The sequence below is a fragment of the Umezawaea sp. genome (assembly GCF_057122925.1).
Genome location: NZ_DBNGPQ010000039.1, coordinates 114,616 through 172,286 on the forward strand (window position 1 = coordinate 114,616; position 57,671 = coordinate 172,286).

General features: G+C 72.4%; 37 protein-coding genes (1 of these 37 running past the window's edge). 24 read left to right on the forward strand and 13 right to left on the reverse strand.

Going from position 1 to position 57,671, the window contains the following annotated elements; genetic code table 11:
- Positions 1-481, forward strand: partial view of a sensor histidine kinase gene (locus AC156L_RS06230; protein WP_330876313.1) — the 3' portion only. It extends 467 nt beyond the left edge of the window; the window shows 481 of its 948 coding nt (coding positions 468-948); the start codon falls outside the window, past its left edge; it ends in the stop codon at positions 479-481.
- A gap of 58 nt (positions 482-539) precedes the next feature.
- On the opposite strand, the gene AC156L_RS06235 is transcribed toward AC156L_RS06230, so the two are convergent.
- Positions 540-1,637 carry a saccharopine dehydrogenase C-terminal domain-containing protein gene (locus AC156L_RS06235; protein WP_330876314.1) on the reverse strand — a complete coding sequence of 366 codons (1,098 nt, stop codon included), beginning with the start codon at positions 1,635-1,637 and terminating at the stop codon, positions 540-542.
- Positions 1,630-2,658 carry a saccharopine dehydrogenase gene (locus tag AC156L_RS06240; protein WP_330876315.1) on the reverse strand — a complete coding sequence of 343 codons (1,029 nt, stop codon included), beginning with the start codon at positions 2,656-2,658 and terminating at the stop codon, positions 1,630-1,632. The genes AC156L_RS06235 and AC156L_RS06240 overlap by 8 nt, the downstream gene beginning before the upstream one ends.
- 623 nt (positions 2,659-3,281) lie before the next feature.
- Here AC156L_RS06240 and AC156L_RS06245 point away from each other — a divergent pair.
- The 10 genes from AC156L_RS06245 to AC156L_RS06290 all read left to right on the forward strand — a co-directional run bounded on the left by AC156L_RS06245 (position 3,282) and on the right by AC156L_RS06290 (position 14,351).
- Positions 3,282-4,598, forward strand: a complete 1,317-nt coding sequence (locus tag AC156L_RS06245) for a lysine N(6)-hydroxylase/L-ornithine N(5)-oxygenase family protein (protein WP_330876316.1) — start codon at positions 3,282-3,284, stop codon at positions 4,596-4,598.
- A complete protein-coding gene (locus AC156L_RS06250; RefSeq protein WP_330876317.1) occupies positions 4,595-5,623 on the forward strand; it encodes an NAD(P)/FAD-dependent oxidoreductase in 1,029 nt (342 codons plus the stop codon). Before AC156L_RS06245 ends, AC156L_RS06250 begins: the two co-directional genes overlap by 4 nt.
- A complete protein-coding gene (locus AC156L_RS06255) occupies positions 5,620-7,593 on the forward strand; it encodes a class I tRNA ligase family protein (RefSeq protein WP_330876318.1) in 1,974 nt (657 codons plus the stop codon). The genes AC156L_RS06250 and AC156L_RS06255 overlap by 4 nt, the downstream gene beginning before the upstream one ends.
- Complete coding sequence (locus AC156L_RS06260) at positions 7,593-9,140, forward strand: AMP-binding protein (protein ID WP_330876319.1); 1,548 nt, start codon at positions 7,593-7,595, stop codon at positions 9,138-9,140. The genes AC156L_RS06255 and AC156L_RS06260 overlap by 1 nt, the downstream gene beginning before the upstream one ends.
- Positions 9,137-9,730 carry a GNAT family N-acetyltransferase gene (locus AC156L_RS06265; RefSeq protein WP_330876320.1) on the forward strand — a complete coding sequence of 198 codons (594 nt, stop codon included), beginning with the start codon at positions 9,137-9,139 and terminating at the stop codon, positions 9,728-9,730. Before AC156L_RS06260 ends, AC156L_RS06265 begins: the two co-directional genes overlap by 4 nt.
- 21 nt (positions 9,731-9,751) lie before the next feature.
- The gene (locus AC156L_RS06270) at positions 9,752-10,456 is read left to right on the forward strand and encodes an alpha/beta hydrolase (protein ID WP_330876321.1); all 705 of its coding nucleotides are present in this window, start codon (positions 9,752-9,754) and stop codon (positions 10,454-10,456) included.
- Between the two features lie 16 nt (positions 10,457-10,472).
- The gene (locus tag AC156L_RS06275; RefSeq protein ID WP_330876322.1) at positions 10,473-11,429 is read left to right on the forward strand and encodes a cupin-like domain-containing protein; all 957 of its coding nucleotides are present in this window, start codon (positions 10,473-10,475) and stop codon (positions 11,427-11,429) included.
- Positions 11,430-11,490: 61 nt separating this feature from the next.
- Positions 11,491-12,684, forward strand: a complete 1,194-nt coding sequence (locus AC156L_RS06280) for an ATP-grasp domain-containing protein (RefSeq protein ID WP_330876323.1) — start codon at positions 11,491-11,493, stop codon at positions 12,682-12,684.
- Positions 12,681-13,898 carry an MFS transporter gene (locus tag AC156L_RS06285; RefSeq protein ID WP_330876324.1) on the forward strand — a complete coding sequence of 406 codons (1,218 nt, stop codon included), beginning with the start codon at positions 12,681-12,683 and terminating at the stop codon, positions 13,896-13,898. Before AC156L_RS06280 ends, AC156L_RS06285 begins: the two co-directional genes overlap by 4 nt.
- Before the next feature lie 24 nt (positions 13,899-13,922).
- Positions 13,923-14,351, forward strand: coding sequence for a GNAT family N-acetyltransferase (locus AC156L_RS06290; protein ID WP_330876538.1), 429 nt, complete (start codon positions 13,923-13,925; stop codon positions 14,349-14,351).
- A gap of 84 nt (positions 14,352-14,435) precedes the next feature.
- Here the strand turns inward: AC156L_RS06290 and AC156L_RS06295 are convergent, their stop codons facing one another.
- Positions 14,436-15,428 (reverse strand): TauD/TfdA family dioxygenase, encoded by a 993-nt coding sequence (locus AC156L_RS06295; RefSeq protein WP_330876325.1) that lies wholly within the window; start codon positions 15,426-15,428, stop codon positions 14,436-14,438.
- Positions 15,429-15,496: 68 nt separating this feature from the next.
- Positions 15,497-16,897 carry a DHA2 family efflux MFS transporter permease subunit gene (locus tag AC156L_RS06300; RefSeq protein ID WP_330876326.1) on the reverse strand — a complete coding sequence of 467 codons (1,401 nt, stop codon included), beginning with the start codon at positions 16,895-16,897 and terminating at the stop codon, positions 15,497-15,499.
- 307 nt (positions 16,898-17,204) lie between these two features.
- On the opposite strand from AC156L_RS06300, the gene AC156L_RS06305 reads away from it, so the two are divergent.
- The 6 genes from AC156L_RS06305 to AC156L_RS06330 are packed head-to-tail and all read left to right on the forward strand — an operon-like array spanning position 17,205 to position 39,422.
- On the forward strand, positions 17,205-18,389 hold the full coding sequence (locus tag AC156L_RS06305; protein ID WP_330876327.1) for a cytochrome P450: 1,185 nt from the start codon (positions 17,205-17,207) through the stop codon (positions 18,387-18,389).
- A complete protein-coding gene (locus AC156L_RS06310) occupies positions 18,386-24,340 on the forward strand; it encodes an amino acid adenylation domain-containing protein (RefSeq protein ID WP_330876328.1) in 5,955 nt (1,984 codons plus the stop codon). The genes AC156L_RS06305 and AC156L_RS06310 overlap by 4 nt, the downstream gene beginning before the upstream one ends.
- A gap of 2 nt (positions 24,341-24,342) precedes the next feature.
- Positions 24,343-29,316, forward strand: coding sequence for a MupA/Atu3671 family FMN-dependent luciferase-like monooxygenase (locus AC156L_RS06315; RefSeq protein WP_330876329.1), 4,974 nt, complete (start codon positions 24,343-24,345; stop codon positions 29,314-29,316).
- Entirely contained in the window at positions 29,309-32,311 is a 3,003-nt protein-coding gene (locus tag AC156L_RS06320) for a type I polyketide synthase (RefSeq protein WP_330876330.1), read from the forward strand. Before AC156L_RS06315 ends, AC156L_RS06320 begins: the two co-directional genes overlap by 8 nt.
- The gene (locus tag AC156L_RS06325; protein ID WP_330876331.1) at positions 32,308-34,812 is read left to right on the forward strand and encodes a MupA/Atu3671 family FMN-dependent luciferase-like monooxygenase; all 2,505 of its coding nucleotides are present in this window, start codon (positions 32,308-32,310) and stop codon (positions 34,810-34,812) included. Before AC156L_RS06320 ends, AC156L_RS06325 begins: the two co-directional genes overlap by 4 nt.
- A gap of 11 nt (positions 34,813-34,823) precedes the next feature.
- Entirely contained in the window at positions 34,824-39,422 is a 4,599-nt protein-coding gene (locus tag AC156L_RS06330; protein WP_330876332.1) for an amino acid adenylation domain-containing protein, read from the forward strand.
- Between the two features lie 10 nt (positions 39,423-39,432).
- On the opposite strand, the gene AC156L_RS06335 is transcribed toward AC156L_RS06330, so the two are convergent.
- Together AC156L_RS06335 and AC156L_RS06340 are read right to left on the reverse strand one after the other, a co-directional pair.
- Positions 39,433-40,137 carry a thioesterase II family protein gene (locus AC156L_RS06335; RefSeq protein ID WP_330876333.1) on the reverse strand — a complete coding sequence of 235 codons (705 nt, stop codon included), beginning with the start codon at positions 40,135-40,137 and terminating at the stop codon, positions 39,433-39,435.
- A 59-nt stretch (positions 40,138-40,196) separates the two neighbouring features.
- Positions 40,197-40,400 (reverse strand): MbtH family protein, encoded by a 204-nt coding sequence (locus tag AC156L_RS06340; RefSeq protein ID WP_330876334.1) that lies wholly within the window; start codon positions 40,398-40,400, stop codon positions 40,197-40,199.
- A 234-nt stretch (positions 40,401-40,634) separates the two neighbouring features.
- Here AC156L_RS06340 and AC156L_RS06345 point away from each other — a divergent pair, with 234 nt between their 5' ends.
- Entirely contained in the window at positions 40,635-41,297 is a 663-nt protein-coding gene (locus AC156L_RS06345) for a hypothetical protein (protein WP_330876335.1), read from the forward strand.
- Positions 41,298-41,507: 210 nt separating this feature from the next.
- Here the strand turns inward: AC156L_RS06345 and AC156L_RS06350 are convergent, their stop codons facing one another.
- Positions 41,508-41,858: an ArsR/SmtB family transcription factor gene (locus AC156L_RS06350; protein WP_330876336.1), complete on the reverse strand. Its 351-nt coding sequence runs from the start codon at positions 41,856-41,858 to the stop codon at positions 41,508-41,510.
- Positions 41,859-41,936: 78 nt separating this feature from the next.
- The gene (gene arsB, locus AC156L_RS06355; RefSeq protein WP_330876337.1) at positions 41,937-43,019 is read right to left on the reverse strand and encodes an ACR3 family arsenite efflux transporter; all 1,083 of its coding nucleotides are present in this window, start codon (positions 43,017-43,019) and stop codon (positions 41,937-41,939) included.
- Positions 43,020-43,316: 297 nt separating this feature from the next.
- On the opposite strand from arsB, the gene AC156L_RS06360 reads away from it, so the two are divergent.
- From AC156L_RS06360 to AC156L_RS06380, 5 genes are all read left to right on the forward strand, one after another.
- Positions 43,317-43,745, forward strand: a complete 429-nt coding sequence (locus tag AC156L_RS06360; protein ID WP_330876338.1) for an arsenate-mycothiol transferase ArsC — start codon at positions 43,317-43,319, stop codon at positions 43,743-43,745.
- 214 nt (positions 43,746-43,959) lie between these two features.
- Positions 43,960-44,136, forward strand: coding sequence for a hypothetical protein (locus tag AC156L_RS06365; protein ID WP_330876339.1), 177 nt, complete (start codon positions 43,960-43,962; stop codon positions 44,134-44,136).
- Positions 44,137-44,167: 31 nt separating this feature from the next.
- Positions 44,168-45,817 carry a SulP family inorganic anion transporter gene (locus AC156L_RS06370; protein WP_330876340.1) on the forward strand — a complete coding sequence of 550 codons (1,650 nt, stop codon included), beginning with the start codon at positions 44,168-44,170 and terminating at the stop codon, positions 45,815-45,817.
- A gap of 85 nt (positions 45,818-45,902) precedes the next feature.
- On the forward strand, positions 45,903-46,256 hold the full coding sequence (locus AC156L_RS06375) for an ArsR/SmtB family transcription factor (RefSeq protein WP_330876341.1): 354 nt from the start codon (positions 45,903-45,905) through the stop codon (positions 46,254-46,256).
- Between the two features lie 634 nt (positions 46,257-46,890).
- Positions 46,891-48,405: a non-reducing end alpha-L-arabinofuranosidase family hydrolase gene (locus AC156L_RS06380; RefSeq protein ID WP_484406672.1), complete on the forward strand. Its 1,515-nt coding sequence runs from the start codon at positions 46,891-46,893 to the stop codon at positions 48,403-48,405.
- An 81-nt stretch (positions 48,406-48,486) separates the two neighbouring features.
- Here the strand turns inward: AC156L_RS06380 and AC156L_RS06385 are convergent, their stop codons facing one another.
- The 3 genes from AC156L_RS06385 to AC156L_RS06395 all read right to left on the reverse strand — a co-directional run bounded on the left by AC156L_RS06385 (position 48,487) and on the right by AC156L_RS06395 (position 53,697).
- A complete protein-coding gene (locus AC156L_RS06385; protein WP_330876343.1) occupies positions 48,487-49,689 on the reverse strand; it encodes a hypothetical protein in 1,203 nt (400 codons plus the stop codon).
- Positions 49,686-50,789 (reverse strand): HesA/MoeB/ThiF family protein, encoded by a 1,104-nt coding sequence (locus tag AC156L_RS06390; protein WP_330876344.1) that lies wholly within the window; start codon positions 50,787-50,789, stop codon positions 49,686-49,688. Before AC156L_RS06390 ends, AC156L_RS06385 begins: the two co-directional genes overlap by 4 nt.
- A gap of 271 nt (positions 50,790-51,060) precedes the next feature.
- The gene (locus tag AC156L_RS06395; RefSeq protein WP_484406674.1) at positions 51,061-53,697 is read right to left on the reverse strand and encodes an ATP-binding protein; all 2,637 of its coding nucleotides are present in this window, start codon (positions 53,695-53,697) and stop codon (positions 51,061-51,063) included.
- 194 nt (positions 53,698-53,891) lie between these two features.
- Between AC156L_RS06395 and AC156L_RS06400 the strand changes: the two genes are divergently transcribed.
- Entirely contained in the window at positions 53,892-55,568 is a 1,677-nt protein-coding gene (locus tag AC156L_RS06400) for a ribonuclease J (RefSeq protein ID WP_330876539.1), read from the forward strand.
- 135 nt (positions 55,569-55,703) lie between these two features.
- Here AC156L_RS06400 and AC156L_RS06405 read toward each other — a convergent pair whose 3' ends face one another.
- Positions 55,704-56,555 (reverse strand): amidohydrolase family protein, encoded by an 852-nt coding sequence (locus AC156L_RS06405; protein ID WP_330876346.1) that lies wholly within the window; start codon positions 56,553-56,555, stop codon positions 55,704-55,706.
- A 217-nt stretch (positions 56,556-56,772) separates the two neighbouring features.
- Entirely contained in the window at positions 56,773-57,561 is a 789-nt protein-coding gene (locus AC156L_RS06410) for a FadR/GntR family transcriptional regulator (RefSeq protein ID WP_330876347.1), read from the reverse strand.
- Positions 57,562-57,671: the final 110 nt, after the last annotated feature.

Genomic DNA, 57,671 nt, shown 5'->3' on the forward strand with positions numbered 1-57,671 from the left:
CCCGACGGTGTGGAACGCCGACGAGCGCCGCGACAGCGACCACTACGCCCCCGAGGCCGTGGTCAGCCTCTACAACCAACCCCTGGACGTGGGCCAGGACCCCGTCGACCTGGTGATCACCACCACCGCCGAGATCCGGGACGTCCGCAGGCTCGTCGACGCGTGGGCGCCGCGGTGGGGACTGGCCACCGACCGGGTGGCCGACCTCCAGCTCGTCGCGACCGAACTGGTCACCAACAGCCTCCGGTACACCGGTGCCGGGTGCCGGGTGCGGTTCTGGCTCGACGGGGAGACCCTGGTCTGCGCCGTCGAGGACACCGGTCGTCTCACCGATCCCCTCGCCGGTCGCCGCCCACCCGAGCCGGGGCAGCACGGAGGACAAGGACTCCTGCTGGTCAACCAACTCGTCGACCTCGTCCGCGTGCACACCAGCCCGCGCGGCACCACCGTCTACACGTTCCTGGCCCTGTCCGCCCCGTAGCGCAGGCCCCGAACAGCGTTCCGCGCGCTGTTCGGGGCGACCTCGGACCGCGACCGGCCTACCGGTGGGACCGGGTGGTGATCCCGTGCGCGCGCAGGGATTCGAGCCAGCGCTCGGCGTCACCGGGGCTCTCGGCGGCTCGGTGGAGACCCGCGGGCAGCCGTCCGGCGAGGATCTCGCCGACGCCCACCGCCGCCGTCGTGGAGACCAGGCGGGCCATGGCGCTGTCCTCGTCGTCGCCGACGAGGTCGAGCACGTGTTCGCCGGACCACGAGGTCCCGTCGGCGCCGTCGACCCGCAACGCCACGGCCAGCACGACCCTGTCGCGGTCGGCGCTCGTGGTCGGGTAGCGAGTGGCCAGCTCCTCGGCCAGCTCGGTGATCCGGTCCTGGTCACCACCGCGCAGTTCGGCGAAGACCGGTTGCCACGCCGCCTGCCAGCCGTCGAGGCGGAGCGTGCCGCGGACGAACTCGTCCAGCGTCCACCCCGCGTCCATCCCGTACTGGGCGACGAACGGCACGCTGTCCCGGTTGGGGTAGACCTCGAACCGCTCTCCGCCGATGACGTGCGGGCGGACCGCCTCCCACGGCCTGTCCGCGATCCGCTCGGTGCCGTCCTCGACGTACCGGGCAGGCGAGCACAGCGCGGTGAGGACACCGCGCGGCGCCCAGCTGAAGCGGTACCGGAAGTCGTTGGGCACGGCCGGAATGCCACCGCAGTAGGAGGTGAAGGCGACCCGCGCCGGTCCCTCGACCGCGGCTCGCGCCTCCGCGACGAGGCTGTGGGCCAGGAGGTGGTCGATGCCGGGGTCGAGCCCGGCCTCGGTGAGCACCACGACCCCGGCGTCGCGGGCCTGCTCGGCGATCTCGGGGGACACGTAGCTGGTGTTGGCGAAGTGCGCGCCCGCCGCGAGGCAGACCCCGAGGAGTCGCCCGTGCTCGGTGGCGGGCAGCATCGAGACCACGACGTCCCCCGCGGCGGGAGCGAGGTCGTCGAGGGCGGCCGTCCCCACCCGGCCCGCCAGTCCGAGCCGCTCCGCGCAGGCCGCTGCCTTCGCGGCCGTCCGCCCGTGCACGACGACGTCGGCGATCTCGCTGAGGACGCGGACACCGCTGCCGGTCGACAGGCCGGTCCCGACCCAGTGCACCCTAGGCATCGACGTTCTCCTTCACCGCGTCGTGGAAGTGCTTCACCGCTCGGCGCCACGGAGCGGCGTCGAGGTCCAGCAGTTGGGGCGTCAACTCGGCGGAGAACGCCGCGCTGGCCTCCACGGGCAGCAGGGACGGCAGGTTGTCGATCGCGATCACGTCCACGGGCCGCTCCCCGTCGCGCAGCCTGCGCGCGGGTTCGTCCCAGGACGTGACGCGGTCGTTGACCGGCAGGACGTTGTGCCGCGAGGTCACGTCGCAGGTCACGTCCGAGACCACCCGCAGCGAACGCCCCGGCGCGTCCAGGTCGGCGTCGGTCAGGAACGGGGGCGACGGGCGGGTGGTGAGCACCGTGTTGACCAGGACGTCGTGCCCGATCAGCGCCGCCCGGTCCAGGTTCGCGGTCTCGGGCAGGTCCCACTCGGTCGGGACGAGGCCCGCGACGACCAGTGCGTCCCTCGCGCCTCGCCCGCTGCGGCCGAGCGCGCCGATGACCAGACCCCTCAGCGGATCGCCCGGCACCCGCAGCGCGGCGTCCAGGTCGGCGCGGGTGGTCGGCAGCAGCGGTGCCGACAGGCGACCGCGCGCGTGCAGCACGGCCAGTGCGGCGCCGACGTAGCCCGCCCAGTAGCCGAACGCCGCGAGCCGTCGTCCCGCGTCGTCGGTCAGGTACTCCAGGTCGAGCAGCGTTCCGCCACCGGAGTGGAACCGGTCGAGCAGGTCGCGGGCGCCCGCCTGGCCCTTGAAGGCGTGTCCGAAGAACACGTGCCGGTGGCGGAGCTCCCCCGGGTGGTCGGGCAGTTCCTTCAGCCCGACCACGACGACGTCGGACGGCGCGTCGACCCAACTGCCCTCGGGAGCGACGTCGCAGCCCGCGGCCCGGTAGTCCTCGACCGGGAACGCCCGCTGCGCCGACGCCTCGACGGTCACGTCGATCCCGGCCTCGACGAGGACGTGCACGTCCTCGGGCACGACCGGCGCGCGCCGCTCCGTCGCCCGAGCTTCCCCTCGGATCCACAACCGGGTCATCGCGAAGAGTCCTTTCGAGACAGAGGTGCGGAGTTCGGGGGCGGGACGTCGTCGTCGGATCGATCGACGGATGGTCGCACGCGCTCGCGGGACATCATTTCCCGACAGGCCAAGGGGTTCCCGGACCGCGGTTCCCCCCACCGCACGGGTGCCGAAACTACCATGATCCACTGTGGTCGACAACGAGATCCGACCACCACGCGGGGGGTTCGGACCGGGCCGCGCCCGCGCCCAGCACACCACCTCCCCCTGGCGCAACCGGTTCCACCCCCTCACTGCGGCTTACCGAAATATCGGGCAGCCCCACGGCCGGTACCACGTTTTTTCGTAACTTGGTTGAAATGGGCGCGCGGCCGCTGTAGCCTCGAACGAGGGGAATATCAGGTGCTCATCCGTCTGGGGAGAAGCTTTGAGCTCTGGGGTTGATCTTTTTTCTGCGACTTCGACCGAGTGGTCGCACGAAGTCGATATGCATCAGTAGACGATCTTTTCCATAACGTCGGGCGGCCGGTTTCGGCAGCCCCGCGTTGTGCTGCGCGACCTTCGTGAACCGTCGGTCGCGCGCCTTGCCCTGCCCTGCGCGTTCGCGTTCCTGGGTCGTATGGACTATGGGGGTCTTTGCAATGCGCGATGCTTCTGTGCGCACGCACTACGATTGTATTGGAATTGGCGCTGGCCCGGCCAACCTGAGTTTGGCTTCACTTCTGCACTCCCGTCCGGAGATCACGAACCTCTTCCTGGAAAAAAGGGCTGAATTCGGCTGGCACGACGGTCAACAGTTACCAGGAGCGACGCTTCAGGTGTCGATGCTCAAGGATCTGGTCAGCCTGGCCGATCCGACGAGCAAGTTCTCGTTCCTGTCCTACCTGCACTCGTGCGGCAAGATCTACCACTTCATCAACGCCCAGTTCGACGCGGTGCCCCGCCAGGAGTTCCGCAACTACATGCACTGGGCGAGCGACCAGAACGAGAACGTCGTCTTCGGCGAGGAGGTCCTCTCCGTCGACTTCGACCAGGTCTTCGTCGTCCGGACCAACAAGCGAACGCTGACCGCGAACAACATCTCCGTCGGCGTCGGCACCAAGCCGTGGGTGCCCGCCGTCGCGCAGCTCGGTGAGCAGCAGTTCCACGTCAGCGACATCGTCGAGCTGGGGGCGAACCTGCGGAGCAAGCGGGTGTGCGTGGTCGGCGGCGGGCAGTCCGGCGCCGAGGCGTTCCTCGACCTCATCAGCAGGCCCGAGCACGAGCGGCCGCGTCGCGTGTCCTGGGTGACCAGGCGGCGCAACTACTTCCCGATCGACGATTCGCCGTTCACCAACGACTTCTTCGTGCCGAGCTACTCGGACTACTTCTTCAACCTCGACCGGGCCAAGCGGGAGGAGTTCATCTCCCAGCACGTGCTCGCCAGCGACGGGATCTCCGAAGCCACCCTGAGGGAGATCTACCAGCGCATCTACGTGCTCAGGTTCATCGAGGGAGCACACGACGCCGTCGCCCTCTACCCGAACCGCGAGGTGTTCGACGTCGGTCCCGGCAGCGGGCAGAACGACCTGGCGATCAAGGTGTCGAACAGCAACCACCCCGGTGTGGTGGGGCAGGTCGACGCCGACGTGATCGTGTGGGCGACCGGGTTCCGGTCCGCGCCGTCGGACTTCCTCGACCCGATCGCGCACCGGTTCGAGCGCGAGGGCGCCGAGCTGAGGATCGACAAGGACTTCATCGTGCGGTGGGACGGTCCCTCCGACCGCAACGTGTTCCTGCACAACGCGGCACCGACGCAGCGGGGCCTGCCCGACCGGAACCTCAGCCTCATCGCGTGGCGCAGCCAGCGCGTCGTCGACCGGCTGCGCGGTGTCCGCAGCGACGAGCAGCTCGCGTCGTTCATCGAGTGGTCGGCGAAGCTCGGCACCGAGGACGCCACGAAGGTCGTGTTCGGATGAGCGGGCCCGACGTCGACGTCGCGGTCGTGGGCGGCGGGATCGTGGGCTGCCTCATCGCCCGCGAACTCGTCGCGCGCGCACCGCACCTCGCGGTCACCGTGCTCGACCGCGACATCGCCGGGTCGGGAGCCAGCAGGAGGTCCGCGGGCGTGCACTTCCCGCGCGGGGCAACCCCGCGCGTGCGGCGGATGACCGAGTACAGCCACCGCCACTACGAGCGGCTGGCGGAGTCCGACCCGGCGCTGCCGATCTTCCCGCTCGCCGCGTCGGTGGTGTCCGCGGACGCCGCGGCCGTGACCGGCGCGTACCTGGAACTGGCTCGGCCCACCGAGCGGCCGGACGGCTCCTGGGACGTGGCCGGGTGCCACTACGCCGATGTCGGCGCGCTGACCACCGTGCTCGCCGGTGAGCTGCGGTCGCGGGTCAAGTTCCGCGAGGGTGTCGCGGTGACGGCCGTCGAGCCGGGGCCGGACGGGGTGCTGCTCCGGCTGGGCACCGGCGAGTCGCTGCTCGCGGGGCGGGTCGTCATCGCGCCCGGTCCGTGGGTGCACGCGCCCGCCTGGCGCGACCTCCTCGAACCGCTGGGCGTGCGGGTGAAGCAGGTCGTCGCGCTGCACGTCGACCAGGTGCCCACCGCCGAGGACCGCCTCGTCGTGTTCCAGGACGTCGACGCGTTCCTGCTGCCCATGGCGCACCGCGGCCACCAGCTCTTCAGCTTCACGAGCAAGCACTGGGACGTCGTGCCCGACGAGTTCACCGACGGGCTCAGCGAGCGGGCGCTCGCCGAAGGACGCGAGGTGCTCGGGCTGCTCGCGCCGCGGCTCGTGGAGCGCACCACGTCCGGTCGGGTGTTCTGCGACGCCTACAGCCCCACCGGGGAGCCGCTCGTGCGCACGGTCGACCCGAGCGGTCGGGTCGTCTTCGCGGGCGCGGCCAACGGCTCCGGATACCGGCTCGCTCCGGCCATCGCGGCGGAAACCGCCGACCTACTCCGCATCGGCTCAGGACAAAGGATCAGCGCGTGATCGTCAGCCAGTACAACACCGACGAGCTGTCCAAGGCGTTCGGCATCGACATGAGCTCGGAGTCCGGGTTCGGACCCGGCGCGGGCTGGGGCCGGGTCGTCCCCGGTGCCTCCAGCGATCCGCACCAGCACGACGAGACCGAGGTCTTCGTCATCGTCCGCGGCACGGGCGAGCTGGTCGTCGACGGCAGGCGCAGCCCGGTCGCGCCCGGCACCGTCGTCCGGTTCGAGCCGTTCGAGACCCACGTCATCGAGAACACCGGCGACGAGGACCTGATCTTCTTCGACCTGTACTGGCGGGACCCCGCGGAGGCGACCTCGGCGGCCGCGGGCAGGAACCGGTTCGGCGACCGCCCCGTCTTCGTCTTCTCCACGCCGCCGACGCCGAACGGCGACCTGCACCTCGGGCACCTGTCCGGGCCGTACCTCGGCGCGGACGCGTTCGTCCGGTTCCAGCGGCTCAACGGCGTCAACGCCTGGCACCTCACCGGCAGCGACGACTACCAGAGCTACGTCGTCGACCGCGCCGAGCGCGACGGGAGGTCCCCGGCGGAGACGGCGGCGCACTTCTCGTCCGAGATCGCCGAGACGCTCCGCATGATGGACATCGAGGTCGAGCAGTACACGGTCACGAACGCGGACGAGACCTACCGCGCGGGCCTGCGGCGCTTCTTCTCCCGCGTGGTCGAGTCCGGTGTCGTGCGACCGCTGGAGGCGCCCGCGCTGCTCGACGACGAGACCGGCGAGTACCTCTACGAGGTGGGCGTGTCCGGTGGCTGCCCCGGTTGCGGCAACGGCACGAACGGCAACATCTGCGAGGAGTGCGGCGAGCCGAACGTCTGCGCGGACCTGGTCGACCCCCGCACGCGGCGCACCGGGAACCCCGCCGCGCACGGCGTGTCGACCCGGTACTCGTTGCCGCTGCACGAGTTCCGCAAGGAGGTCACCGCCCACCACAACCTCGGCCGGGTGCCCGCGCGGCTGCGCGAGCTGACGCACCGGGTGTTCGCCCGCGAGGAGTTCGAGCTGCCGATCACCCACCCCTCGCAGTGGGGCGTGCCGCCCGCTGAGTCCGGTGTGGACGGTCAGGTCATCTGGGTGTGGCCGGAGATGGCGTACGGGTTCCTGCACGGCATCGAGGCGCTCGGCAGGAAGCTCCAGACCGGGTGGCAGGCCGACGCACCCGAGCAGGACTGGAAGGTCGTCCACTTCTTCGGCTACGACAACAGCTTCTACCACGCGCTGCTCTACCCCGTGCTCTACTCGCTCGCGTTCCCGTCCTGGCAGCCCGACATCGACTACCACGTCAACGAGTTCCTCCTCCTGAACAACGAGAAGTTCTCGACCAGCCGCAAGCACGCCATCTGGGGCAAGGAGGTGCTGACCCCGGAGAGCGTCGACGCGGTCCGCTACTTCCTCGCGGGCACGCGGTCCGAGGGCAGGCGGACGAACTTCGACCCGACCCGGTACGACCAGGTGCTCGGCGACACGCTGATCGGGTCGTGGCAGCGCTGGCTGCACGAGCTCGACGGTCGGGTGCGCGAGTGGTACGGCGGCGTCGTGCCGGACGCGGGTGTGTGGACGCCGGAGCACGTCGCGTTCCTCGACAAGCTGGCCAACCGGCTGTCCGCGGTCACCGGCGGACTCGGTGCGGACGGCTTCTCGCTGAACCGCGCCGCCGCCGAACTGGACGGCATCGTGCGGGACGTGCGCGAGTTCGCCGAGTTGGAGCACCAGGTCGCGGGCATCGACACCTGGAAGGACGAGACCCGCAGCGTCGTCGCGCTCGAACTGGCGGCCGCGCGGCTGCTGGCGAGCGTCGCGGCACCGGTCATGCCGGGCTTCGCCGCCCGGCTCACCGCCGCGCTCGGCCTGCCGGGGGCGACCACCTGGCCGACCACGGTCGAACTGGTCCCGGCGGGCACGCCGATCGAGCTGGGGGTCACCTTCTTCCACGGGGGGACCGCCTGATGCTCGACGTCGTCAACGCGATCGCGTTGCAGCGCAACACCGACACCCGGCACCGCTTCCACCACGCGCACGAGGGCGAACTCCGGTCGCTGAGCCTGGCCGAGGTCGACGCACGGGCCACCGCGGTGGCGCTGCGGTTGCGGGAACTCGGGATCGGCCGCCGCGACCGGGTCGGCATCATGGCCCGCAACAGCCGCGAGTGGGTGCTGCTCGACATCGCGGTGCTCAAGCTCGGTGCCGTCACGGCGGGGTTCGAACCGGGGCGGTTCGACTCGGAGGAGGTCGTGCGCGACTTCGGTCTCTCCGCGCTGTTCACCGACTCCCCCGACGCCGACGGGCGGGTGGTCCTCGACATCGCCGTCATCGCCGACTGGGCGGGTGACGGCGCGGAGAGCGAGCCGCTGCACACCGGCTACGACGCCGCCGACATCTGCGCGATCAAGTTCACCTCCGGCAGCACCGGCATGCCGAAGGGGCTTGAGGCGACCGTGGCCAGCGTCAACAGCGCGCTGGACGCGACGCAGGACATGTTCGCCCACGGTGACGGCGACAACCTGCTGGTGTTCCTCGGCAACTGGTTCCTCCAGCAGCGGTACTGGATCTACTCCGCGCTGGTCTTCGGGCACGACGTCACGCTCGCGTCCGTCGACGACGTGCTGGACGTGGCACCGCTCGCGGCGCCGACCGTCGTCATGGGCGTGCCCGGCTTCTACGAGGACGTGAAGACGCGCATCGAGGCCACCGGCGCCACCCCCGGCACCGAGGTGATCCAGAAGTGGCTCGGCGGCCGGATCCGGTACCTGTGGACCGGTTCCGCGCCGGCGAGCCGGGCCGTGCTGGAGTTCTTCAACGACAACGGGGTGCCGCTGTACGAGGGGTACGGTCTCAACGAGACGTGCATCGTCTCGAAGAACCACCCCGGCGCGTTCCGGCTCGGCAGCGTCGGCAGGGTGCTGCCGGGCAAGAGGGTCCGGTTCGACCAGGACGGTGTGCTCATCGTCGGCAGCACGCACCCGATCAACACCAGGTACACCTGGTCGGCTCCGGGCGTGAACGAGAAGACGTTCCTGCCGACCGGTGAGGTGAAGACCTACGACGTCGGGTACGTCGACGACGACGGCTTCCTGTTCGTGCAGGGCCGGGTGGACGACGTCATCGCGCTGGGCACCGGGTACAACGTGCTCGCGCCGATGATCGAGCACCTGGTGCGCGAACACCCGGCCGTCCACGAGTGCGTCCTGCACGGCAGCGGCAGGCAGTTCCTCTCCGCGGTCGTGTCGCCCGCCTCACCCGACGTCGACGAGGCCGACCTGCGCCGGTTCGTCCGGTCGCTCAACGAGGGCCTGCTGGAGGAGCAGCGCGTCCAGGCGGTCGTGCTCGCGGCGGAGCGGTTCTCCATCGAGAACGGGATGCTCACCGGCCAGTTCAAGCCGCGGCGCAAGGACATCCACACCCGCTACGCGGCCGAACTGGAGTCGATCTACGCGGGTGCGTTGCCCGACGACGTCCCCCTGCTGGTCACCGAGCAAGTCAAGGAGCACGCATGAGCTGGGACAAGTTCACGGACCTGGTCCTCACCAACAGCAGGGTCGAGCTGCGCCGGGTGCGGATCACCGACAGGGAGGCGTTCGAGCGCATCTCCTTCGACGAGAGCATCTGGACGTACTTCGTGTCCCGGATCTCGACGCAGGACGACCTCGACCAGTTCATCGAGACCGCGGTGCGCGACACGCTCACCGGGACCCGCATCGTGTTCGCCATCATCGACCGCGAAACCGGTCGGGTCATGGGCAGTTCCGCCTACGGCAACCTCAACGAGGCGGACCGCAGGCTGGAGATCGGCTGGTCGTGGGTGGCACCCGAGGCGCGCCGGACCGGCGTCAACCGCGGGGCCAAGCTCGCGCTGCTGGACCACGCGTTCGGCGAGCTCGGCTGCGAGCGGGTCGAGTTCAAGACCGACGTGCTGAACACCGGCGCCCGCGACGGGCTCAAGGGGATCGGCGCGACCGAGGAAGGCGTGCTGCGCAGCTTCAACTACATGCCCGGTGGGCGCCGTCGCGACGTCGTCTACTACAGCATCCTGCGCAACGAATGGCCGTCCGTGCGGCAGGAGCGGTTTTCCGCGCTCGGCACGTGAGGCGAAACCCGGGGGAGGACAATGAACACGGAAGAACTGACGTTCGTCGTCGGTGAGCACCGGCTCGCCGCCACGAAGGTCCTCGGCGACGACGGGCGCGCCCCGAGCGTCGTGCACCTGCACGGGCTCGGGCCGACCGCGGACCGGCACGGCGTCCGCTACCTGCTCGACGAGCTCGCCGAACACGGTCACGGGTCCCTGACCTTCGAGTTCTCCGGCAACGGGGACAGCACGGGCGTGCTGGAGGAGTCCACGCTGGGCATCCGGCTCGCCGAGTCGCGGGCGGCGGCCGCCCAGCTGGGCTCCGACGAGGCGCCGGTGGTGATCGGCACCAGCATGGGGGCGCACCTCGGTGCGGCGCTCGTGCCCGAGCTGCGGCCACGAGCACTGGTCCTGTTCGTGCCCGCCGCGTACCCGGCGGGCTCGGACGACGACCGCTTCTACGACACGCTCGCCAAGCCGGGCAACCACCCGGACTCCCCCGCGTTCGCGGGGATCCGGGAGTTCGACGGCGACCTGCTGATCATCGCGGGCACGCACGACCAGGTCGTGCCCCCCGACGTCGTGGACGGGTACGTCGCGAACGCGGTGCGCGCCCGATCGGTCGACGTCGTCGAACTCGACTGCGACCACTTCGTCCACCGCTGGCTCCCTGCACAGGACACCGTCCTGAACGACGTCCACAAGGCGATTCTGCAGGTCGTCTCCGCACACATCTCACGCTGACACGAAAGGCAATCGAGTGGTCATCGAGGAAAACATTCTCCGACGCCATGACAGGGAGAGCCAGGACGCCGTCGAGGCGGGCTTCCAGTCCGGCCCCCTCGTGGACGCGCTGGCTTCGGCGCCCGTCCTGGAGACGCGCGGCGGCCTGTCGAAGGAGGAGTTCGACGAGGAGTACCGCACGCGGCTCCGCCCGGTCGTGCTCAAGGGCTTCGTGAAGGACTGGCCGTCGGTGCAGACCTGGTCCTTCGAGCACCTCGCGCAGCGGTGCCCGGACGTCAAGGTCACCGTCAACAGCTACAACTCGAAGGAAGCGCGCACGGTCACGTTCCCCGAGTTCGTCACGCTGCTGAAGGAGAACGAGGGCAACACCGAATCGCCCCTGTACCTCCAGGAGTGGTACTACCAGACGAACGCGCCGCAGATCGCGGCCGACATGCCGGAACTGGACGTCGCGCAGTACGACTTCCGGCAGGACCTCTACGGCGAGAAGGCCTCCACGAACCACCAGCTGTGGCTGGGCCAGGAGGGTGGCGTCACCCGCCTGCACCAGGACTCGTACTCGGTCGACGTGATGCACGCGCAGATCGTCGGTTCGAAGCGCTGGTACGTCATGGGCCCGAAGGCCGAGCTGCGCCTCGGCGCGGACGGCAAGCCGGACTGGGACGGGCTGCTCAGCTCGCCGGACACCCAGCTGCACCAGTTCGACCTCATGCCGGGTGACCTGCTGTACCTGCCCGCGAACTGGTTCCACCGCATCCAGTTGCTGAGCAACTCGATCGGCCTCGGCCGCAAGTGCCTGGACCAGGCGCACCTGCGGGTGCACATCAAGCAGCGGATGAACGAGCTGCTCGCGCTGCTGCTCAACTTCGACGAGGTCAAGGAGACGCACCCGGAGCTGGTGCCGGTCCTGATGTCCCGCAGCCGGGCGTTCGCCGACCGTCTGGGCGTCGACCTGTCGAGGCTGCGCCCGTAGTCGCACGAGTTCCCCGGACCCCCACGGGTCCGGGGAACTCGACTTTCCGAGGAGATTCGTGGTGAAGCACGTTCTGGTGGTTGGTGGACCCAGCTCCACCCTGGACAAGCTGGACAAGCTCGGGGTTCGGTACTCGATGGTGCAGATCCCGCGCATGGTGGACGAGCGGCAGTTCGGCGGTGCCGAGCGCTACGCGGTGCTCGACTACCGCGACCTCGGCGAGCTGTCCGCGGTCGCGCGGGCGTGGCACGCCATCGATCCCTTCGACGCCGCGGTGTCCTTCACCGAGTACGGCCTGGAGCCCGCCTCCCGCATCGCCCGCGATCTCGGCATCGCGGGCGACAACCTCCGCGCGGTGCTGGCGACGCGGGACAAGACGAGGACGCGCGCGCTGCTCAACGAGCACGGCCTGAGTTCCGTCCGGCACCGCGTGTGCGCGACCCTCGAGGACGCCCGCGCGTTCTTCCGCGAGCTGGGTGGCGATCCCATCGTGCTCAAGCCCACCGACGGCGGGCTCAGCGAGGGTGTCTTCGTCGTCGAGGCGGAGGACGAGCTCGACGAGCGGTGGGCGTGGACCAGCGCCGCCGCCTCGGGCACCGTGCTGGCGGAGGAGTTCCTGAACGGTCCCGAGTACAGCGTGGAGACGATCTCGTTGGACGGTGCGCACGAGATCGCGATGATCACCGAGAAGCTGACCACCGAGCTGCCGCGGTTCGTCGAGCTGGGCCACCAGGTGCCCGCCCGCCTCGACCCGGCCGTGCGCGCGCGGGTCGAGACCCTGATCCTCGACTTCCTCGACCTGATCGGCCAGACGACCGGCCCCGTGCACACCGAGGTCCGCGTGACGGCGGCCGGGCCGAAGCTCATCGAGTCCCAGACCCGCGTGGGTGGCGACCAGGTCTGGGAGCTGTGCGAGATGGTGAGCGGCATCGACCTGATGGCCGAGGGGATCGCCCGGCAGGTCGGGCTGCCCGCACCGGCCAGGACCCCGGTCGCGCCCGCCGCGGCGATCCGGTTCTTCGGCCACGAGAACGTGCGCGTGCTCGACGTCCAGGACGTCGCGTCGGCCGAGGGCGCGCGCGGTGTGGTGCGCGTGGTGTGCTCGCTGGAGCCGGGGCAGGAACTCGGGCCGCTGGAGTCGTCCAACTCCCGGCAGGGTTACGTGCTGTGCACCGGTGACGACCCGGAGGACGCGGTCGCGAACGCCGAGGCCGCTCGTCGCCTGGTGCGGGTGAAGGTGGAACCGCTGGCATGACCAGGACCGCACCGCCGCCCGTCGACAGCGCCTACACGCGCCGGGCGACGACCTACGTCGTCACGCACTACCTGCTGGTGTACCTGGGGTACTACGGCGTGGTGTCCACGCTGGTGGTCGCGTTGACGGCGGCCTCGTTCAACACGGCGCAGATCGCGGCGCTGGTCGTGGTGTTCTCGCTCACCAACAAGATCGCGAACATCCCGCTGGCGCCGTGGCTCGACCGCATGCCGGCCGCGCAGTCGGTGCTGCTCGGCTGTTCGATGGCGGGCGTGGGCTTCGTGAGCCTCCGCTTCTCCTCCGGCATGACGATGACCGTGCTGTCGCTCGCGTTCGCCGGCGCGGGCATCTCGATCAACGCGCTGGCGACCAAGCAGCTCGCGGCCGCGGCCAGCGACCGGATCGCCAACCACTCCACGCTGTTCTCGCTGATCAGCATGGGTGTGAACATCGCGGCCGCGGTCGCGGCGCCGGTCGCGCTGTTCTTCGTCGACCGCGAGATGCACGACCAGGTGCTGCTGGCCATCGCGGCGATCTACGTGGCCGCCGGCGTCGTGGCGTTCCTGCGGCGCGACACCGTGCGGACGCGGCGGACCACCAAGGCCACCTCGTTCCGCAGGTACCTGGACGTGCTGGTGGAGCCGGGGATGCGCCGGTTCCTGCTGATCAACTCGTTCTACTGGATCATCTACGGCCAGCTGTTCACCGTGCTGGCGGTGTACGTCTCGTCCACGCTGGGGTCACCGAGGCTGCTGGGCTGGCTCTACACGGGCAACGCGCTGCTGGTGGTGTTCCTCCAGCTGTTCGTCACCCGCTTCGCGAACAGGGTCGCCAAGGGCAGGGCCCTCACCATCGTGGTGCTGTCGTACGGGCTGTTCGCGGTGTCGTTCCTGACGCCGCAGCTGGTGCCGGGCTACCTCGGCGCGGTCCTGTTCGTCGTGCTGTTCACGATCGCCGAGATGATGTTCGTGCCGAGCGGTGACGTGCTGATCGTCGGCCTGATCAACCCGGAGAGCCGGGCCGTGGGGTACAGCCTGTTCGCCATCAGCACCGCGCTGGGCGAGGCGCTGGGCTCCGGTGCCGGTGTCGCCGCGTACCGCTACCTGGTCGACCAGGGCCGGGGCGGCTGGTTCTGGGTGGCCGCCGCGGGGCTCGCCGTGGTGTTCGCCGTGATCACCCAGAGCTTGCGGGGCACGTCCCTGGCGGGCAAGTGATGGTTTGATCGACGCATGGTTGAGGTGAGCCCGTTGCGTCAGGACGATCGAGCGGCATGGGAGGTGCTGGCCCGCGCGTACAAGGACTTCTACGACACCGAGGTGCCGGACACCGGGTACGACGAGGCGTGGCGCCGTCTCGGGGAGGGCACGGAGCTGTTCGGCTTCGCGGCCCGGCTGGACGGTGAGGTGGTGGGCATCGTGCACTACCTGTTCCACGCCAACGTCTGGTCGCCCGGCGCGTGCTACCTCCAGGACCTGTACGTGGACGAGAGGGCGCGGGGCCACGGTGCGGCACGCGCCCTCATCGAGCGGGTGGCGCGGGAGACCGAGGAGCGCGGGCTGTCGCGGCTGTACTGGAACACGAAGCAGGACAACGCCCTCGCCAGGGCGCTCTACGACAAGGTGGCCAGGTTCCGGGGTTTCATCACCTACGAGTACAAGTTCGACTGACACCGCACGCGAGAGGCCCTCGACCGCACTGGTCGAGGGCCTCTCGCGCTGGTCGCGGGTGACCGCGCCGCACCGGCCTCGGGGTCAGCGCGGCGACGCCGAGAACGGGTCCGCCATGCCGACGACCACCTTGCGCGCGCCCGTGAACGGGGCACGGCCGTGCGCGGCGAGCATGTTGTCGAGCAGCAGGACGTCCCCCTCCCGCCACGGGAACTCGATCATCTCCGCGTCGTAGGCCGCGCGCAGCTCGTCGAGCACGTGCGGCTCGATCTCGGCACCGTCGCCGTAGTAGGTGTTGTTCGGCAGGTTGTCGGCGCCGAGCGCGTCGGTCAGCGCCGCCGCCATGTCCGCGCCGAGCGTGGAGACGTGGAAGAACGTGATGTGGTTGAACCACACCCATTCCCCGGTCCTCGGGTGCTGGGACACCGCGGTGCGGTGCTGCCTGGTGCGCAGCTCCCGCGCGGAGCGCCACTCGGTCTCGATGCCGTTGGCCGCGCAGTACCGGTCGACCTCGGCCGGGTCGTCGGTCTGGAACGCCTCCTGCCAGCTCAGGCCGAGGCCCGAGCCGAAGTTGCGCACGTAGAGGTAGCCGCGTTCGGCGAAGTCGTCCCTGATGCGGGCCGGGATCCGGTCGTGCACGCGGCGGCAGTCCGCGATCGGCGTCATGCCGCCCCCGCTCGCCGCGGTGAGGCAGCAGAAGCAGATCCGCAGCGGCCAGACGAGGTTGTAGGACTGCTCGTTGTGCAGGTAGATCCGCTCGTGCGACGGGTGGTCGGTCGAGGTGAACACGTTGCCGTGCACCGCGTGCCGCGGCGAGGAGCGCTCGACGTAGTCCAGCGGCTCGCCGCAGACGGTCCGGACGACCCGCTCGAACGCCTCCGCCGTGACGCCGCCGAACCCGCGCAGCAGCACGGCGCCGTAGGTCGAGACCCGGTCCTGGAGCAGGTCGCGGGCGTCGGACGCCCAGTCCACCAGGTCGGGGGGCGATCCGACCGGCTCGACGACCAGCGGCATCGTCCGTCCGTCGACCAGCAGTCCCTCGGTGATCTCCAGCCCGGCGGTGGTGTGCTCAGCCATGGCAGTCCTTCCCGGCCGCCGCCCGTGGCGCGCGGCAGTGGTGGTCGAGTCCTCGTCGGGTGCCGCCGCTAGGAGCGCTGGGCTCCGGGCAGACCGCGCGGCAGCGACCAGGTGAGCAGGAGTGCGGCCACGGTGACGCCCGTGACCACCCAGAACGTGACGCCGAAGGCTTCGGCGCCGCCCGAGCCGATCTGCGACTGGAGCACGACGGCGAACAGGGCGGCGCCGAACGAACCGCCCACCCGTTGCAGGATGTTCATCGCGGAGGAGGCGCGCGGGATCGCCGAGTCGGGCAGACCGCCCTGGAACACCGCGGCCATCAGCGGGCTCACCGCGAGACCGAGTCCGGCGCCGCGCACCAGGAGCGCCAGCCACAGCAGCACGGGGTGCGGGTCGGACGGCAGCAGGGCGAACACCAGGGTGGCCAGCGACATCACCGAGAGACCGGCCAGCATCGCGGGGCGCGGACCGAGCTTGTCGGACAGCTTCCCGCCCAGGAACAGCATGAGCAGCATGCCGACGCCGTGCGGCGCGACGTCGAGACCGGCCTGGAGCGCGGTGTGTCCCCGCGCCTGCTGGAAGTACAGCGGGAACAGGTAGACCGCGCCGTAGAGGATCGTCCCGCAGACGACCATCATCGCGGACAGCGTCCAGAACCACCGGGACGAGAACAGCCGCAGGTCGATGATCGGCGTCACCGTGGTGCGCAGCGCGTGCACGACGTAGCCCCCCAGCAGGGCGAGCCCGCCGATCACGGAGACCAGCACGGCGGTCGAGGTCGCGCCCGAGGTCGGCACCCGCGACAGCCCGTAGACCAGCAGCGCCAGGCCTGGCGAGAGCAGCATCAGGCCGACGACGTCGAGCGTCTTGTCCCCCGCACCCTCGTCCGCGGGCAGCATCCGGGCCGCGATCACGCCCGCGACCAGGCAGATCGGCAGGTTGATGTAGAAGATCCACCGCCACCCGACGGTGTCCACCAGCAGGCCGCCCAGCGTGGGGCCGAACACCGAGGCGAACTGGGTCGGGATCGTCACCAGCGCCATCAGCCTGCCGACCCTGGTCGGACCGGCCGCGCGGGCGAGGATCATCTGCGCGAGCGGCACGATCATCCCGCCCCCGAAGCCCTGCACGACGCGGAACGCGATGAGCGAACCCGCCGACCAGGCCAGCCCGCACAGCAGCGAGGCACCGACGAACAGGCCCAGTGCGGACAGCCACATGGTCTTCGCGCCGAACCGGTCCACCGCCCACCCCGTCACCGGGATGACGGTCGCGATGCCGAGCAGGTAGCCGGTGATGATCCACTGGATGGTCGACACCGGCGTCGCGAAGTGCGCGCCTATGCCGTTGAGCGCCACGGAGACGATGGTCGCGTCCAGCGCGGCCGTGAAGGTGCCCACCGCGATGACGGCACCGAGCACGACCAGGCGGCGGTCGATCCGCTCGACCTCCGACACATCACTTGGCATGGTGGCATCTCCCCAGAGTCACTTGTAGACACCATGGCGGGTCACCGCCCGTACGTCAACACTCTTGCGCGGAGCCGAAAACACCCCTTCGGCTCGGGTGCGAACCCTGGTGTTGTTGTGCCATAGTCGGAAAGAAGCCGCGGTTCCACCGAACCCGGCGACACTGGGGCAACTACTGGGGAGTAGCAACCTTTCGCCGTGGCAGTGCCACGTGGAACGCCGTCGACGACGCACGCCTTGACGACGGTCCCGAGAAAGGATCGTCATGCACGACAGGCCTAGACCATCCGCGGCACAACTGTCCACAATGGACTTGAGTGATCCGGGGACGCACGCCGAGAACGACCTCACCGACGCGTGGCGGGAGCTTCGGGCCGAACAGCCCGTGCACTGGCACGCCCGGTCCGGTGGCAGGAGGGGGTTCTGGGTGTTGAGCCGGTACGACGCCGTGCTCGCGCTGCACCGCGACGACCGCTTCACCTCCGGGCGGGGCAACGTGCTCGACACGCTGCTGGCGGGCGGGGACTCCGGCGCGGGCAGCATGCTGCCGGTGACCGACGGGCCCCGGCACGCGGCCCTGCGGCGGTTGCTGCTCAAGGCGTTCACCCCGCGCGCGCTCGACGCGATCGGGGACCAGGTCCGCAAGACCACCCGCGGGCTGCTCGACGACGCGCTCGCCGCGGGCGAGGTCGACTTCGCGCTCGACGTGGCCGCGCACGTCCCCCTCGCCACGATCTGCGACCTGCTGGGCGTCCCCGAGGAGGACCGGCGGTTCATCCTCGACCAGACCAAGCAGGCGCTGGGCTCCGAGGAGGGCGGGCACTCGGCCGACGACTCCTGGCTGGCGAAGAACGAGATCCTGCTGTACTTCGCCGAACTGGCCGCGCAGCGGCGCGACGTCCCGCACGCCGACGTGGTGAGCCTGCTGGCGACCGCGCAGGTCGACGGCGTGGACCTCAGCGACGCGGACGTGGTCCTCAACTGCTACAGCCTGATCCTCGGCGGCGACGAGACCACCAGGCTGACCATGACCGGCGGCGTGCTCGCGCTGATCGAGCACCCCGACCAGTGGCGTGCCCTGCGCGCCGGTGACGTCGGGCTCGACGAGGCCGTCGAGGAGGTCCTGCGGTGGACCACCGCGACCACCCACCTCGGCCGCACCGCGCTGGTGGACACCGAGATCGACGGCGTGACGATCGCCGAGGGCGACGTCGTCACCGGCTGGACCTCCTCGGCCAACCGCGACGAGCGCGTGTTCACCGACCCCGACCGGCTCGACCTCGGCCGCAAGCCCAACCGGCACCTGGCGTTCGGGCACGGCCCGCACTTCTGCCTCGGTGCCCACCTCGCACGCGTGGAGATCGGTGTGCTGCTCGACGAACTGCGCTCGTCCGTCCGCTCCGTGCGGCAGACCGGCGCCCCCAGGTACTTCCACTCCAACTTCCTCTCCGGCGTGAGCAGCCTGCCGGTGGCGCTGGAGGCCGTCCGATGACCGACCTCATCACCCTCTTCGAGGCGCGGGTCGACGCGGACCCCGAGCGGACCGCCGTGGAGTTCGGCCCCTGGACGTGGACCTACGGCGACCTGGACGCGCGCGCCAACCGGCTGGCCAACCACCTGGTCGAGGCCGGGGTGGCCCGCGGCGCGTTCGTGGGGATCTGCACCGACCAGCGGTCGGACATGGTGGTCGCCGCGCTCGCGATCCTCAAGGTGGGCGCGGTGTACGTGCCGCTGGACGTCACCTACCCCGCCGAGCGCCTCGCCTGGATGGTGCGCGACGTCGGCCTCGCCGCCGTGGTGACCCAGCGCAGGTTCGCCGATCTGCTGCCCGCCACCGGGACCGCCGTCGTGCGGCTGGACGTGGACGGGCCGCGGATCGCCGCGGCGTCGCCCGCGCGCCCCGGCGGCCAGTCGGCGACCACCCCGGTCTGCCTGATGTACACCTCCGGCTCGACCGGGCTGCCCAAGGGCGTGCTGGTACCGCAGCGGGGCGTGGTGCGGCTCGTCGTGGACGCCTGCTACCTCACCGTCTCACCGGTCGACCGGGTCGCGTTCGCGGCGCACTTCTCCTTCGACGCCGCGCTGCTGGAGGTGTGGGGCGCGCTGCTGAACGGCGCGTGCCTGGTGGGGCTGCCCAAGGACGTCCTGGTCTCCCCGCGCGACCTGGCCCGGTTCGTCCGGCGCACGCGGATCAGCACGATGTTCCTGACCACGTCGCTGTTCAACGAGGTGGTGCGGGCGGACGCGACCGCGCTGGCGACGGTCGCGCGGCTCCTGGTCGGCGGTGAGGCCGCCGACCCGGACGCGATGCGCGCCGCGCTCGCCCACCACGGCGGCGGGGAGCTGCTGAACTGCTACGGCCCCACCGAGGCCACGACGTTCGCGGCCGTGCACGAGGTCACCGCGGTCGACCCCGGCGCCCGGTCGGTCCCGATCGGCACGGCCATCGACGAGACCGTCCTGCACGTGCTGGACGAGCGGATGCGGCCGGTCCCGGACGGCACGACCGGCGAGCTGCACATCAGCGGCTCCGGCGTCGCGCTCGGGTACTGGCGGCGGCCCGCCCAGACGGCGCTCGCGTTCGTGCCCGACCCGTTCGCCGGGGACGGCAGCCGGATGTACCGGACCGGCGACCTGGTGACCCGACGGCCCGACGGCGTCCTGGAGTTCGTCGGCAGGGTGGACGACCAGGTCAAGGTCCGCGGGTTCCGGATCGAGCTCGGCGAGGTCGAGAACGCCCTGCGCGCGCACCCGGCGCTCGACGCGGTCGTCGCCGCGGTGCGCGAGGAGCGGCCGGGCGACAAGCGGCTGGTCGCGTACCTGCTGCCCGGCGCGCGGGCGGCCGAGCACGTGCCCGCCACCGAGCTGTGGCGCACGCTGTTCGACGAGACCTACGCGGGGCCGGGTGCCGGTGGTCCCGGCATCGACGCGACCCGCTGGACCAGCAGCTACGGCAAGCCGTTCAGCGAGCTGGAGATGGAGGAGTGGCGGCTGAGCACGCTGCCCCTGCTGCGCGGGCTGCCGCACGACAGCGTGCTGGAGATCGGCTGCGGCGCGGGCAACGTGGCGCGCGACCTCGCGGCCGAGACCCGGCGCTACGTCGCGACCGACTTCTCCGCGTCGGCGCTGGAGCGGTTCCGCACCCGGATGTCGCGGGACGGCCAGCGGATCGACCAGCTGGAGCTGGTGCTCACGGCCGCGGACGACCTGTCCGGGATCGACCCGGACCCCGTCGACATGGTGCTGCTGGAGTCCGTCGTCCAGTTCTTCCCCGACCTCGACCACCTGCTGCGGGTGCTGACCGACGTCACCTCCCGCGTCCGCGACGGCGGCGTCGTCGTGGTCGCCGACGTGCGCAACCTGGCCCTGCTGGAGCACTTCCACGACTCGGTCGGCGACGACCCGGAGTTGGAGGACGAGCTGGTCGTGCACCCCGCGTGGTTCCGGGCGCTGCCGGGTCTCCTCGACCGGATCGGCCACGTCGAGGTGCGGCACAAGCGCGGCACCGTCGCCAACGAGCTGACCCGCTACCGCTACGACGTGGTGCTGCACGTGGCCCCGGCCTCGGCGGCCGAACCGGTCGAGTGGCTGGACTGGTCCGACGTGGGTGACCTGGAGCGACTGGCCGCGCTGGTGGCGGGCACGCGCCTGCTCGCCGTGGCCCGCGTGCCCAACGCGCGGCTGACGGCGGGCGGGGTGGAACCCGAGGACCTGTGGGTGCTCGCCGAGGGCGCGGGCCGCACGGTCGACGTGCTGCTGTCCGATGTGGACGCGATGGACGTCGTCTTCTCCCCCGCCACCGAGCCGCGACCGCTGGTGGCGCAGCGAGAACTCGACCGGCCGGACGTCCTGGCCAACGAGCCGCGCGCGGGCAGGCTGCGCCGCAGGCTGCCCGCGCTGGTGCGCGAACTGGCGCGGACCGCGCTGCCGCCGCAGATGGTGCCGAGCGCGTTCGTCGTGGTGGACCGGTTCCCGTTGTCCCCCACCGGCAAGGTGGACCGGGCGGCACTGCCCGCACCGGGCAGGACGGCCGCGGCGGAGGTCGCGCGGTCGACCCGGGGCGCGGTGGAGGACCTGATCGCGCGCATGTGGTCGGAGGTGCTCGGCGTCGACGAGGTCGGCGTGCACGAGAACTTCTTCGACCTCGGCGGGCACTCGCTGCTCGCGACCCAGGTGGTGTCGCGGATGCGCACCGCGTTCTCGGTCGACCTCCCGCTGCGCGAGATGCTGGACGGCCCCACCGTGGCCGGCCTGGCCGAGGTCGTGCGCGGCCTGGCGGGCACGGGTCGTGGCAGGAGGCTGCCCGCGGTGCGGGCGAGGCGGCACGAGGGCGCGAGCGCGCCGTCGTTCGGGCAGGACCGGTTCTGGTTCCTGGACCGGCTCCAGCCCGGCAACGCGCTCAACAACCTGGCGCTGGGCTTCCGGCTGCGGGGCGCGCTCGACGTCGACGCGCTGCGGTCCGCGCTGGACGTGCTCGTCGCCCGGCACGAGGCCCTGCGGACCGGCTTCCAGACCGTGGACGGCGGCCCGAGGCAGGTCGTCGTGGAGCCGGTCCCGATCGTGCTGCCGATCGTGCCGCCGGGCGAGGACCTCGACGCGACCCTCAGGGCGGAGGCGCGCAGGCCGTTCGACCTCACCGCCCCGCCGCTGGTGCGCGCACTGCTGGTGGCCATGGGCGAGCGGGACCACGTCCTGCTGATCACCGTCCACCACATCGTGTCCGACGGCTGGTCGCTCGGCGTGTTCTACCGCGAGCTGGCCGCCGCGTACGCGGGCGAGGCGCTGCCGGACGCGCCGCCGGTGTCCTACCGGGACTTCGCGGACTGGCAGCGGGACCGGATGACCGGCGACGTGCTGGCGGGCCAGCTCGCCTACTGGCGGGAGCAGCTGGCCGGGGCGCCGGAGCTGCCCGCGCTGCCGACCGACCGGCCGCGTCCGGCCGCGCAGTCCTTCCGGGGCGCGACCCACCGGTTCACGCTGGCGCCGGACCTGGTGTCCGCGCTGGAGGAACTGGCCAGGCGCCGGGAGGCGACCCTGTTCATGGTGCTGCTGGCGGCGGTCAAGGCCGTGCTGCACCGCTACACCGGCGAGCACGACGTGGTGCTCGGCACCCCCATCGCCAACCGGCTCCGACCGGAACTCGAAGGGGTGCTGGGGTTCTTCGTCAACACGCTGGTGCTGCGCACGTCACTGGCGGGCGACCCGACGTTCGACGACCTGGTCGACCGGGTGCGCGAGACGGCGCTGTCCGCCTACGCCCACCAGGAACTCCCGTTCGAGAAGCTGGTCGACGAGCTGGCACCCGCCCGCGACCTGAGCTACCCGCCCCTGGTGCAGGTGCTGTTCGCCCTCCAGAACACCCCCGGCGAAGGTCTGCGGCTGCCGGGGCTCGACGCGGAACCCGTGCACGTCGACCGCCGCGCGACCCAGTTCGACCTGGTGTTCTCGCTGGAGCAGGAGAGCGGCGGCGGCATCACCGCGACCATCGAGTACAGCACCGACCTGTTCGACGAGGCCACCGTGGTGCGGCTGGCCGGGCACCTGCGGACGCTGGCGGCCGGTGTCGCGTCCACTCCGGGCGCACCGATCTCGGCGCTCCCCCTGCTCACCGAGGAGGAGCACGCCCAGATCGCCGGGCTCAACGACACGGCCGCGTCCGACGACGGTCCGCGGCTGCTGCACCAGCTCGTCGAGGCGCAGGTCCGGCGCACGCCGGAGGCCACCGCGCTGGTGCACGAGGGCGAGAGCCTCACCTACGCGGAGCTGGACGCGCGCGCCAACCGCGTGGCCCGGTGGCTGAGGTCGCGCGGGGTCGGGCCGGAGAAGGTCGTCGCCGTCCTGCTGCCGCGCTGCCTCGACCTGCCGGTGGCGCTGCTCGCGGTGCTCAAGGCGGGCGGGGCGTACCTGCCGATCGACCTCGCCTACCCCGAGGAGCGGCGCGCGTTCATGCTCGCCGACTCGCGGGCGACCGTCGTGCTCACCGAGTTCGGGACCGCGCTCGACGAGGCCGTCGCGGGCCTGCCGGACGAGGACCCGCGCACCAGGGTCGACCCGGCGAACCCGGCGTACGTCATCTACACCTCCGGCTCCACCGGGCGTCCCAAGGGCGTCGTCGTGCCGCACTCGGGCGTGGTGAACCTGCTGGGCGACAGCACGTTCGCCGAGATGGTCCCGCGCGGCGAGCGGGCGAGCCTGTGGACGAGCACGAGCTTCGACGGGTCGGTCCCGGAGCTGTTCCTCGCCCTGGGCCGGGGTGCCGAGCTGCACGTCGTCCCCGAGCACCGGCGCACGGTGCCCGCCGACTTCGTGTCCTGGCTGGCCGAGCACGACATCAAGGCCGGGTACCTGGCGCCGTTCATGGTCGCCGAGGCCGCGAGCGCGCCCGCGCTGCCCGCGCTGCGCGGGCTGACGCTGGCGACCGAGCCGATCGCGGCGGGCACGTACGGCAGGCTCGCGGAGCGGCTGGACGGCTGCTACGTGGTCAACGCCTACGGCCCCACCGAGGCCAGCGTGGCGGCGAGCGCGTACGTGGTGCCGACTCCCCCGCCCGCCGACGGGATCCTGCCGATCGGCAGGCCGCTGCGCAACGTCCGGCTGCACGTCCTGGACGCGACCGGGGCGCCGGTGCCCGCCGGGGTGACCGGTGAGCTCTGGATCGCCGGTGCCGGACTGGCCCGCGGCTACCACGGCGACCCCGGTCTGACCGCGGACCGCTTCCGGCCCGACCCGTTCGGGCCGCCGGGCGGCCGGATGTACCGCACCGGCGACCTGGCCTGGCGCCGCGCGGACGGCGAACTCGTGTTCGCGGGCCGGGCCGACGACCAGGTGAAGCTGCGCGGGCTGCGGATCGAGCCGACCGAGGTGCAGGCCGCGATCGAGCGCCACCCCGGTGTGTCCGACGCGCACGTCACCGTCCACTCGGGGCGGTTGGTCGCCTACGTCGTCCCGGCGGACGGCACCGGTGTCGACGTGGACGACCTGCGGGCACGGCTCGCGGGGTCGCTGCCGCGGTTCCTGGTGCCGAGCCACTTCGTCGAGCTGGCCGCGCTCCCGCTGCTGCCCAACGGGAAGCTCGACCGCGAGCTGCTGCCCGCGCCGAGCACCGCGCGCTCCGGCAGGGGTCGCGCGCCCCGGACGGAGCTGGAGCGGCTGGTGGCGGGGATCTGGACCGACCTGCTCGGCGTCCGCGACCCGAGGGTCACGGACAACTTCTTCCGCGAGGGCGGGGAATCGCTCACCGCGGCCCGCGTCGTGGCACGGCTGTCGGCGGAGCTGGGGGTGGAGGTGCCGGTGCGGCTCGCGTTCGAGCACGAGACGCTCGGCGACCTGGCCGCCGCGGTCGCCGACGTGACCACCCGTCCGACGGCGTCGATCCCGCTGGTGCGGACGGCGCCGACCACGCTCGCGGAACTCGTCGCGGCCGACACGACCCGGAGGGCCTGACCATGGCGGAGCTGCGCAGCGCGAGACCGTCGTTCGGCCAGGAGCGGTTCTGGTTCCTGGAGAAGCTCGTACCCGGCAAGCCGGTGTACCACCTGCCGGTCGCCCTGCGGCTGCGCGGCGACCTCGACGTGGCCGGGGTGCACACGGCGCTCGCGGCGGTCGTCGCCAGGCACGAGTCGTTGCGCACCAGGTTCGTCGAGGTCGACGGCCGGGTCTACCAGGTGGTCGAGGACTCCGTCGGGGTGGAGCTGCCGACGGTGTCGGCGACCGAGGAGGAACTGCCCGCCCTGCTCACCGAGGCCGCGGCGGTCCCGTTCGCGCTCGACCGCGCGCCGCTGCTGCGGGCGCTGCTGGTGCGCCTGGCCGAGGACGACCACGTGCTGCTGGTGACGACGCACCACATCGTCTCCGACGCGGTGTCGCTGGAGGTGTTCCTCACCGAGCTGGGGGACGCCTACCGCGGCGCCACGTCGGCCCCGCCGCCGTTGCAGTACGTCGACTTCGCCGAGTGGCAGCGCGCCCGGCTGTCGGGGCCCGTGCTCGACGAGCACCTGGCGTTCTGGCGCGAACGGCTGGCGGGCGCGCCCGAGCTGCTCGAACTGCCGTCGGACCGGCCTCGACCGGCGACCCAGAGCTACGCGGGCGCCACCCACCGGTTCGACCTCGACCCCGCGCTGATGACCGCGCTGCGGGACCTGGGCACCGCCCGCGGGGCGACGCCGTTCATGACCCTGCTCGCCGGGTTCCTCGCCGTGCTGCACCGCTACACCGGCCGCACGGACCTCGTGGTGGGCACACCGGTGGCCAACCGCACCCTCCCCGAGCTGGAACGGCTCGTCGGCTTCTTCGTCAACACGCTGGTGCTGCGGACCTCGCTCGACGGCGACCCGTCGTTCGCCGAACTCCTCGACCGGGTGCGCGGCGACGCGCTCGACTCCTACCGGTTCGCGGACGTGCCGTTCGAGAGCCTGGTGGAGGCACTGGCCCCGCCGCGCGACCCCAGCCACTCCCCGCTGGTCCAGGTGCTGTTCGCGCTGCACGACTCGGCCGCGCTCACCCTGGCGCTGCCGGGGCTGCGCGTCGACCCGGTGCCCGTCGACAGCGGCGCCAGCCAGCTCGACCTCGCGCTCACCGTGGAGACCCGCGCGACCGGCTCCACCGGTGTCGTCGAGTACAACACCGACCTGTTCGACGAGGCGACGATCGTCCGGTTCGCCGGGCACCTGACGACGCTGCTCGCGGGCGCGGTCGCCGACCCCGACCGGCCGCTGTCCCTGCTGCCGCTGACGACGGCGGCCGACGCCGACGTGGTGCGAGCCCTCAACGCCACCGACCTCGACCACGCCCGCGACGCGCTGGTGCACGACCTGGTCGCGGAGCAGGCGCGGTCGCGACCGGACGCGCCCGCGGTCGTGTTCGGCTCCACGACGCTGACCTACCGGGAGCTGGACGAGCGGGCCAACCGGGTGGCACGGCACCTCGTCGAGCGCGGCATCGGGCCGGAAAGCCTGGTCGCGGTGGCGATGCGGCGTTCCCAGGACCTCCCCGTGGCGCTGCTCGGCGTGCTCAAGGCCGGTGGCGCCTACGTCCCCGTCGACCCCGAGTACCCGGTGCGGCGCAAGGAGTTCATGCTCGCCGACTCCGGCGCGTCCGTGGTGCTCACCGGGCTGGACGGCATCGGGGACCACCCCGCCGACGCCCCCGCCGTGCCGGTGCGGCCGGACAACCCGGCGTACGTGATCTACACGTCGGGCTCGACCGGCACGCCGAAGGGCGTGACCGTGCCGCACCGGACGCTGACGAACTTCCTGCACGCCATGGACGAGCACATCACCGCGGGCCCCGGATCGGTGTGGCTGGCGACGACGAGCGTCTCGTTCGACATCGCCGCGCTCGAACTGCTGTGGACGCTGGCCCGCGGCGTCACCGTCGTGGTGCAGGGCGACGCCCCGGTGCCCCCGGTGGACTTCAGCCTGTTCTACTTCGCCAGCGCCGACAGCGGCACCCACGACGCCTACCGGCTGCTCCTGGAAGGGGCGAAGTTCGCCGACCGCAACGGGTTCACCGGCGTCTGGACGCCCGAGCGGCACTTCCACCCGTTCGGCGGCCCCTACCCCAACCCCGCCGTCACGGGCGCGGCCATCGCCGCGGTGACCGACCGGATCGCCATCCGCGCGGGCAGCGTCGTGCTGCCGTTGCAGGACCCGCTGCGGGTCGCCGAGGAGTGGTCCGTCGTGGACGGTCTGTCCGGTGGGCGCGCGGAGGTGTCGTTCGCGTCGGGCTGGCTGGCCGACGACTTCGTGCTGGCGCCGGACAACCACGCCGACCGCAAGCGCGTGCTGGCCGAGGGCATGGCCACCGTGAGGGCGCTCTGGCGCGGCGAGGCGGTCACGCGGGTCAACGGGGCGGGCGAGGAGATCGAGGTCCGCACGCACCCCCGGCCGGTGACCGCGGAACTGCCGACGTGGCTGACCTCCGCGGGCGACCCCGCGACGTTCGAGGCCGCGGGCCGGGAGGGCGTCAACCTGCTCACCCACCTGCTCGGCCAGGACCTCGACGAGCTGGCGGTCAAGATCACCCGGTACCGCGAGGCGTGGACCGAGGCGGGGCACGCGGGCACCGGCAGGGTCGCCCTCATGGTGCACACCAGCGTCGACCGCGACCCCGAGGTGGTGCGCGAGCGGGTCCGCGAACCCTTCATCGCCTACCTGCGCAGCTCGCTCGGCCTGATCAAGCAGCTGCTCACCGGGCCGGACGGCCCGGTCGACCTCGACTCGGTGCCGCCTGCCGAGCTGGACGAGCTGCTGTCGGTGTTCTACGACCGCTACGCCACCGAGGCCGGTCTGTTCGGGTCGCCGGAGTCGTGCCGTCCGATGGTGGACCGGATCGTCGCCGCGGGCGTGGACGAGATCGCCTGCCTGATCGACTTCGGCATCGACGCCACGACCGTGCTGGAGTCGCTGCCGCGGCTGGACGAGCTCCGCGCGGCCTACGCCCGCACCGACGGGTCCGACGACACCGTGCCGACCCAGCTCGCCCGCCACGCCGTCACGCACGTGCAGTGCACGCCGTCGCTGGCGCTCGCGCTCACCGGCACGGACGCCGGGCTCAGCGCGTTCCGCGGGCTCGACCAGCTCGTGATCGGCGGCGAGGCGTTCCCCGCCGCGCTCGCCACCCGGCTGGCCGAGTCCGGGCAGCGCGCCGTGCTCAACGCGTACGGGCCCACCGAGACCACGATCTGGTCCACCCTGCACCCGGTGGACCCGGCCGCGGGCGCACCGCCGATCGGGCGGCCCATCGCCAACACCCGCGTCCACCTCGTCGACGCGGCGGGCGAGCCCGTCCCGGTCGGCGTGCCCGGTGAGCTGCTGATCGGCGGCGAGGGCGTGGTGCGCGGCTACTGGGGCAGGCCGGGGCTGACCGCCGACCGCTTCGTCCCGGACCCGTTCGGGCCGCCGGGCCAGCGGCTCTACCGCACCGGGGACATCGCGGTGCTGCGGCCGGACGGCGTGCTGGAGTACCGGGGACGCGCCGACGGCCAGGTGAAGCTGCGCGGCAGGCGGATCGAGCTCGGCGAGGTCGAGTCCGCGATCGAGGCGAGCCCCGACGTCGACCAGGCCGTGGTGCGCGTCGCGGACGAGGGCACCGACCGCGCCGCGCTGGTGGCCTACGTGAAGCCGCGCGGCGGCGTGGACGCGGGCGACGACCCCGAGCTGGTCGCGCTGCCGACCGGCGGGGTGCTCGCGACGGTGGACCGCCGGGGCGCCGCCGAGCTGCACCAGGAGATCTTCGTCAACGAGGAGTACCTCGACGGCTTCCTGCGGCTGTGGGACGGCGCCGTCGTGGTCGACGCGGGCGCCAACGTCGGCGCGTTCACGCTGTTCGCCCACCGGCGGTGCAGGCCCGCGCGGATCATCGCGGTCGAGCCGATCCCGCCGACGTTCGCCCGGCTGGAGAAGACCGTGCGCGCCAACGGCATCGACGCCGTCCTCGTCAACGCCGGGCTGGCCGCCGAACCGGGAACGGCGTCGTTCACGCACTACCCGGAGCTGACCGGGCTGTCGGGCCGGTACGCCGACCCGGTCGCCGACCGCGAGCGGGCGGCCGTGCTGTTCGACGGGCCGGAGCGGGACGTGGAGCAGTTCCTGGACCAGCGCTACCGCAACGAGTCCTACGACTGCGCGCTCACCACGCTGTCCGAGGTGGTCCGCGAGCACGCGCTCGACCGGATCGACCTGCTGAAGATCGACGTCGAGCGCGCGGAGATGGACGTGCTCGACGGCCTGTCGGACACCGACTGGGACCTGGTGCGCCAGGTCTGCGTCGAGGTCGAGGGCGACGACCGGCGCGACGAGGTGCTGGCCGTGCTGACCAAGCGCGGGTTCGAGACGCACTCGCTGGTGCTGCTGGACGCGCTGGAGGTCTCCATCGTGCACGGTCGCCGCGCGGGCCTGCCCGCGCGGCCCGCGACCCGCGCCGACGCGCCCCTGGACCTCGCGGCGCTGCGGACTCGGCTCGCGGACGCGCTGCCGGGGTACCTGGTGCCCGAGCGGTTCGTGGCCGTGGCGGGTTTCCCGCTCACCCCCAACGGCAAGGTGGACCGGCGCGCGCTGGCCGCGACACCCACCGCACCGCCACCCGCGCGGGCTCCCGTCGCACCCCGCGGCGACCTGGAGCGGAGGCTGGCGGCGGTGTGGTCGTCCGTGCTCGACGTCGACTCGATCGGCGTGCACGACAACTTCTTCGACGCGGGCGGCAACTCGCTGCTGCTCATCAGGGTGCACGCGAAGCTGGCGGAACTGGGCGCCGGAGCCCCCCGGCTCGTCGACCTGTTCTCGCACCCCACCATCGCCTCGCTGGCCGCCTCGATGGAGGGCGCGGCCCCCGTGGCGCACGAGGACATCGAGGACATCGAGGACCGGCGCTCCGGCCGCAGCCGGTTCCTCCAGCGCAGAAGGGGAGGTTCCGGTGCTTGACGACGACCTGATCGCCATCGTCGGGATGGCGGGCCGGTTCCCCGGCAGCCCCTCGGTGGCCGAGTTCTGGGCCAACAGCCTGGCGGGCGCCGAAGGGGTGTCGTTCTACGGCCGCGACGAGCTGATCGAGGCGGGGGAACCCGCCGAGCTGGTCGACGATCCCGCCTACGTCCCGGCGAGCGCCCCGCTGGCCGACCACGACCGGTTCGACGCGGAGCTGTTCGGCTACAGCCCGCGCGAGGCGCGCGTGATGGACCCGCAGCAGCGGGTGTTCCTGGAGTCGGCGTGGGAGGCGCTGGAGGACGCGGCCTGCGACCCCGACCGGCTGCGCGCCAGGATCGGCGTGTTCGCGGGCACCGGCATGACCCGCTACCTGTGGCAGAACGTCGTGCCCGCGCTGGGGTCCTCGCTCAACCCGCTGGAAGCCAGGCTGCTCAACGACAAGGACTTCCTGGCCACCACCACGAGCTACAGGCTGAACCTGCGCGGTCCGAGCGTGAACGTGCAGACCGCGTGCTCCACGTCCCTGGTCGCGGTGCACCTGGCCGCGCAGAGCCTGCTGTCGCACGAGTGCGACCTGGCGCTGGCGGGCGGCGTCACGATCGAGCTGCCGCACCGGGTCGGGTACCTCTACCAGGAGGGCGGCGTCAACTCGCCGGACGGGCACTGCCTGCCGTTCGACCACCGCGCCGCCGGGTGCGTCGGCGGCAGCGGCGTCGGGGTCGTCGTGCTGCAACGGCTCGGCGAGGCGAGGGCGCAGCACCGCCGCGTGCACGCCGTCCTGCGCGGGTCGGCGGTCAACAACGACGGCTCCGGCAAGGTCGGCTTCACCGCGCCCAGCGTGACCGGGCAGGCCGCCGTGGTCCGCGACGCGCTGTTCATCGCCGAGGCCAAGCCGGAGAGCATCGGGTACGTCGAGACGCACGGCACCGGCACGCCCATCGGCGACCCGATCGAGGTCGAGGCGCTGCGCGGGGCGTTCGACGGGGTGGCCGCGGGCAGCGTCGCGCTCGGCTCGACCAAGGCGTCCATCGGACACCTGGACGCGGCGGCGGGCATCGCCGGGCTGATCAGGGCCGTGCTGGCGGTGCGCGAGGGCGTGCTGCCGCCCAGCCCGTACTTCGAGGCCCCGAACCCGCTGCTGGAACTGGACGGCTCACCGTTCTACCTGCCGACGACGGCCACGGCGTGGCCGGGGGGCGACACCCCGCGCCGGGCCGGGGTGAGCTCGTTCGGCATGGGCGGCACCAACGCGCACGTCGTCGTCGAGCAGCCCCCGGCGGTGCCCGACAGCGCGCCGGACGTGCCCGGCAGGCAGCTCCTGGTGCTCTCCGCGGCGAGCGAGCGGTCGCTGGAGGCGTGGCGGCTGCGGCTGGCCGACGCGGTCCCGGACAGCGGGCTCGCGGACGTCGCGCACACGCTGGCGACCGGCCGCCGCCGCCTGCCGCACCGGCTGGCCGTGGTGGCCGACTCCCCGGAGCAGGCCGTCGACCGGCTGCGCGACGTGAGCGCGCGGCGCATCCGGATCGCGGGCGACCCGCCCTCGGTGGTGTTCCTGTTCCCCGGACAGGGCGCGCAGCGGCCGGGGATGGCCGCGGGCCCGCACCGGGTGGCGCCGGTGTTCCGCACCGAACTGGACCGGTGCGTGGAGCTGTTCGAGCGGCAGGGCGTCGCCCTGCGGGACCCGCTGCTGGACGCGGGCTCCGACCCGGACGCCCTGCGGCGCACCGATCTCGCCCAGCCCGCGCTGTTCGCGCACTCCTACGCGCTGGCGCGGCAGTGGGAGCACTGGGGTGTCGCGCCGGCCGCGATGGCGGGACACAGCGTCGGCGAGTACGTCGCCGCCTGCCTGGCCGGTGTGCTCGACCTGCCCGACGCCGTGCGGCTGGTGGCCAGGAGGGGCGCGCTGATGGCGGCGCTGCCCGCCGGGTCGATGCTCGCCGTCGCGCTGCCCGAGGACGAGGCGGTCGCGCTGCTGACCGACGGCGTGGAGCTGGCCGCGGTCAACGGACCCCGGCAGTGCGTGCTGTCCGGCCGGACCGACGCGATCGAGCGGCTGCACGGGACCCTGTCGGCGAACGGCGTGCGCTGCAAGGTGCTGGAGACCTCGCACGCGTTCCACTCGGCGATGCTCGACCCGGTGCTGGAGCGGTTCGAGCAGGAGGTGCGCCGGACCCCGCTCCGGCCGCCGTCGATCCCGTTCGCCTCCTGCGTCACGGGAGCGCTCATCGAACCGGGCCAGGCGACCGACCCGGCCTACTGGGCGCGCCAGGCACGCCGGGCGGTCCGCTTCGGCGACGCCCTCGACCTGCTGGCCGCCGATCCCGGCACGCTGTTCATCGAGGTCGGCGCGGGCCGGGGCATGGCGGAACTGGCGCGCAGGCACCTGCGGGCACTCCGGCACGCGCCGATCAGCTCACTGCCGCTCACCGGCGGCGACCACGACGAGCACCTGCTGGCGGCGCTGGGCCAGGCCTGGGAGCACGGCGTCGACGTCGACTGGACGGCGGTGCACGGGGACGGGCCCCGGCGCGTCGCGGCGCTCCCCGGATACCCGTTCACCCGCAAGCGGCACTGGATCACCGCACCCGGCAGGTCGTCGACCGCGACGGCCCCGGTCGACGAGCCCGCACCGGTGGTGGCCACGACCGGGCGGGCCACCACGACCGAGGCCGAGGCCATCGTGATCGCGGTGTTCCGGGAGGCGTTCGGCGTGGACGACATCGGCCCCCAGGACGACTTCTTCGGCCTCGGCGGGACCTCGCTGCTGGCCGCGGAGGTGGTGCACCGGCTGCGGAAGCGGTTCGCCGTCGAGTTCCCGGTGCGCTACCTGTTCGAGGCGCCGGGCGTGGCGGACCTGGCCGCGCTGATCAGCGGCACCGACCAGGGCGACACCGAGGAGGACCTCGACGCGCTCGTCGCCGAGCTGTCCGCGCTGCCCGACCACGAGATCGCCCACCTGCTCGCCGACGGCACGGACGGAGCAACGCCATGACGCGGACCCTGCGGCAGCGGCTCGCGGCCCTGACGCCCGCGGAACGGGCCGCTCTCACCGAGCGGCTGCACACCCGCTCGGCGAAACCGGCCAGGACGCTGGACTTCAGCCTCTTCTACTTCGCCAACGCCGCCGAGGACGAGCCCCGGTACCGGTTCCTGCTCGACACGGCCGCGCTGGCCGACAGACTCGGCTTCACCGCGGTGTGGACGCCGGAACGGCACTTCCACTCCTTCGGCGGCCTCTACCCGAACCCGTCCGTGCTCAGCGCGGCGCTCGCGATGGCCACCGAACGGGTGCGGATCCGCGCGGGCAGCCTCGTGCTGCCGCTGCACCACCCGATCCGGGTCTGCGAGGACTGGTCGGTCATCGACAACCTGTCCGGCGGACGCGTCGGCCTGTCGTTCGCCACGGGCTGGCACGGCACCGACTTCGCGCTCGCCCCCGACCACTACGAGGACCGCCGCGAGCGGACGTGGGACGCGATCGACGTGGTGCGCAAGCTGTGGCGCGGCGAGACCGTGGACTTCCCCGGTCCCGGCGGGACCACCGTGACGCCCACCCCGTTCCCCCGCCCCGTCCAGCCGGAACTGCCGGTGTGGGTCACGGCGTCCGGCAACCCGGACAGCTTCACCAAGGCGGGCGAGCTCGGCGCGAACGTGCTGTCGGCGCTGATCGGCCAGTCGCCCGAACACCTGGCCGCCAACATCGCCCGCTACCGCGCCGCCCGCGCCGCGCACGGGCACGACCCGGACGCGGGCACCGTGACCGTGATGCTGCACGCCTACCTCGACCGGGACGCGACGGCCGCTCGGGACCTGTGCGCGGCACCGCTGCGCGAGTACCTGCGCGGCTACCTCGAACAGCAGCGGGACATGGTCGGCGACCAGGACCCGGAGGTCGACGTCGAGGCGCGGCTGGACTTCGCCTACGAGATGTACTCCACGCAGACCGCGCTGATCGGCTCGCCGGACACCGTCCGCCCGCTGCTGGCCCGGCTGGGCGACGCGGGCGTGGACGAGATCGCCTGCCTGGTGGACTTCGGCGTCCCGCTGGACAGGGCGGTCGAGAGCATCCACCTGCTGGCGGGGGTGAAGGACGGCCAGACGGCCACCACCGCGCCGGTCACCACCGCACCGCTGGGCATCGACCAGGACCGCATGCGCAGGCTGGAACTGGCCAACCCCGCCGGTCCGGCCAACTACGTCACCACGGGGCTGCGGATCCGCGGACCGCTGCGCGCCGACGCGCTGGACGACGCGCTGCGGTTCGTCGGCGGCAGGCACGAGGCGCTGCGCACCACGTTCGACACGCGCGACGGCGTTCCGCTGCAACGGATCGGCACCGACTTCGCGGTGCGGCTGGAGCGGTTCGACGTGACCGACGTGCCACCGGGGGAACGGGTGCGCGCCGCGCGGGAGCTGCGCACGGAGTTCGCCCGGCGCCCGTTCCCCGACGACCGGCCCGCCGTGCGGGTGGCGCTGATCAGGCTCGCCGAGGACGACCACCAGCTGGCGGTGGTCAAGCACCACATGATCACCGACTGGGTGTCGTTCACCGTCTTCCTGCGCGAGCTGTTCGGCGCCTACCGGGACCTCGTCCTCGGCCGCGCACCGGACCTCCCGCCCGCGGTGCCCTACCGGGCGTTCGCCGAACGGGAGCGCGAGCGGTTGCGCGGCGGGAAGCTGGACGACCAGCTCGACCACTGGGTCGAGCAGCTCGCCGGAGCACCGGACCCGGTCACCCTGCCGATGGCCGTGGAGCGCCCGGCGAAGCAGACGTTCGAGGGCGAGCGCGCCTGGATGCTGTTCTCCCACGAGACCACGGCCAAGCTCAACGCGGTCAGCCGGGCGGAGCGGGTGACGCCGTTCATGACCGCCTACACCGCGCTGGTGGCCTGCCTGGGCCACGTCACCGGCGAGTCGGACCTGGTGCTCGGCTCGCCGACGGCCAACCGCGACTGGGCGCCGGAGAACCTCCTGGGGCTGCTGCTGCGCCCGATGCCGCTGCGCACCCGGCTGCGGCCGGAGCAGACCTTCCGCTCGGCGCTCGCGGACGTCCGCGCGGTCACCTCGGCGGCGCTGGCCAACGCCGAGGTCCCGTACCAGGCGCTGGTGGACCGGCTGGCGCCGGAGCGCGACCTGGACTGGCTGCCGCTGTTCAAGCTGCGGTACCTGTTCCTGCGCTGGGACGAGCCGGTGGCGATCTCCGGGCTGACCCTGAGCCCGCTCGACACCGACCCCAGGACGTCGCTCTACGACGGCACCGTCTCGCTGTGGGACGACGCGCACGGCATGTTCGGCCGGATCGAGTACAACTCCGACCTGTTCGCGCGCGACACCGTCGTGTCGACCATCGAGACCTTCGCGACCATGCTCGACGCCGCGGTCACCGATCCCGACCTGCGCGTCGGCGACCTGCCCACGTCGGGCTCCCGGCGCTTCCACGTCGACCAGGACGAGCTCGAAGTCCGCCTCGGCGACCAGCGCCCCCGTTCCTGAGGAGTACCACAGTGCACACCCGCGACGAAGTCCACGCGGCCGTCACGCCGGTATGGCGCGACGTCCTCGGCAGGTCCGAGCTGCCCGCGGACGCCGATTTCTTCGAGCTGGGCGGCGATTCCATCCAGGGCGCCCGGCTCATGGGCAGGCTGCGCGAGCTGTTCAGCCTGCCCCTCCCGCTCCAGCTGATCTTCTTCCACCCGGCGCTGCCCGACTTCACCACCGCCGTGGGCGAGGCGGCCGAGCGGCTCCGGGCGGAACCGGCGGTGGACAGCGCCGCGATCAGCGCGGGCCCGCTGCCGCTCTCGGCGCAGCAGGAGGAGCTCTGGGTCGCCGACCAGCTGACGCCCGGCAACCTCGCCTACACCGAACTGCTCCCGCTGCGGCTGACCGGGCCGCTGGACGTGGCCCGGCTCCAGGCCTCCGTCGACGCGCTGGTGGCCCGGCACGACTCGTTGCGCACCAGGTTCCCCACCGGCCCGGACGGCGTCCCGCACCAGGACGTGCTGCCCGCGCTGGAGGTGGCGCTCGACCGGGTCGACGTGTCCGATGTGGACAAGGCGCGGCAGGTCGCGCTCGACCGCCTCACCGAGCCGTTCGACCTCGCCGAGGGGCCGCTGGTGCGCGCGGTGCTGCTCGCCCTCGACCCGACCGACCACGTGTTCCTGCTGTACGCGCACCACATCGTCGCCGACGGCCTGTCGCTCGCCGTGCTCTGCGACGAGCTGGCCGACCACTACGCCGGACGCGGGCTGCCGCGGCCCGCCCCGACCACCCGAGACCGCGGTCCGGTCGACCTCACCGGTCAGCTGGAGTACTGGAAGGAGCAGCTCCGGGGCGTGCGGCCGCTGGACCTGCCGCTGGACCGACCGCGCGCCGCGGTGCGCGACAACGGCGGGAGCAGGCTGCGGACCACGATGTCCGGCGAGCTGCGCGACGCGGTGCGCGCGCTGGCCCGCGACGAGGGCGCGACGCAGTTCGTCGCGCTGCTGGCGGCGTTCCAGGTGCTGCTCGGCCGCTGGGCGGGCACCGAGGACGTGGCGATCGGCTCGCCGGTGTCCGCGCGGTCGGCACCGGAACTGGAGCGCGTGGTCGGCTACCTGGTCACCATGGCCACCTTCCGCGGCGACCTGTCCGGCGACCCGAGCTTCCGGGAACTGCTGCGGCGCACCCGCGACGTGGCGTTCGGCGCGCTGACCAACAGCGACGTGCCGTTCACCAGGGTGGTGGCGGAGCTGGCGCCGGAGCGCGACCAGTCGCGTCCGCCGATCTTCTCGGCGACCCTGGTGTCGCAACCGACCCCGCCCACCCTGGTCGCCGACCTCGGTGACGTGACCGGGGCGTCGTTCCCGGTGCCCCGCCGGTACAGCACCTACGACCTGACGCTGTACGCCTGGGACGCCCCCGACGAGCTGATCATCGACATCGAGTACGCCACCGCGCTGTTCGACACCTCGACCGCGCGGCGGCTGGCCGAGCAGTTCGCCCGGCTGGTCGAGGGCGCGGTCGCCGCGCCGGACGCCCCGCTGTCGACGCTGGAGATCCTGCCCGAGCCGGAACTGCGGCGGGTGGTGCGGGACTGGAACGACACGGCGGCGGCGTTCGCGCTCGACCGACCGGTGCACGAACTCGTGACCGCGCGGGCAGAACGCGCCCCGGACCGGATCGCGGTCGTCGACGGCGAGCACGAGATCACCTACGCCCGGCTGCACGACCGGGCCGCCGCCCTCGCGCGACGGCTCCGCGAGGGCGGTGCCGGGCCGGACGTGGTGGTGGCCGTGCGGATGGCGCGGTCGGTGGACCAGCTCGTGGCGCTGCTGGCGGTGTGGCAGGCGGGTGGCGCGTACCTGCCGCTCGACCCGGCCTACCCGGCCGAGCGGCTCGACTTCATGATCACCGACAGCGGGGCGCGGCTGCTCATCACCGCTGCGGACGGCGGCGGGCACGAGGTGCTGCCGCTCGGCGACGCCCTCCCGGCCGCCGGTGGGTCCACCGTGGACAACCTCGCGTACGTGATCTACACCTCCGGCTCGACGGGCGAGCCCAAGGGCGTGCTCGTGCCGCACCGGGGGATCCTGAACCGGATCCTGTGGATGCAGCACGAGTACGGGCTCACCGAGGACGACGTGATGCTCCAGAACGCGGCGTACACGTTCGACTTCTCGGTGTGGGAGTTCTTCGGGCCGCTGGTGCTGGGCGCGCGCGTGGTGCTGCCCGACGCCGACGGGCACCGCGACAACGCTCAGCTCGTCGAGCTGATCGCCCGGCACGGCGTGACCACGGTGCACTTCGTGCCGTCGATGCTGCGCTACTTCCTGGCGGAGCCGGGGCTGTCCCGCCTCACCGCGCTGCGCCGGGTGTTCAGCGGCGGCGAACCGCTGCCCGCCGGGCTCGTCGCCGAGTTCTCCGCGCGGTTGGGCCACGTCGAGCTGCACAACCTCTACGGGCCGACCGAGACCAGCGTGGACGTCACGCACTGGCCGGTGGCGCCGGACGAGGCGGCGGTCATGCCGATCGGCCGCCCGGTGGACAACACCACGTGCTACGTGCTCGACGACCGGATGCGCCCGCAGCCGATCGGCGTGCCGGGCGAACTGCACATCGGCGGCGTGCAGCTGGCGCGCGGCTACCTCGGGAGGCCGGGGCTGACCGCGGACCGGTTCGTGGCCGACCCGTTCGGGCCGCCCGGCGGCAGGCTGTACCGCACCGGCGACCGGGCTCGGTGGCGCGCGGACGGCGTGATCGAGTTCCTCGGGCGGATCGACCGGCAGGCCAAGGTCCGCGGGTTCCGCGTCGAACCCGGCGAGGTCGAGGCCGCCCTCACCGCGCACGCGGGCGTCCGCGAAGCGGCGGTGGTCGTGCGGGAGGACGAGCACGGCGAACGGCGGCTGGTCGCCTACCTGGTGGGCGACCCGGTCGGCACGGCGGCGCTGCGCGCGTGGCTGGCCGACCGGCTGCCCGACCACTCGATCCCGACCGCGTACGTCCAGCTGGACCGGCTTCCGCTGTCCCCCAGCGGAAAGCTCGACCACGAGGCGCTCGCGGCCCCCACCGGCGACCGGCCGGACGTGGCCGCGGGGTACAGCGCGCCCGTCGGCGAGCGCGAGGAACTGCTCGCCGGGCTGTGGTCGGACGTGCTCGGCGTGGACCGCATCGGCCGCGACGACAACTTCTTCGAGCTGGGCGGCGACTCGATCCGGGGCATCCACGTGATCGCCAAGGCCAGGCGCGCGGGCCTCGCGGTGACCGTGCCGCAGCTGTTCCGCCACCAGACGGTCGCGGAACTCGCCGCCGTGGCCACGGCCGTGGTCGACGCGCCCGCACCCGCCAAGCCCGTGGGGGCGACGTTCCCGCTCACGGCGTTGCAGATCGGCATGGTGCGGGAGGCGGCCCTGGCACCGGGCAAGGGGATGTACGTCGTGCCCGCGGAGGCGCTGCTGTCCGGCGACGTCGACCCGGACGCGCTCCGCGCGGCGTTCGCGGCGCTCACCGCCCACCACCCGGTCCTGCGCACGTCGGTCAGCGGGGACACCCAGACCGTCCACCCGGCTGTCGAGCCGGTCTTCACCCACGAGGACTGGAGCGCGTACCCGGAGGCCGAGCAGGAGCGGCGCAGGCGCGAGCGGATCGAATCCGAGTGGCGCAGGGGTTTCCGGCTGGACACGGCGCCGCTGTCCCGGCTCTCCCTGGTGCGCCTGGCCCACGACCGGCACAGCCTGGTGTGGACGCGGCACAACGTGCTGCTCGACGGGTGGAGCTACGCGCGGCTGTTCGACGAGCTGCTCCGGCTGCACGCGGCCATCCGCGACGGCGAGCCGGTGCCGGAACTCGCCGCGCCGGAGTCGTTCGGGCGCTACGTCGACTGGCTCGCGCCCCGCGCCGAGGCGGCGGCGGACGCGCTGTGGACGGAGTTCCTCGCCGACCTGCGGCCCGTGACGCTGTTCGACCCCGCACCGGTCGCACGGCAGGCCCCGTACGAGGAGCTGCGGTTCGAGCTGCCCGCCGAGGCCGAGACGTTCGTGCACCGCGCCCGGCTGACGCTCAGCGCGATGCTGGAGGGCGCGTGGGCGGCGGTGCTCGCCCGGCACACGGCCACGACGGACGTCCGGTACGGACTGGTGTTCTCCACCCGCCCGGCCGAGCTGCCCGCCGTCGAGGACATGCTCGGACTCCTGATCAACACCGTGCCGTCCGGCCTGCGGGTCGACCCGGCGCTACCGGTGGTCGAGTGGCTGCGGTCGCTCCAGGAGCGGGGCATCCGGCTCAAGGAGCTGGCGCCCGCCAGCCTGGAGGTGCTCCGCGACCGCGCGGGCGGCCCGCTGTGGGACACGTTGCTGCTGCTGCACAACTACCCGCACAACTTCGACGACACGATGCCCGGTGGCCTGCGGATGCTCGACACGCAGGGGTTCTCCAGGGTCGGCGCCGCCCTCATCGTGTCGGTGGACCCCCGACCGCTGCGGGTGGCGATGCTCTTCGACACCGCCAGGGTCGACTCGGACACGGTGCGGCAGCTCGGCGCGGACCTCGCCGAGCTGCTCACCGCGATGATGGCCGATCCCGACCGGCCGGTCGGGGAACTGCTCGCCCAGCGCCCTCAGGACGGCTGAGGCGGACCGGTCACGGTCCCGGTGGCGCTTCCAGGTCGGATTCGACCGCGGAAGTGATCATCGGGACCGACTCCGGCCGGAAGAACGCCCCGTCGTCACCGGGCAACAACCGGAGCCGGAATGACGAGGCGGTGTGGGACTTCCATTCCGCCACGTCATCCTGCGGGACAATTTCGTCGAATTCACCGACGAACGCGGAAATCGGGCAGCGCACGACACGATCAGGAGGCGACTGGTACCTCTCGACCAACAGCGAGTCCGCGCGATAGGTCGGCAGCATGAGTTCGACGAAGAACGGATCGGCCTTCAACGGGCTGTCCTCGCGCACCCTGATCGGGTCCGCCAGGAATTCGGCGTCGCTGAGCCGGTCATTGGTCACCGCGGGCGGCACGATCAGGTGCGGCGCCGATTCGGCCGACACGAACAGGTGGAGCGGGCCGGGCGCACCCGACTCCTCCTCCAGCTTCCGCGCCAGCTCGAACGCGACGAGAGCGCCCATGCTGTGCCCGAAGAACGCGAAGGGCACGTCCAGCAACCCGCGCAGCCCGTCCGCCAACCGCGCCACCAGTTCGTCCATGTCCGCGATGGCGGGTTCCCGCAGACGAGCCTCCCTACCAGGCGTTTGCACCAGAACAGGCTCGATCTCCTCGCCCAGCCGGTCGGCCAGTTCGCGGTAGCCCGAGGCCCCCTTGCCCGCGTACGGGAAGAAGAACAACCGCACCGGGCGGCCGCTCTCCACCGGCCGCCGGTACGCGATCCAGTCGTTCTTCGCCACTACCGCACCTGCTCTTCCATGAGCCGACGCAGGCTGAGCGGCCGCATGTCGCTCCAGACCTCGTCGATGTGCGCGAGGCATTCCTCCTTGGCCCCGACGAATCCGTCCGGCCGCCACCCCTCCGGAATGGCCTTGCCCTCGGGCCAAATGGAATACTGCTCCTCGTCGTTGAGGACCACGACGTACTGCGACGTTTCACCCATGCTGTTCCTCCCCAGTAGGCAGAACTAGATTATGGCATAGCGGAGGGCGGCCATGAGGAAGTCGAATGACCTCCGAACCACGCCGGTTGTCGCACCCCCACCGCGATGGTACGGTGCTTTTCCGGTCATCCGCCGCGGACCAGGCGCCGTAATCCTGGGTTTAGTCGAACCGAATCATCCGACCAGTTCGGAACCACGCGCACCGGCGCGGCTCGGCCAGAAGGGATTTCGACCATGTCTCCGTGGCAGCGCACCATCCCGGTCCTGCTCCTGGCGCTCGTCTCAGCGGGGGTGGCGCCCGCCCGGGCCGACACGTCGCACCACCCGGTGACCATCGCCAGGGCGCGGACCCTGCCGCTCGGCACGGTGGTCACGGTCGAGGGCACCGCCACGACCCCGTCGGGCGCGTTCGAATCCAGCTTCTTCGACAAGGGCTTCGCCATCCAGGACCGCTCCGCGGGCATCTACGTCAGCGTCGCGACCGACCTGCGCGTCACGCCCCGAGCCAGGGTGCGGGCCACGGGCACGCTGCGCGACAGCTCGGGCCTGCGCGTCCTGGTCCCCGACACCCCGGCCGCGGTGCGCGTGCGCGGTACGGGACCCGCGGTCCCCCCCAAGCGGCTGGCCACCGCCGCCGTCAACGAGACCACGGAGGGCCTCCTGGTGCGCGTGACCGCCACGATCACCCGAGCCCCCGAGTCGGACCTGCCCTACGGCCACAAGTTCTTCGTCGACGACGGCTCCGGCGAACTCACCATCTTCGTCAACACCCAGACCGGCATCGACCTCACCGGCCTCGCCGTGGGCAGGCGGGTCGGCGTGACCGGCTTCAGCAGCCAGTACGACACCCACTACGAGATCGACCCGAGGTTCCCGGCGGACATCACCGTCCGGTGAGCGGACGCCTCCACCCTCCCACCAGGCGAACCGGAGCAGCACTGCCGGCGGCCGGCCGACCTCGGCTCGACGGGCGGAGGCGGCGAGCCGCGCGCGGTTCGCCGCGCCGGACTCACCGTCTCCCCGTGACCCGGCCGCGCCGAGGACCCGCACCCGACGGCGGTCGTGCGGAGGTGTCTCCGGGCATCCCGAACGGCGAGCGGAGTCAGGTCACGCGAACAGGGCGCGCAGCGCCTGCCACCCCTCGGGGACGACGCTGAAGTACGCCCAGGTCCCCCGGCGCTCACGGGACAGCAGGCCGGCGTCGGTGAGCACCTTGAGGTGGTGGCTGACCGTGGGCTGGCTCAACCCCAGCGGTTCCACCAGGTCGCAGACGCACACCTCACCCCCCGGAGCGCCGTGGATGATGCTGAGCAACTGCAGGCGAGCCGGGTCCGCCACGGCCTTGAGGAGCTTGGCCAACCGCTCGGCGGTCGACCGGTCCAGCGGTTCGGCGGCCACGCTCACGCGAGCGCAGCCGTCGACGAGCGCCGGGAGCCCGCGCGTGCTCGTCGCATCCACACCCGTCACAGTACGCAGGTCACGGCCCTGGTGCCGTGGGCGGTGCCGCGTCCGAGGCACCGAGCGGGCCGCCCGTGCTCAACTCCCGCTCCGCGCGACCCAGCGGCGGCGCAGCCGCAGGCTGACGTAGACCAGCCCCACGAGCACCGGCACCTCGATCAACGGCCCGACCACGCCCGCGAGCGCCTGACCGGACGTGACGCCGAAGACGCCGATCGCCACGGCGATGGCCAACTCGAAGTTGTTGCCCGCGGCCGTGAAGGCGAGCGTGGTGGTGCGCTCGTAGGACAGCCCGGACGCCCTGCCCAACGCGTACGACCCGGCCCACATGATCGCGAAGTAGACGAGCAGCGGGAGCGCGATGCGCGCCACGTCCCACGGACGGGACGTGATCGTCTCCCCCTGCAACGCGAACAGGACGACGATCGTGAACAGCAGGCCGTACAGCGCGACCGGACCGATCCGGGGCAGGAACGTCGACTCGTACCAGCTCCGCCCGCGACGCCGTTCGCCGAGCGTGCGACTGAGGTAGCCGGCGGCCAGCGGGATGCCGAGGAAGATCAGCACGCTCTTGGCGATCTGCCACGGCGAGAAGTCGACCGACGCCGTGCCCAGGCCGAGCCAGGCGGGCAGCAGGTCGAGGTAGAACCAGCCGAGCACGCCGAACATGACCACCTGGAAGACCGAGTTGAGCGCGACCAGCACCGCGGCGGCCTCGCGGTCACCGCAGGCGAGGTCGTTCCAGATGATGACCATCGCGATGCACCGCGCCAGCCCGACGATGACCAGCCCCGTGCGGTACTCCGGCAGGTCGGGCAGGAAGGTCCACGCCAGCGCGAACATCAGCGCGGGTCCGAGGACCCAGTTCAACACGAGCGACAGGGCCATCGTCCGCCTGTCCCGCGTGACGGTGTCGAGCTTGTCGTAGCGGACCTTCGCCAGCACCGGGTACATCATCAGCAGCAGGCCCAGCGCGATCGGCAACGACACCCCGTCGACCTCGACCGCGTCGAGGACGCCCTGGAGCCCCGGCACGAACCGGCCGAAGGCCAGCCCGACCACCATCGCCACGCCGATCCACACCGGCAGGAACCGGTCGAGGAAGGACAACCGCTGAAGGACGTCGGACTCCGCCGCGACGGGCTGGGCGTCCTGGCTCAACCGGGCCTCCGAACTCGGTGGTGGGCGCCCGCCACGTCGGCGGGCACGCACAGGCGATCCTTGGATCGACTGTCATCGATCCGGAGAGTACATCGACATCGGTCGATCCGTCAGGTGGCGTCGCCCACGCGGGCGACGCCCACGCCCGACCCGTGGACACGACTCCCCTCACATTGACATACGTCGATCCAAGCTGGTCTGCTCTGCGTCGACGGCGCCGAGGGGTCGCCGTCCGATCGGCGGGCGGCGAGCCGCACGCGACGTCCCACGACCAGCGCCACGACGAGGAGAACGACGGTGGGCAAGATCCCGGAAGTGCTGTTCGTGTGCGTCCACAACGCGGGCAGGTCCCAAATGGCCGCGGCGCTGCTCCAGCACTACGCGCTGGGCAGGATCGCGGTCCGCTCAGCGGGTTCGGCACCGGCGGAGAAGGTCAACCCGGCCGCCGCCGAAGCCCTCGCCGAACTCGGCCTCGACATCACCGCCGAGATCCCGACCAAGCTGTCCCACGCCGACGTCGAGGCCTCCGACGTGGTGATCACCATGGGCTGCGGCGACACCTGCCCCGTGTTCCCCGGCAAGCGCTACCTCGACTGGCCCCTCGACGACCCCGCGGGCCGGGGTGTCGACGCCGTCCGCCCCATCCGCGACGACATCGACCGCCGCGTGCGCGCGCTCCTCGCCGAACTCCTCGACCGGAGGAGCCACGTCGAACCCCTGGCGTGACGGACGCGCCGCTCACGGCGCTCGGCCGATCGAGACCAGCGGGCGGTCGCACCCGTGGGACGGCGGCCGTCGGCGACCTGCCGTCCGGCGTCTTCGACTCGCCCATCTCGACACCGGGACCGACGATCGCGCGCCGCATGACTTGAAGAAGTTTGCAATTCATAAGATGATGTAACTCGCAACCTTCAGGGGGTCGTCGCACAGGAGGGAACGGATGAGCGAGTTCGCCACCACGGTGCGCGCCAGGGTCGAATCGGCCCACGAGTCGGCCCGCGCGGCACGGGCCGCGGGCGACGAGGAGCTCGCGGGCCTGCACGAGGCCGACCTCGGGAACCTGCTGCGCCTCGCCCGCGAGCACGGCGTCGACCTCGACGACGAGCAGGCGTGCTGACTCCGCCGTCGCACCTCCGGAGCGTCCGCTGATGCCGCGGTCCCTGCTGCCGGGCCGGGCCGAGTTCACGTCGTTCACCCTGTCCCCCCGACGCGATCTGCTGGCCGGGGTGACGGTGGCGGTCGTCGCGCTGCCGCTCGCGCTGGGGTTCGGCATCGCCTCCGGGCTCGGTGCCGCCGCCGGCCTCGTCACAGCGATCGTGGCGGGCGCGGTGGCGGCCGTGTTCGGCGGCTCCAGCCTCCAGGTGTCGGGACCGACCGGGGCCATGACCGTCGTGCTGGTCCCGATCGTGGCGGCTCACGGTCCAGGAGGTGTGCTGACGGTCGGCCTGATGGCGGGCGTGCTGCTGGTCGGGCTGGCCGTGGCGCGAGCGGGCAGGTACGTGCGGTACGTGCCGGCTCCGGTGGTCGAGGGGTTCACCCTGGGCATCGCAGGGGTGATCGCGTTGCAGCAGGTCCCCGCGGCGCTCGGCGTGCCGACGCCGCACGGGGAGCAGGTCGCGCTGGTCGCGGCGAAGGCGGTGGCCCGCTTCGCCGTGAACCCGACCTGGCAGGCCGCCACCCTCTCGCTCGGCGTGGCGCTGGTGGTGCTGCTCGGCGCCCGGTGGCGTCCGGCGATCCCGTTCTCGCTGGTCGCGGTGGTCGTGGCGACGCTCGTCGTCTGGGCGGCGCACCTGCCGGTGGCGCGCATCGGGGCCTTGCCGTCCTCACTGCCCGTGCCGTCGCCGGCGTTCCTGGACCTGACGACCCTCACGACCCTGCTGCCGTCGGCCGTGGCGGTGGCGGCGCTGGCGGCCCTGGAGAGCCTGCTGTCCGCCACGGTGGCGGACGCGATGAGCGTGGGCGAGCGCCACGACCCGGACAAGGAGCTGTTCGGTCAAGGCCTGGCCAACCTGGTCACCCCGCTCTTCGGCGGCGTGCCCGCGACGGCCGCGATCGCCCGCACGGCGGTCAACGTCCGGGCTGGGGCGAGGTCGAGGCTGGCCGCCCTGAGCCACGCGCTCGTGCTGGCCGCCATCGTGTTCACGGCGGCCCCGCTGGTGGCCGCGATCCCCGTCGCCGCGCTGGCCGGGGTGCTGCTGGCCACCGCGATCCGCATGGTCGAGGTCGGGTCGGTGCTCGCGCTGCTGCGCTCCACCCGTTCCGACGCGCTCGTCCTCGTCCTGACCGCCGCCACGACGCTGGCGCTGGACCTGGTCACGGCCGTCGTCGTCGGCCTGGTCGTCGCCTGCGGCCTGGCGCTGCGCTCGATCGCCAAGACCGCCAGGGTCGAGGAGGTCGTCCTCGACCACAGCCACCACGGCGAGGAGGAACGGTCGCTGCTGGCCGAGCACATCGTCGCCTACCGCTTGGACGGGCCGCTGTTCTTCGCCGCCGCTCACCGGTTCCTGCTGGAGCTCACCGAGGTCACCGACGTCAAGGTCGTCGTCCTGCGGCTCTCCCGCCTCACCACCGTCGACGCGACCGGCGCGATCGTGCTGCGCGACGTCGTCGAGCGCTTGGAGCACCGGGGCACCGCCGTGCTCGTCTCCGGCATCAGACCCGGCCACGAACGCGTGCTCGACGCGCTCGGCCTGGCCACCCGCCTCCGCGCGCTGGGCCGGGTGTTCGCCTCCACGCCCGAGGCCATCGAGCACGCCCGCACCCTGCTGCGCGAGGAGGGCGGGCAGCGGCGTTGCTAGAGTCCGATGACCAGACGGCGGAACGGGGGCGGCACGTGACGACGACCGCCGCACCAGGCCCACGACGCGACGACGGCGGACCCGCATGAGCAAGCCCCTGTACCAGCTCAAGGCGGAGTTCTTCAAGACGCTGGGGCACCCGGCCCGCATCAGGGTCCTGGAACTGCTCAGCGAACGCGAGCACGCCGTCGCGGAACTCCTGCCGGAACTGGGCATCGAGCCGTCGAACCTGTCGCAGCAGCTCGCGGTGCTCCGCCGCGCGGGCCTCGTCGTCACGCGCAAGGAGGGGTCCACCGTGTACTACTCCTTGACCAGCCCCCACGTGGCGGAGCTGCTGGCGGTGGCGCGCACCATCCTCACCACCGTCCTCTCCGGACAGGTCGAGCTGCTGGAGGACCTGCGCACCCCGGATCCAGCCCGGAGCCAGGTCACCGGCTAGCCGCGCTGCCGCGGGATCGACCAATGCTCCTTTCCGGGGAGCGCGGCGATGAGTTGTCGAACGGACCTCTGCGGAAAGCTGCTTCACGGGGACCTCCGCCCCTGTTCGACGAGCCTCGGCGGTGACCACGATGGGTAGGCCGACCGCATAGGGATGCCGGGAAACCCCGACCACCGGTTCACCACGACGAACGCACCGCCGCGGCCTGGGTCCTCACCGAGCCGGGGCCGGCCACGACCGTCGCGGCGACGAGCTTCCCAGGCTGGTGTCCCTGCCCGCGCCGGGCGCTCCTCCACGGCTTGATCCTCCCGACGCGACCCCCTTACCAAGATCCATGTTAACGCTAAATATTTAGCAAACGATCCACCCATAGAATCGGACATCAAAAACGCCTGATAAAAGCCCTAAATCACCCACAATTACTCTATTCAGTCCACTCACAACAAGTACCTTGGCGTTAAATTGTGATCGCTAACATCCGCACTGGCCGTTATCGGACGGGCCGCCGGACCGACAGGGCGGCCCTGCCGATCAGTCCCGCGTGCTGCCGCGACCACCGCGGGAAGCACGGGGATCGAGCCCTGTCACGCACCTCGGGCCTCGTGCGGGCCCTGATGCCGAAGGAGAACCACCGATGAGTTCGATGGGCCAAGCCCCGCCGACCGTGCCACCCCGCCGTACGGGTCGCCTCCGACGCGGCCGATGGGGACGTGCGCTGACCGCCCTGCTCGCGACCGCCCTCGCGGCCTCCTCGGCGGTCGCGCTCGACACCGGCGTGGCGTCGGCGGCGACCGTCGACACGAGTGCGTGGTACGCGCTGGTCAACCGCAACAGCGGCAAGGCGATGGACGTGTCGGGCACCTCCACCGCCGACGGCGCGGTCGTCCAGCAGTGGGCACGCCACGACCTCGGCAACCAGCTGTGGCAGTTCGTGGACTCCGGCGGCGGCTACTACAAGCTGAAGTCGAAGAACTCCGGCAAGGTGCTCGACGTCGACAGCAGGTCGACCGCCGACGGCGCGAAGGTCCAGCAGTGGGCCGACCTCAACGGGACCAACCAGCAGTTCAGCCTCGTCGACACCGACAGCGGGTACGTCAAGCTGATCAACCGCAACAGCGGCAAGGCGCTGGAGGTGACGGGCTCGTCGACCGCGGACGGCGCGGCCGTCGTCCAGTACGGCGACCAGAACGGCGCCAACCAGCAGTGGCAGCTCGTCAAGGTGGACGCCCCGCCGACCGGATCGTGCACGCTCCCGTCGACCTACCGCTGGTCGTCGACCGGCTCGCTGGCGAACCCGAAGTCGGGCTGGCTCTCGCTCAAGGACTTCACCAGCGTCATCCACAACGGCAAGCACCTCGTCTACGGGTCGACGGTCAACTCCTCGGCCCAGTACGGCTCGATGAACTTCAGCACCTTCACGAACTGGTCCGACATGGCCTCGGCCGGTCAGAACGGGATGAACTCCGGCACCGTGGCCCCCACGCTGTTCTACTTCGCCCCGAAGAACGTCTGGGTGCTCGCCTACCAGTGGGGCGGGACGGCCTTCAGCTACCGGACGTCGAGCGACCCCACCAACGCCAACGGGTGGTCGGCGCAGCAGACCCTCTTCACCGGCAGCATCCCCAACTCCAGCACCGGACCGATCGACCAGACCCTCATCGCCGACGGCTCGACCATGTACCTGTTCTTCGCCGGTGACAACGGCAAGATCTACCGCGCCAGCATGCCCATCGGGAACTTCCCCGGCAGCTTCGGCTCGTCGTGGACCCAGATCATGAGCGACACGCAGGCCAACCTCTTCGAGGGGGTCGAGGTCTACAAGGTCAAGGACCAGAACCAGTACCTCATGATCGTCGAGGCGATGGGCAGCGGCGGGCGCTACTTCCGCTCGTTCACCTCCAGCAGCCTGGGCGGCTCGTGGACTCCGCAGGCCGCCACCGAGAGCAACCCCTTCGCGGGCAGGGCGAACAGCGGCGCGACGTGGACCAACGACATCAGCCCCGGCGACCTGGTCCGCAGCAACCCCGACCAGACCAAGACCATCGACCCCTGCAACCTGCAATTCCTCTACCAGGGCAAGGACCCGAACGCGGGCGGCGACTACAACCGCCTGCCCTGGCGACCGGGAGTGCTGACGCTGCAACGCTGATCGTCCAGCGCGGCCGGGTCGGCGCCCCCACCCCTCCCCGGGTGGGGGCGCCGACCCACCGGTGCCGAGCGCCGTGCTGGTTCAGCCGCGCCGCACGCGGTCCCGGACCGCGAGCGCGGCGGCGAGCGCGTACGGGCCGAGCAGCGCCGTCGCGCACAGCAGGGCGTACCAGAACCCGCCGGTGAGCGGTCCCGGCGCCATCCGCGTCGCCGCCCAGCTCAGCACGGTCGCGAGCACCGGCAGGACGAACACCGCGAACCAGGTGAGCACGCCCGCGAAACCCGCCAGCCACAGCCAGCGGAACCAGCCCGCGGCGCGGCGGTCGGCGGTGGAGGCTCCCGCGAGTTCGGCGGCCTGGTCGGCCGTGAGCGCGCCGAACGCCTCGCGCAGCCGCAGCGTCTTGACGCGCCACAGGTCGTGGCAGCCCAGCAGGTTCACCAGCACCGCGTACAGGTCGGTGCGCAGGAACACCATGCACTGCCACAGCAGACCCGCCAGCTTGAGGTACACGCCGACCGCCAGCACCGCGTCCACCGGGTCCGCCGCGGACCAGGCACCCGTGTGGATCAGCAGCCGACCGGCCAGCAGGAGGGCGAGCAGCACGACGTCGAGGGCCATCCCTCCCAGCAGCGGGCCGTAGCGCGCGCGGCGCGGGACGCTCCACAGCTGGGTCAGGTCGGTCTCGAAGACCAGGAGCATCATCCGCCGGTCCACGCCGAACCGGGCGCGCAGGCCCGCGGCTCGGGCCGCCAGCCAGTGCCCGCACTCGTGCAGCGCCATCGTCGACATCGACAGCGGCACGAGCAGCACCGCGTTCAGCCCGGTGTCACCGAGCGGGAACGCGTCGCGGGTCGGCTCCGGGAACAGCGCCGGGACGGTGGCGAGGACGGCCGTGCAGAACACGGCGAGCGCGGCGTAGCAGGTCCAGGCGACCCGGCCGAAGAACGGCCGCACCAGGCGCGGACCGACGCCCGCCACCCAGCGCCTGCCCTGGATCGGCGCGGTGGCGGGCGCCTCGCGGGGTTCGCCGGTCCCGTCGTCGACGAACCCCAGGTCGGTCAGCACGGCCACGAACGCGGTCACGTCCACCGGTTCGCCCGCGGCGGCCTCGGCCTCGGCCGCGGCGGCCTCCACGCTGTCGCCGCGCCGCAGCGCGGCGACGACGAGCCCGCCGATGGCGGGCACGGTGACGAACGTGCCGGTCTCCGGGTCGCCGATGAGCACGTCATCGCCTTCGGCCACCACGCTGAGCGGCCGCAGGCGGACCACCTCGGGCGCGTTCACGGCCGGGTGACCGGTTCGGCCGCGAGAGCGCACGCCGGGCACAGCGGGTCGCGCGGGAACGGCTGCCAGGTCGGCACGAGCCCGGTGCGCAGGTCGAGCACGACCTGCGCGCCCGCCGCGCGGGGCGGTTCGAAGCCGCTCAGGTAGCGCAGCGCCTCGTAGGCCATCAGCGATCCGAGCTGCATGGCGATCGGGCCGATGAGCGCGTTGTTGAACCGCAGGGACCTCGACAGCTCCTGCGCCACGCCCGCGGAGGTCGGGTCGCCGGGGGCGGGGCGGTCGGACTCGTCGCACAGCAGGCACGGGCTGGTGCCGGGGTCGACGGAGAAGTACATGAACTGCGTCCGCTGCATCCCCCCGCCGACGTACGGGACGCCTGCGCGCAGCGCGGCCTCGTTGACCCACAGGTGGGCGCCCTGCTCGGAGTCCAGCCCGCCGACGACGATGTCGACGTCGCCGGTGAGGTCGGCCAGGTCGGCGGCTCCGGTGATCCACCGGTCGACCGCGCGGACCTCGATGGCCGGGTCGTACTCGCGCACCCACTCGGCGGCCCGCTCGACCTTGGAGCGCCCGAGGTCGCGGTGGCGGTAGACGAACTGGCGGGCGAAGTTGCGCGGCTCCACGTCGTCGCGGTCGACCAGCGTCATGGCACCGACGCCGAGCCCGGCGAGGCACTGCACGATGCTCGACCCGACCCCGCCCGTGCCCAGGACCAGCACGCGGGACTCGCGGACCCGGCGGACGAACTCCGCGCGGGACTGGTCGCGCCGGGCGTAGGACGCGAAGAACGTCAGGTTCGAGAACTGGCGGGCGTCCAGTTCCGGGTCACCGAGCGACCGCTGGTCCGGCCGTTCCAGCAGGCCGAGCGAATCGAGCCCGTCCAGCCCGGAGGCCACGTCGTCCTCGGTGATCTCGACACCGCGCGCCACGAGGGCCCGCGCGAGGTCGGCCGCCGTCGCGGGTCCGCGGCGGAGTTCGTCGAGCAGCGCCGCCACCCGGCCGTCCGGGTCGGCCAGCGTGAGCGCCTCGCGCGGATCGCGGACCAGGACGAGGTCCCCGTCCAGCGGCTTCCACGCGCATTCCTTCAACACCACTCGCATCGGTTCTCCCCCTCTGTCGCCGACCGGACGGCACGGGGTGGGGCCGACGCGCGACCCCACCCCGTGCGGGCGACCGGCTCAGCCGTCGTTGCCGGTGGCCTTCACGGACTCGACCCTGCGAACCTCGATGGTCATGGCGACACCCCCCTTCCGCGCACGCGCCGGTCCCCCTGACCGGACGCCGGACCGGCCTCGTCGGCCTCGGTGCCGAGCTTGCCGCCCCCGGCCCGGCGGAGGCGGTTCTCGAACGAAGTCGAACGGGGCCGCGTGCTCAGCGGTCGCGCAGTCGGGCGCGGACGGTGTCGGCTTCCGCGACGCCCAGCCGCTCGTAGAGGGACAGCGCCTGCCGCCACCGCTCGCGGGCCTGGTCGTGGTCACCGAGGACGTGGTGGGCGTGGGCGAGGCCGTCGCAGGCGCGGGCCTGCTCCTGCTGGTGGCCGATCTCGCCCGCGCACGCGCACGCCTCGGCGTGCGCGGTCAGCGCCGCACGGGGAGAGCCCGTGGCGAGGGCCGTCTCGCCGAGCCCGTTGAGCGCTGCGGCCTGCCCACCGGGGTCGCCGAGGTCGCGGTAGAGGGCCAGGGCCAGCTCGTGGTGTTCGACGGCGAGGTCGAACCGCCCCGCCGTCCGGTGCAGGTCGCCCAGGTTGTCGAGCGCGCGGGCCTCGTCGTCCCGATCACCGATCCGCCGGGACAGCTCCAGTGCTCGGCGGTGGTGGTCGTGGGCCTGGTGGAGGCGGCCGGTGAGCCGTTCGACGACGCCCAGGTGGTCGTGCGCCGACGCCTGGCCTTCGAGCGCCCGCACGTCGGTGAACAGGTCCAGGGCCCGCCGGTGGTGCTCGGCCGCCTCGGAGTACCGCCCGAGGAGCCGGGCGAGGGTGCCGAGGTGGTTCAGCGCGCGGGCCTTGTCCTCCAGCGCGCCGAGGGCGTCGAACACGACCAGCGCGCGCCGGTGGTGGTCGGCGGCCTCCGCGTAGCGCCCGGTCAGCTGGTGGACGACGCCGAGGTTGCCCAGGCCGCTGGCCTCGCCGGGTCGGTCGCCCGCCCTCCTGCTCACCTCGACGGCCTGCTCCAGGTGGTCGATGGCGCGGTCGTAGTGGCCGGTGAACTGGTTGGCCATCGCGAGGTAGCGCAGCGCGCGGGCGACGGGCAGGGGCCCGGCGAGCCCGTCTGGCAGGGCCAGGGCGTCCCGCACGTGGTCGATCGCCAGGTCGTACCGCCCGGTGCGCACGTCGATCTCGCCGAGGTCCAGCAGCGCGCGGGCCTCGGCGGCGGTGTCGCCCCGCCGTCCGGCTCGGGCGATGACGTGCTCGTGCAGCAGCCGCGCGTCGGTGTAGCCGCCGGTGACGGCCAGGTGCCGGTGCAGGACCGCGGCGAGCAGCGCGCCGTCCTGGTCCGGCTGGGTGGCGACGGCGAGGAGATCGGTCCGCTCGACGTCCAGCCAGGCGCGGGCGGCGGCCGGGTCGGCGAGCTGCGCGGGCGGCACCCGCTGGTCGGGGATGCGCGGTCGGCGGTCCCGCTCGTGCGGGTAGAGCAGGTCCACGGCGAGGCCGGTGGTGTGCAGGTAGTGCCCGACCAGACGGGTCAGAGCGGCGCGGCGGGCTCCGGCGGGGTCCTCGTCGTGCGCGCGGCTGGTGGCGTAGGTGCGGATGAGGTCGTGGAAGCGGTAGCGGCCGGGCACGGGCTGCTGGAGGAGGTGGGCGGCGGCGAGCTGGTCCAGTTCGCCGCGCGCCTGGTCGGGGTCGGTGCCGGTGAGCGCCGCGACGGCGGGCGGGGTGAGGTCGGAGCCGGGGTGCAGGGCGAGGAGCCGGAACGTCCGCCGCGGCGCGGCGGGGAGGTCGCGGTAGGACAGGCTGATCGCCACCTCGACGCCGGTGTCCAGGCGCAGGCCGCGCCGGTGGTGCAGGAGCCTGTCGAGGTGGTCGGACAGCGCCCAGTCCGGGTTCGCCCGCATCCGCCCGGTGAGCAGGTCCAACGCCAGCGGCAGGTGGCCGAGCAGTCCGGCGATCTCGGCGGCGGTGCCGAGGTCGGCGTCGACGGCGTCGCCCGAGGCGCGGCGCAGCAGTTCGACCGCCTCGTCGGCGGCCAGCACGTCCAGGGTCAGCGAACGCACCGAGGGCAGGTCCGGCAGCCTGCGGCGGCTCGTGATCAGGGCGAAGGAGCCGGAGGTGCCGGGCAGCAGGGGGGCCACCTGCTCGGCGGAGGCGGCGTTGTCCAGCAGCAGCAGCGCGGTGCGGCCCGCCAGCAGTTCGCGGAACCTGTCCGCCCGGCCCGCCAGGCCGAGGTGCTGGACGCGGTCGCCGGGCACGCCGAGCTTGCGCAGGAAGCCCTCCAGCACGGCGCTCGGGTCGGCGGGCGGCCGGTCGGGGTCGTAGCCGCGCAGGTCGACGGCGAGCCGCACGTCGTCGAACCGCCCGTCGGCCATCAGCCGGTGGCCCGCGTGGACGGCCAGCCTCGTCTTGCCGACCCCCGGCATCCCGGCGATGACCCACCCGAGGGCGGCGTCCGGCGCGAGGACGCGGCGGAGGTCGTCCTGACGACCGGTGAACGCGGGCAGGTCGTCCGGCCAGGTCCCCGCGACGCCGACGATCGCGGCGGCGGCCGCCGTGCTCGCGACCAGCAGGCAGCCGTGCCGCCACTGCTCGGCCGCGTCGTCGTCGCCCAGCAGGAGCCGCGCGATGTCCACGACCAGTTCCACGTCCAACCGCGACCGACCGGGTTGGAAGCACCGGTAGACGGTGTTGAGCACGGGCCGTTCCGGCACACCGCGCGCCACCCGGTCGCGCGCCAGCTCGCGGTGGATGGCCCGGTAGGACATCCCGGACCACGCCTGGAGCAGTCGCAGCCGCTCGGTCAGGTGCTCGACCGTCGTCGCTCCGGCGGGTGACGGCGCCTCCCCGTTCGCGGCCACGGGCACTCCCCCTCGCATCGCCCACGCGTCCCCGACGTCCCCCGACGTCCCGTGGTGCTGCTCGTCAGGTGGAAACTACCGGCCGACGGGCCCGCGGTGTCCCGGTCCAGGCCCTCCGACCTGCCGAATCCACCGGCTGCACCAGGGCGATTGTCGCCGCCCCCGGCCACCCGCATACCGTGACCGGCGTGACCATGGCTCGAACCTCCGCCCCTCCGCCGCCCCTCTCCCCGGACACCCTCCGCGTCGTCGCCCTGGGAGGACTCGGGGAGATCGGCCGGAACATGACCGTGTTCGAGTACGACGGCAAGCTGCTCGTCGTCGACTGCGGGGTGCTGTTCCCCGAGGAGCACCAGCCCGGCGTGGACGTGATCCTGCCCGACTGGAGCCACTTCCGGGCCCGCCTGTCCGACGTGGTCGCGGTCGTGCTGACGCACGGCCACGAGGACCACATCGGCGCGGTCCCCTACCTGCTGCGCGAACGCCCCGACATCCCGGTCATCGGGTCCAGGCTGACCCTGAGCCTGCTGAAGGCCAAGCTCGTCGAACACCGCATCACCCCGGTGACCGTCGAGGTCACCGAGGGCAAGCTGCTCGCCCGCGGCCCGTTCGACCTGGAGTTCCTCGCGGTCAACCACTCCATCCCGGACAGCCTCGCCGTCGCCATCCGCACCTCCGCCGGCCTCGTCCTGCACACCGGCGACTTCAAGATGGACCAGTTCCCCCTCGACGGGCGCATGACCGACCTGCGCGGCTTCGCCCGCCTCGGCGAAGAGGGGGTCGACCTGTTCCTGGTCGACTCCACCAACGCCGACGTGCCCGGCTTCACCACCTCCGAACGCGAACTCGCGCCCGCCATCGAGGAGGTGTTCCGCACCACGCGTCGACGGGTGATCGTCTCCAGCTTCGCCAGCCACGTCCACCGCATCCAGCAGGTCCTCGACGCCGCCCACGCCCACGGTCGCAAGGTCGCCTTCGTGGGCCGCTCGATGGTCCGCAACATGGGTGTGGCGACCGAGCTGGGCTACCTCAAGGTGCCCGACGGTCTGGTCGTCGACGTCAAGCGCATGGACAGGATGTCACCCGAGAAGGTGACCCTCGTCTGCACCGGCTCGCAGGGCGAGCCGATGGCGGCGCTGTCGCGCATGGCCGGTGGCGACCACTCGATCCAGGTCGAGGAGGGCGACACCATCCTGCTGGCCAGCTCGCTCATCCCCGGCAACGAGAACGCGATCTACCGGGTCATCAACGGCCTGACCGACCGCGGCGCGAACGTCGTGCACAAGGGCAACGCCAAGGTGCACGTCTCCGGGCACGCCAGCGCGGGCGAACTGGTCTACTGCTACAACATCGTGCAGCCCGCCAACGTGCTGCCCGTGCACGGCGAAGCCCGCCACCTGCGGGCCAACGCCGAGCTGGCGGTCAAGACCGGCGTGCACCGCGACCGGGTGCCGATCGCCTCCAACGGCCACGTCATCGACCTGCACGAGGGCCGCGCCCGCATCACCGGCAAGGTCGAGATCCACAACGTCTACGTCGACGGGCAGACCGTGGGCGGCGTCACCGAGGAATCGCTGGCGCAGCGCCGCACCCTCGGTGAGGAGGGGGTGATCACCGTCGTCGCTCTCGTCGACCTCGACACCCGGCAGCTCGCCGAACCGCCGGACTTCATCGCCCACGGCTTCGAGCACGACGCCTCGACCTTCCGATCCGCGACCACCGCCATCGAGAAGGCGCTGGCCAACGCGGCCGGGCGGGACGCGACCGACATCCAGCGGCTCGAACAGGTCATCGCACGCGAGGTGCAGAACTGGGCGTACCGGACCCACCGCCGCCGACCCGTCGTCATCCCCGTGGTGGTCGAGGCGTGACAGCAGGCTGATCGACGACCCACCCCTCGTGGTGGCCACGGGTGAACGGCGGCCGGAGCCCGCCGTTCACCCGTGGTCGAGGGTCCCGACCCGACCACCGCGCGTTCCAACCCCGGCCAGGCGGGGTGGTCGCCGTCATCGATCCCCCAACCGGTAGACGCGGGTGGCCGTGCCGCCGAAGACCTGGTCGCGCTCGGCGGCGCTCAGGCCGTCGGTCACCTGCCGGGCCGACTCGACCACCTCGGCGTAGGACGCGGCGAGCAGGCACACCGGCCAGTCGGTGCCGAACATCAACCGGGACGGCCCGAACTCCTCCAGCGCGACGTCGACCCAGGGCCGGAGGTCGTCCACCGTCCAGTGCGGCCCCGCCTCGGTCACCAACCCGGACACCTTCGCGGCCACGTTGCGCAGAGCGGCCAGCTCCGCCAGCCGGGCCGCCCACGGTTCGAGCACGAGGCCCGCGATGTCCGGTTTGGACAGGTGGTCCAGCACGAACACCAGGTCCGGCAACGCCTTCGCCACCGCCACGACCGCGGGCAACTGGTGCGGGCGGGTCAGCACGTCGTAGACGAGTCCGGCGTCGCGCACCGCCCGCAGTCCGGCGACCACGTCGGGACGCGTCAGCCACTCCGGGTCGGGCTCGGGCTCCACCAGGTGCCGGACGCCCACCAGCTTGCCGCCACCGGGTCCGCGCCGCAGCCCGTCCAGCTGGTCGGCGACGTCGGGCGAGGTGAGGTCGACCCATCCCACGACCCCCGAGACCAGGTCGGACTCCCCGGCCAGCGCGAGGAACTCCACCGTCTCCCGGACGTCGGGCAGCACCTGGACCAGGACCGTGGCGTCGATGCCCGCGGCGCCGGTCGCCGCGCGCAGGTCGGCCTCGCCGAAGTCGCGGTGGAGGGGTTCCAGCCCCGCGAGCCACTCCTGCGGCCGGGCGGCGAGGTCCCACAGGTGGTGGTGCGCGTCGATCCGGCGCGCCGCGCTCACGCCTGTCCGATCCGCTGCCGCCGGACGCCCTGGCGGTCGATGCCCGGTCCGTCGAAGTCACCCATGCCAGATCGCTCCGTTCCTCGGCGTCGTCCACCGTGCCGGTGTCATCGGAACCCTCCGCGTCGAGCGGGTGCGCCGCGAAGAGCTGGTGCGGTGACCGCGATCCCACCGGGTCTCGCGCGGCTCCACCCGAACGGCGCGACACCCGACGGGGTCAGCGGTCACCGCACCAGCGCTCCAGGCGGCCCGGCTCCCCCGCCCCGCCCCGGCGCACGAGCCACGCCTCGGTGATGTGGGTCGACATCGCCTCGGCGGCGCCTGCCGGGTCGCGAGCCGCGATCCGCTCGTAGACGCGGCGGTGCCCCCTGTTGGACTCCGCGCAGAGGTCCGGGTCGGTCCTGCCCGTGTAGCGGGCCGTGTTGCCGACCTGGCTCTCCAGCGCGCGCACCACGCCCCTGGCGATGCGGTTGCCGGACGTCCGCATGATCCTGTCGTGGAACGCCCGGTCCTGCTCGCGGTAGGCGAGCGGGTCGTCCACCAGCCGGTCCATCAGGTCCACGAGCGCGCGCAGCGCGTCGACGGTGTCCTGGTCCGCGGTGCGAGCCGCGACCCCGGCCATGTCCGATTCGAGCAGTCGACGGGTGACCACCACGTCGTCCAGGACGCCCAGGGTCTCGTCCTCGGCGACGACGGCCCCGAGCACGACCTCGTCGAGCGTGTTCCACAGCGCCCGCGGGGCGACCACGGTGCCCGCGCCCTGGCGCACCTGGACCATCCCCTTCGCCTGCACCACCTTCACCGCTTCGCGGACGACGGTCCTGCTCACCGAGAACGCCTCGCACAGCGCGGGCTCCGGCGGCAGCGACGTGCCGGAGGGGTGGTCGCCGCGCACGATGCGCGCCACGAGTTCGGCGGTGACCGCCGTGGCCAGGTTCGCGGGACGCCGCGCCCAGTTCGGGGCGACCGGTGGGCTCGCGATCGGGTCGAGGCCTGGCGCCGTCATCGTTCCTCCGGTGTGCCCGAGCCGGTGCGTTCGGGCGTGGCGGCGAGTCTAGCCACCCCGACCCGTTGACGTAATACGTCATACGAATTACGTTCACCGTAGTTCGTCGG

Coding starts and splice junctions, on each gene's coding strand:
- AC156L_RS06380 (WP_484406672.1), top strand. CDS start 46,891: ATGAGTTCGATGGGCCAAGCCCCGCCGACCGTGCCACCCCGCCGTACG.
- AC156L_RS06250 (WP_330876317.1), top strand. CDS start 4,595: ATGAGCGGGCCCGACGTCGACGTCGCGGTCGTGGGCGGCGGGATCGTG.
- AC156L_RS06310 (WP_330876328.1), top strand. CDS start 18,386: ATGACCGACCTCATCACCCTCTTCGAGGCGCGGGTCGACGCGGACCCC.
- AC156L_RS06390 (WP_330876344.1), bottom strand. CDS start 50,789: ATGCGAGTGGTGTTGAAGGAATGCGCGTGGAAGCCGCTGGACGGGGAC.
- AC156L_RS06345 (WP_330876335.1), top strand. CDS start 40,635: ATGTCTCCGTGGCAGCGCACCATCCCGGTCCTGCTCCTGGCGCTCGTC.
- AC156L_RS06400 (WP_330876539.1), top strand. CDS start 53,892: ATGGCTCGAACCTCCGCCCCTCCGCCGCCCCTCTCCCCGGACACCCTC.
- AC156L_RS06410 (WP_330876347.1), bottom strand. CDS start 57,561: ATGACGGCGCCAGGCCTCGACCCGATCGCGAGCCCACCGGTCGCCCCG.
- AC156L_RS06240 (WP_330876315.1), bottom strand. CDS start 2,658: ATGACCCGGTTGTGGATCCGAGGGGAAGCTCGGGCGACGGAGCGGCGC.
- AC156L_RS06305 (WP_330876327.1), top strand. CDS start 17,205: ATGGACTTGAGTGATCCGGGGACGCACGCCGAGAACGACCTCACCGAC.
- AC156L_RS06315 (WP_330876329.1), top strand. CDS start 24,343: ATGGCGGAGCTGCGCAGCGCGAGACCGTCGTTCGGCCAGGAGCGGTTC.
- AC156L_RS06245 (WP_330876316.1), top strand. CDS start 3,282: ATGCGCGATGCTTCTGTGCGCACGCACTACGATTGTATTGGAATTGGC.
- AC156L_RS06375 (WP_330876341.1), top strand. CDS start 45,903: ATGAGCAAGCCCCTGTACCAGCTCAAGGCGGAGTTCTTCAAGACGCTG.
- AC156L_RS06300 (WP_330876326.1), bottom strand. CDS start 16,897: ATGCCAAGTGATGTGTCGGAGGTCGAGCGGATCGACCGCCGCCTGGTC.
- AC156L_RS06365 (WP_330876339.1), top strand. CDS start 43,960: ATGAGCGAGTTCGCCACCACGGTGCGCGCCAGGGTCGAATCGGCCCAC.
- AC156L_RS06235 (WP_330876314.1), bottom strand. CDS start 1,637: ATGCCTAGGGTGCACTGGGTCGGGACCGGCCTGTCGACCGGCAGCGGT.
- AC156L_RS06325 (WP_330876331.1), top strand. CDS start 32,308: ATGACGCGGACCCTGCGGCAGCGGCTCGCGGCCCTGACGCCCGCGGAA.
- AC156L_RS06260 (WP_330876319.1), top strand. CDS start 7,593: ATGCTCGACGTCGTCAACGCGATCGCGTTGCAGCGCAACACCGACACC.
- AC156L_RS06340 (WP_330876334.1), bottom strand. CDS start 40,400: ATGGGTGAAACGTCGCAGTACGTCGTGGTCCTCAACGACGAGGAGCAG.
- AC156L_RS06295 (WP_330876325.1), bottom strand. CDS start 15,428: ATGGCTGAGCACACCACCGCCGGGCTGGAGATCACCGAGGGACTGCTG.
- AC156L_RS06370 (WP_330876340.1), top strand. CDS start 44,168: ATGCCGCGGTCCCTGCTGCCGGGCCGGGCCGAGTTCACGTCGTTCACC.
- AC156L_RS06285 (WP_330876324.1), top strand. CDS start 12,681: ATGACCAGGACCGCACCGCCGCCCGTCGACAGCGCCTACACGCGCCGG.
- AC156L_RS06265 (WP_330876320.1), top strand. CDS start 9,137: ATGAGCTGGGACAAGTTCACGGACCTGGTCCTCACCAACAGCAGGGTC.
- AC156L_RS06270 (WP_330876321.1), top strand. CDS start 9,752: ATGAACACGGAAGAACTGACGTTCGTCGTCGGTGAGCACCGGCTCGCC.